The 56,466-nt window shown below is 71.8% G+C and carries 56 protein-coding genes (2 of these 56 cut by a window edge); 12 read left to right on the top strand and 44 right to left on the bottom strand.

Going from position 1 to position 56,466, the window contains the following annotated elements; translation table 11 throughout:
* The 12 genes from Aeryth_RS06910 to Aeryth_RS06855 form a co-directional block, all read right to left on the bottom strand.
* Window positions 1-2,793, bottom strand: the 5' portion of a protein-coding gene (locus Aeryth_RS06910) for an error-prone DNA polymerase (protein WP_067856395.1). 735 nt of this gene lie to the left of the window's left edge; the window shows 2,793 of its 3,528 coding nt (coding positions 1-2,793); its start codon is at window positions 2,791-2,793; the stop codon falls past the left edge of the window.
* Window positions 2,794-2,895: 102 nt separating this feature from the next.
* Window positions 2,896-4,416, bottom strand: coding sequence for a DNA polymerase Y family protein (locus Aeryth_RS06905; RefSeq protein ID WP_067856393.1), 1,521 nt, complete (start codon window positions 4,414-4,416; stop codon window positions 2,896-2,898).
* Complete coding sequence (locus tag Aeryth_RS06900) at window positions 4,413-5,093, bottom strand: hypothetical protein (RefSeq protein WP_236749842.1); 681 nt, start codon at window positions 5,091-5,093, stop codon at window positions 4,413-4,415. The genes Aeryth_RS06905 and Aeryth_RS06900 overlap by 4 nt, the downstream gene beginning before the upstream one ends.
* Window positions 5,094-5,175: 82 nt before the next feature.
* Window positions 5,176-6,924: a dipeptide ABC transporter ATP-binding protein gene (locus Aeryth_RS06895; protein ID WP_067856388.1), complete on the bottom strand. Its 1,749-nt coding sequence runs from the start codon at window positions 6,922-6,924 to the stop codon at window positions 5,176-5,178.
* Window positions 6,921-7,907 carry an ABC transporter permease gene (locus Aeryth_RS06890; RefSeq protein WP_067856385.1) on the bottom strand — a complete coding sequence of 329 codons (987 nt, stop codon included), beginning with the start codon at window positions 7,905-7,907 and terminating at the stop codon, window positions 6,921-6,923. The genes Aeryth_RS06895 and Aeryth_RS06890 overlap by 4 nt, the downstream gene beginning before the upstream one ends.
* Window positions 7,900-8,826: an ABC transporter permease gene (locus Aeryth_RS06885; RefSeq protein WP_067856382.1), complete on the bottom strand. Its 927-nt coding sequence runs from the start codon at window positions 8,824-8,826 to the stop codon at window positions 7,900-7,902. The genes Aeryth_RS06890 and Aeryth_RS06885 overlap by 8 nt, the downstream gene beginning before the upstream one ends.
* Before the next feature lie 148 nt (window positions 8,827-8,974).
* Window positions 8,975-10,600, bottom strand: a complete 1,626-nt coding sequence (locus tag Aeryth_RS06880; protein ID WP_067856379.1) for a peptide ABC transporter substrate-binding protein — start codon at window positions 10,598-10,600, stop codon at window positions 8,975-8,977.
* Between the two features lie 209 nt (window positions 10,601-10,809).
* Window positions 10,810-11,757 carry an electron transfer flavoprotein subunit alpha/FixB family protein gene (locus Aeryth_RS06875; RefSeq protein ID WP_067856376.1) on the bottom strand — a complete coding sequence of 316 codons (948 nt, stop codon included), beginning with the start codon at window positions 11,755-11,757 and terminating at the stop codon, window positions 10,810-10,812.
* A gap of 14 nt (window positions 11,758-11,771) precedes the next feature.
* Window positions 11,772-12,554 (bottom strand): electron transfer flavoprotein subunit beta/FixA family protein, encoded by a 783-nt coding sequence (locus Aeryth_RS06870; RefSeq protein ID WP_067856373.1) that lies wholly within the window; start codon window positions 12,552-12,554, stop codon window positions 11,772-11,774.
* A gap of 194 nt (window positions 12,555-12,748) precedes the next feature.
* Complete coding sequence (locus Aeryth_RS06865) at window positions 12,749-13,960, bottom strand: hypothetical protein (RefSeq protein WP_067856370.1); 1,212 nt, start codon at window positions 13,958-13,960, stop codon at window positions 12,749-12,751.
* Window positions 13,961-14,105: 145 nt separating this feature from the next.
* Complete coding sequence (locus Aeryth_RS17635; RefSeq protein WP_067856367.1) at window positions 14,106-16,931, bottom strand: coiled-coil domain-containing protein; 2,826 nt, start codon at window positions 16,929-16,931, stop codon at window positions 14,106-14,108.
* A 144-nt stretch (window positions 16,932-17,075) separates the two neighbouring features.
* Window positions 17,076-17,855, bottom strand: a complete 780-nt coding sequence (locus tag Aeryth_RS06855) for an enoyl-CoA hydratase/isomerase family protein (RefSeq protein WP_083516317.1) — start codon at window positions 17,853-17,855, stop codon at window positions 17,076-17,078.
* A gap of 134 nt (window positions 17,856-17,989) precedes the next feature.
* Here Aeryth_RS06855 and Aeryth_RS06850 point away from each other — a divergent pair, with 134 nt between their 5' ends.
* Window positions 17,990-19,678 carry a maltotransferase domain-containing protein gene (locus tag Aeryth_RS06850; protein WP_067856364.1) on the top strand — a complete coding sequence of 563 codons (1,689 nt, stop codon included), beginning with the start codon at window positions 17,990-17,992 and terminating at the stop codon, window positions 19,676-19,678.
* A gap of 62 nt (window positions 19,679-19,740) precedes the next feature.
* Window positions 19,741-20,619: an NUDIX domain-containing protein gene (locus tag Aeryth_RS06845; RefSeq protein ID WP_067856361.1), complete on the top strand. Its 879-nt coding sequence runs from the start codon at window positions 19,741-19,743 to the stop codon at window positions 20,617-20,619.
* Between the two features lie 4 nt (window positions 20,620-20,623).
* Here Aeryth_RS06845 and Aeryth_RS06840 read toward each other — a convergent pair whose 3' ends face one another.
* The 9 genes from Aeryth_RS06840 to Aeryth_RS06805 form a co-directional block, all read right to left on the bottom strand.
* Window positions 20,624-21,586: a DUF8094 domain-containing protein gene (locus Aeryth_RS06840; protein WP_067856358.1), complete on the bottom strand. Its 963-nt coding sequence runs from the start codon at window positions 21,584-21,586 to the stop codon at window positions 20,624-20,626.
* Window positions 21,583-22,614: a hypothetical protein gene (locus Aeryth_RS17900; protein WP_067856355.1), complete on the bottom strand. Its 1,032-nt coding sequence runs from the start codon at window positions 22,612-22,614 to the stop codon at window positions 21,583-21,585. The genes Aeryth_RS06840 and Aeryth_RS17900 overlap by 4 nt, the downstream gene beginning before the upstream one ends.
* A 72-nt stretch (window positions 22,615-22,686) precedes the next feature.
* Window positions 22,687-23,589 (bottom strand): tetratricopeptide repeat protein, encoded by a 903-nt coding sequence (locus Aeryth_RS06830; RefSeq protein ID WP_067856352.1) that lies wholly within the window; start codon window positions 23,587-23,589, stop codon window positions 22,687-22,689.
* 68 nt (window positions 23,590-23,657) lie between these two features.
* Complete coding sequence (locus tag Aeryth_RS06825; protein WP_236749841.1) at window positions 23,658-24,227, bottom strand: PH domain-containing protein; 570 nt, start codon at window positions 24,225-24,227, stop codon at window positions 23,658-23,660.
* A gap of 4 nt (window positions 24,228-24,231) precedes the next feature.
* Window positions 24,232-24,390 carry a hypothetical protein gene (locus Aeryth_RS18060; RefSeq protein WP_169795969.1) on the bottom strand — a complete coding sequence of 53 codons (159 nt, stop codon included), beginning with the start codon at window positions 24,388-24,390 and terminating at the stop codon, window positions 24,232-24,234.
* A gap of 89 nt (window positions 24,391-24,479) precedes the next feature.
* Window positions 24,480-25,448 (bottom strand): methylmalonyl Co-A mutase-associated GTPase MeaB, encoded by a 969-nt coding sequence (gene meaB, locus Aeryth_RS06820; protein WP_236749840.1) that lies wholly within the window; start codon window positions 25,446-25,448, stop codon window positions 24,480-24,482.
* Between the two features lie 26 nt (window positions 25,449-25,474).
* Window positions 25,475-26,665: an acetyl-CoA C-acetyltransferase gene (locus tag Aeryth_RS06815; protein WP_067856349.1), complete on the bottom strand. Its 1,191-nt coding sequence runs from the start codon at window positions 26,663-26,665 to the stop codon at window positions 25,475-25,477.
* Window positions 26,666-26,794: 129 nt separating this feature from the next.
* A complete protein-coding gene (locus Aeryth_RS06810; protein ID WP_144433706.1) occupies window positions 26,795-27,109 on the bottom strand; it encodes a LysR family transcriptional regulator in 315 nt (104 codons plus the stop codon).
* A gap of 159 nt (window positions 27,110-27,268) precedes the next feature.
* Entirely contained in the window at window positions 27,269-27,670 is a 402-nt protein-coding gene (locus Aeryth_RS06805) for a helix-turn-helix domain-containing protein (protein WP_067856343.1), read from the bottom strand.
* Between the two features lie 91 nt (window positions 27,671-27,761).
* On the opposite strand from Aeryth_RS06805, the gene mce reads away from it, so the two are divergent.
* The 3 genes from mce to Aeryth_RS06790 all read left to right on the top strand — a co-directional run bounded on the left by mce (window position 27,762) and on the right by Aeryth_RS06790 (window position 31,096).
* Window positions 27,762-28,211 (top strand): methylmalonyl-CoA epimerase, encoded by a 450-nt coding sequence (gene mce / locus Aeryth_RS06800; RefSeq protein WP_067856341.1) that lies wholly within the window; start codon window positions 27,762-27,764, stop codon window positions 28,209-28,211.
* A gap of 155 nt (window positions 28,212-28,366) precedes the next feature.
* Window positions 28,367-29,707: a crotonyl-CoA carboxylase/reductase gene (gene ccrA / locus Aeryth_RS06795; protein ID WP_067856338.1), complete on the top strand. Its 1,341-nt coding sequence runs from the start codon at window positions 28,367-28,369 to the stop codon at window positions 29,705-29,707.
* A 246-nt stretch (window positions 29,708-29,953) separates the two neighbouring features.
* A complete protein-coding gene (locus tag Aeryth_RS06790) occupies window positions 29,954-31,096 on the top strand; it encodes a coiled-coil domain-containing protein (protein WP_144433705.1) in 1,143 nt (380 codons plus the stop codon).
* Window positions 31,097-31,427: 331 nt separating this feature from the next.
* Here the strand turns inward: Aeryth_RS06790 and Aeryth_RS06780 are convergent, their stop codons facing one another.
* A complete protein-coding gene (locus tag Aeryth_RS06780) occupies window positions 31,428-31,808 on the bottom strand; it encodes a hypothetical protein (protein WP_067856329.1) in 381 nt (126 codons plus the stop codon).
* A 159-nt stretch (window positions 31,809-31,967) separates the two neighbouring features.
* The gene (locus tag Aeryth_RS06775) at window positions 31,968-33,164 is read right to left on the bottom strand and encodes a 3-hydroxyacyl-CoA dehydrogenase NAD-binding domain-containing protein (RefSeq protein ID WP_067856326.1); all 1,197 of its coding nucleotides are present in this window, start codon (window positions 33,162-33,164) and stop codon (window positions 31,968-31,970) included.
* An 82-nt stretch (window positions 33,165-33,246) separates the two neighbouring features.
* On the opposite strand from Aeryth_RS06775, the gene Aeryth_RS06770 reads away from it, so the two are divergent.
* The 3 genes from Aeryth_RS06770 to Aeryth_RS06760 all read left to right on the top strand — a co-directional run bounded on the left by Aeryth_RS06770 (window position 33,247) and on the right by Aeryth_RS06760 (window position 34,761).
* Window positions 33,247-33,648: a lipocalin-like domain-containing protein gene (locus Aeryth_RS06770; RefSeq protein ID WP_067856323.1), complete on the top strand. Its 402-nt coding sequence runs from the start codon at window positions 33,247-33,249 to the stop codon at window positions 33,646-33,648.
* On the top strand, window positions 33,648-34,325 hold the full coding sequence (gene nucS, locus Aeryth_RS06765) for an endonuclease NucS (protein WP_067856320.1): 678 nt from the start codon (window positions 33,648-33,650) through the stop codon (window positions 34,323-34,325). The genes Aeryth_RS06770 and nucS overlap by 1 nt, the downstream gene beginning before the upstream one ends.
* Window positions 34,326-34,392: 67 nt before the next feature.
* Window positions 34,393-34,761 carry a hypothetical protein gene (locus tag Aeryth_RS06760; RefSeq protein WP_144433704.1) on the top strand — a complete coding sequence of 123 codons (369 nt, stop codon included), beginning with the start codon at window positions 34,393-34,395 and terminating at the stop codon, window positions 34,759-34,761.
* A 203-nt stretch (window positions 34,762-34,964) separates the two neighbouring features.
* Here Aeryth_RS06760 and Aeryth_RS06755 read toward each other — a convergent pair whose 3' ends face one another.
* On the bottom strand, window positions 34,965-35,387 hold the full coding sequence (locus tag Aeryth_RS06755; protein WP_144433703.1) for a hypothetical protein: 423 nt from the start codon (window positions 35,385-35,387) through the stop codon (window positions 34,965-34,967).
* 298 nt (window positions 35,388-35,685) lie between these two features.
* Between Aeryth_RS06755 and Aeryth_RS06750 the strand changes: the two genes are divergently transcribed.
* From Aeryth_RS06750 to Aeryth_RS06740, 3 genes are all read left to right on the top strand, one after another.
* Entirely contained in the window at window positions 35,686-37,122 is a 1,437-nt protein-coding gene (locus Aeryth_RS06750; RefSeq protein WP_067856312.1) for a M15 family metallopeptidase, read from the top strand.
* A 66-nt stretch (window positions 37,123-37,188) separates the two neighbouring features.
* Entirely contained in the window at window positions 37,189-37,488 is a 300-nt protein-coding gene (locus Aeryth_RS06745) for a hypothetical protein (RefSeq protein ID WP_067856309.1), read from the top strand.
* Between the two features lie 58 nt (window positions 37,489-37,546).
* Window positions 37,547-38,320, top strand: coding sequence for an isocitrate lyase/PEP mutase family protein (locus Aeryth_RS06740; protein WP_067856307.1), 774 nt, complete (start codon window positions 37,547-37,549; stop codon window positions 38,318-38,320).
* A 55-nt stretch (window positions 38,321-38,375) separates the two neighbouring features.
* On the opposite strand, the gene Aeryth_RS06735 is transcribed toward Aeryth_RS06740, so the two are convergent.
* On the bottom strand, window positions 38,376-40,367 hold the full coding sequence (locus Aeryth_RS06735; protein ID WP_067856304.1) for a protein meaA: 1,992 nt from the start codon (window positions 40,365-40,367) through the stop codon (window positions 38,376-38,378).
* Window positions 40,368-40,492: 125 nt separating this feature from the next.
* Here Aeryth_RS06735 and Aeryth_RS06730 point away from each other — a divergent pair, with 125 nt between their 5' ends.
* Window positions 40,493-41,065, top strand: a complete 573-nt coding sequence (locus Aeryth_RS06730; protein WP_067856301.1) for a cob(I)yrinic acid a,c-diamide adenosyltransferase — start codon at window positions 40,493-40,495, stop codon at window positions 41,063-41,065.
* Between the two features lie 92 nt (window positions 41,066-41,157).
* Here Aeryth_RS06730 and Aeryth_RS17895 read toward each other — a convergent pair whose 3' ends face one another.
* The 19 genes from Aeryth_RS17895 to rho form a co-directional block, all read right to left on the bottom strand.
* Window positions 41,158-41,331 (bottom strand): hypothetical protein, encoded by a 174-nt coding sequence (locus Aeryth_RS17895; RefSeq protein WP_158509190.1) that lies wholly within the window; start codon window positions 41,329-41,331, stop codon window positions 41,158-41,160.
* 140 nt (window positions 41,332-41,471) lie between these two features.
* Entirely contained in the window at window positions 41,472-41,918 is a 447-nt protein-coding gene (locus Aeryth_RS06725) for a DUF2550 domain-containing protein (RefSeq protein WP_083516315.1), read from the bottom strand.
* Between the two features lie 33 nt (window positions 41,919-41,951).
* A complete protein-coding gene (locus Aeryth_RS06720) occupies window positions 41,952-42,326 on the bottom strand; it encodes a F0F1 ATP synthase subunit epsilon (protein WP_067856295.1) in 375 nt (124 codons plus the stop codon).
* Complete coding sequence (gene atpD / locus Aeryth_RS06715) at window positions 42,326-43,768, bottom strand: F0F1 ATP synthase subunit beta (protein ID WP_067856292.1); 1,443 nt, start codon at window positions 43,766-43,768, stop codon at window positions 42,326-42,328. Before atpD ends, Aeryth_RS06720 begins: the two co-directional genes overlap by 1 nt.
* A 7-nt stretch (window positions 43,769-43,775) precedes the next feature.
* Entirely contained in the window at window positions 43,776-44,708 is a 933-nt protein-coding gene (locus Aeryth_RS06710; RefSeq protein WP_067856289.1) for a F0F1 ATP synthase subunit gamma, read from the bottom strand.
* Between the two features lie 6 nt (window positions 44,709-44,714).
* Window positions 44,715-46,355: a F0F1 ATP synthase subunit alpha gene (atpA, locus tag Aeryth_RS06705; protein WP_067856287.1), complete on the bottom strand. Its 1,641-nt coding sequence runs from the start codon at window positions 46,353-46,355 to the stop codon at window positions 44,715-44,717.
* Window positions 46,356-46,414: 59 nt separating this feature from the next.
* Window positions 46,415-47,212 (bottom strand): F0F1 ATP synthase subunit delta, encoded by a 798-nt coding sequence (locus tag Aeryth_RS06700; RefSeq protein ID WP_067856285.1) that lies wholly within the window; start codon window positions 47,210-47,212, stop codon window positions 46,415-46,417.
* On the bottom strand, window positions 47,212-47,751 hold the full coding sequence (locus Aeryth_RS06695; protein WP_067856282.1) for a F0F1 ATP synthase subunit B: 540 nt from the start codon (window positions 47,749-47,751) through the stop codon (window positions 47,212-47,214). Before Aeryth_RS06695 ends, Aeryth_RS06700 begins: the two co-directional genes overlap by 1 nt.
* 23 nt (window positions 47,752-47,774) lie before the next feature.
* On the bottom strand, window positions 47,775-47,987 hold the full coding sequence (locus Aeryth_RS06690) for an ATP synthase F0 subunit C (RefSeq protein WP_067856280.1): 213 nt from the start codon (window positions 47,985-47,987) through the stop codon (window positions 47,775-47,777).
* 76 nt (window positions 47,988-48,063) lie between these two features.
* Entirely contained in the window at window positions 48,064-48,870 is an 807-nt protein-coding gene (gene atpB / locus Aeryth_RS06685) for a F0F1 ATP synthase subunit A (RefSeq protein WP_083516314.1), read from the bottom strand.
* Between the two features lie 136 nt (window positions 48,871-49,006).
* Complete coding sequence (locus tag Aeryth_RS06680) at window positions 49,007-49,426, bottom strand: hypothetical protein (protein ID WP_067856276.1); 420 nt, start codon at window positions 49,424-49,426, stop codon at window positions 49,007-49,009.
* The gene (locus tag Aeryth_RS06675) at window positions 49,423-50,550 is read right to left on the bottom strand and encodes a glycosyltransferase family 4 protein (RefSeq protein ID WP_067856274.1); all 1,128 of its coding nucleotides are present in this window, start codon (window positions 50,548-50,550) and stop codon (window positions 49,423-49,425) included. The genes Aeryth_RS06680 and Aeryth_RS06675 overlap by 4 nt, the downstream gene beginning before the upstream one ends.
* Window positions 50,543-51,187, bottom strand: coding sequence for an L-threonylcarbamoyladenylate synthase (locus tag Aeryth_RS06670; RefSeq protein ID WP_236749839.1), 645 nt, complete (start codon window positions 51,185-51,187; stop codon window positions 50,543-50,545). The genes Aeryth_RS06675 and Aeryth_RS06670 overlap by 8 nt, the downstream gene beginning before the upstream one ends.
* Window positions 51,188-51,222: 35 nt before the next feature.
* A complete protein-coding gene (locus Aeryth_RS06665; RefSeq protein ID WP_067856268.1) occupies window positions 51,223-51,735 on the bottom strand; it encodes a VTT domain-containing protein in 513 nt (170 codons plus the stop codon).
* A 65-nt stretch (window positions 51,736-51,800) separates the two neighbouring features.
* Window positions 51,801-52,661, bottom strand: a complete 861-nt coding sequence (gene prmC / locus Aeryth_RS06660; protein WP_067856265.1) for a peptide chain release factor N(5)-glutamine methyltransferase — start codon at window positions 52,659-52,661, stop codon at window positions 51,801-51,803.
* Entirely contained in the window at window positions 52,658-53,725 is a 1,068-nt protein-coding gene (gene prfA / locus Aeryth_RS06655; protein WP_067856262.1) for a peptide chain release factor 1, read from the bottom strand. Before prfA ends, prmC begins: the two co-directional genes overlap by 4 nt.
* A 108-nt stretch (window positions 53,726-53,833) precedes the next feature.
* Window positions 53,834-54,040, bottom strand: coding sequence for a 50S ribosomal protein L31 (gene rpmE, locus Aeryth_RS06650; RefSeq protein WP_067856259.1), 207 nt, complete (start codon window positions 54,038-54,040; stop codon window positions 53,834-53,836).
* A gap of 136 nt (window positions 54,041-54,176) precedes the next feature.
* Window positions 54,177-54,659, bottom strand: a complete 483-nt coding sequence (locus Aeryth_RS06645; protein ID WP_067856256.1) for a glutathione peroxidase — start codon at window positions 54,657-54,659, stop codon at window positions 54,177-54,179.
* 117 nt (window positions 54,660-54,776) lie between these two features.
* Window positions 54,777-56,466, bottom strand: partial view of a transcription termination factor Rho gene (gene rho, locus Aeryth_RS06640; RefSeq protein ID WP_067856253.1) — the 3' portion only. It continues 224 nt past the right edge of the window; the window shows 1,690 of its 1,914 coding nt (coding positions 225-1,914); its start codon lies beyond the right edge, outside the window; its stop codon occupies window positions 54,777-54,779.

Raw genomic sequence — 56,466 nt, 5'->3', positions numbered from 1 at the left:
CTCGGCCAGCCGGGCCTGCAGCACGTCACGGGCCTGCGTGTCGTCGAAGTCGCCCGTCGGGGGCTGCTCACGGTGGGTGCAGGTATCGAGCCCGGTCGGGGCACCGGCCCCCTGGCCCGCGACGAGGAGCTCCAGGTCGGCGTGGACCTGGGAACGGGCGATGCAGGGTCGGCGGACCTCCACCCCGTGCCGGCGGGCGTCGGCGGTGAGCGACTGCGGGGAGTAGAAGCCCATCGGCTGCGAGCGCAGCAGCGCCGCCAGGAACGCCGCCGGGGCGTGCAGCTTCAGCCAGCTGCTCGCGTACACCAGCAGCCCGAAGCTGAGCGCGTGGCTCTCGGCGAACCCGAAGTTCGCGAACGCCTGGATCCGCTCGTAGATCCCGTCGGCGGTCTCCCCCGTGATGCCGTGGCGCTGCATGCCGGCGTACAGGGTCTCGCGCAGACGCTCGATCCGCTCCGTCCCGCGCTTGGAGCCCATCGCCCGCCGCAGCAGGTCGGCGTCATCACCCGTGCAGTCGCCCACCGTCATCGCGATCTGCATGAGCTGCTCCTGGAACAGCGGTACGCCCATCGTGCGCTCCAGCACCGGCTTCAGCAGCGGGTGGATGTAGTCGACCGGCTCCTTGCCCAGCCGGCGACGGATGTACGGGTGCACCGCCCCGCCCTGGATGGGGCCCGGGCGGATGAGGGCGATCTCGATGACGAGGTCGTAGTACGAGCGCGGCCGAAGACGCGGCAGGGTGCCGATCTGGGCCCGGCTCTCGACCTGGAACACGCCCACCGAGTCCGCCAGGCAGAGCATGTCGAAGACTCCGCGCTCCTCCTTCGGGATCGAGGCGAGGTCCCACCGCTCCCCCGTGTGCTCGGCCAGCAGGTCGAACGTGTGCTGGATCGCCCCGAGCATCCCGAGGCCGAGCAGGTCGAACTTGACCAGACCCATCCACGCGCAGTCGTCCTTGTCCCACTGCAGCACGGTGCGCTTGTCCATGCGGGCCCGCTCGATCGGCACCACCTCGCCCACCGGTCGCTCGGTGAGCACCATGCCACCGGAGTGGATGCCCAGGTGGCGAGGCGTCTTCAGCAGCTGCTCGGCGAGCTCGCGCACCAGCGGCGGCAACGGGTGGTCCTCGGCCGTCTCGACGGCCCGCCACGACTCGATGCCCTTGCTCCACGCGTCCTGCTGACCCACCGAGTAGCCCAGCGCCTTGGCGACGTCGCGGACGGCCGAGCGGGGCTGGTAGCTGATGACGTTCGCCACCTGGGCGGCGTTGCGCCGGCCGAACTGGTCGTAGACCCACTGGATGATCTCCTCCCGACGGTCGGCGTCGAAGTCGACGTCGATGTCGGGCTCCTCGTCGCGGGTGGCGGCCAGGAAGCGCTCGAACGGCAGGTCGTAGAGCATCGAGTCGACCGCCGTGATGCGCAGCGCGTAGCAGACCGCGGAGTTCGCGGCCGAGCCACGACCCTGGCACAGGATCCCGCGACGTCGGGCCTCGGCGACGATGTCGTGGACGATGAGGAAGTAGCCGCAGAAGCCCTTCGCCTCGATGACGGCCAGCTCCCGCTGCAGCCGCTCCTCGGCGCGGTCGCGGTCGTGCGCGTAGAGCTCGTCGGCACCCCGGCGCACCAGCTCGCGCAGGTACTCCATCGGCGTGTACCCGGCGGGCACCTCGGTCTGCGGCAGCCGCGGGGCCGCTCGCCGCAGGTCGAACGCCGCGGCCCGGGCGACGTCGACCGAGCGCGCCACCGCACCGGGGTACCGGCCGAACCGGGCCTGCATCTCCGCGCCCGAGCGCAGGTACGCCTGGCCCGACGCCGCCAGCCAGCCGTCCATGTCGGTGAGGCTGCGGCGGGCCCGGACGGCTGCCATCGCCTGGGCCAGCCGGGTGCGTCCCGGGGTCGCCGCGTGCACGTTGCCGGTGGCCACCACGGGCAGGTGGTGCTCGGCGGCCAGCCCCGCCAGCACGTCGTTCACGGTGGAGTCGGTCGGCCCGCCGTGGTGGGTGAGCTCGACGTCGACCGCGTCGGCGCCGAACAGGTCGACCAGACGGCGCAGTGCGCGGGACGCGTCGGCCGGGCCGCCGGTGGCGAGCGCCTGGCGCACGAAGCCCTTGCGGCAGCCGGTGAGCACGTGCCAGTGCCCGCGGCCCTGCTCGGCCAGCTGCTCGAGGTCGTAGACCGGTCGGCCCTTCTCGTCGCCGGCCAGCTGCGCCTCGGTGATGGCGGAGGCCAGCCGGTGGTAGCCCTCCACACCGCGGGCGAGCACGAGCAGGTGGCTGCCCTCGGGGTCGGGCACCCCCTGCTGCGGTGCCGTGAGGCCGAGCGACAGCTCCGCGCCGAAGACCGTCGGCAGACCCAGCTCCTGTGCCGCCTCGGCGAAGCGGGCCACACCGTAGAAGCCGTCGTGGTCGGTCAGGGCCAACGCCTCCAGCCCGAGGTCGACGGCCTGCTCGACCAGGACCTCGGGTGCGCTGGCGCCGTCGAGGAAGCTGAAGTCGCTGTGGCAGTGCAGCTCGGCGTACGGCACGGTCGGCGCCTGGTCCGCGCCGTCCTGCCACCGGCCGCCACCGTCCGTGGCGCCGGGAGCCCGGTAGCGCGCGCGCTTACGGCTGAACGCGGGACCGTCCCCGCCATCGGGGAAGCGACCGTCGACGGGGTCGGGTGCCAGGTCCTCGGTGCCGGGCACCGGGCCGCGCCGGTCGGCACGCCGGTCCTGCGGGAGGGCGTGCGCCGGACGTCCGGAGAGCCGCGCCTCGAGCTCGCGCCAGGTGACGTCGGGGTTGTTCCAGCCCATCAGCGCCTCCCCCTCCCCCGCTGAGCGTGACGTTTGCGGGGTGCGGACGCGCTCACGGCCCCGCGAACGTCACGCTTAGCGGGGAGGGGGGGCGTGAGGCGGTCAGTCATAGCGGGCCTCGGTCCACCAGGTGCCGTTCTCGACGACCATGAGCCAGGCGGTCCCGTCGACACCGACCACCTGGAAGCGGGCCACCCGACGGGCGGCGGCCTCGTCCCACCAGAGCTCGTCGACGGGCCAGGGACCGGCCCACGACGCGACGGGACGCCACTGCTCGTCGCCCGTGGCGCGGAACCGCACCGGCTCGCAGCTGATCGCCCCGCGGCCGTCGACGCCGACCACCCGGTCGCCCGGTCCGACGACCTGGGCCGGCCTCGGGGCGGCGTACACGGTGGCCGGCGCCGGCGGCGGCACCGACCCGGGCCACGGGGCACCGACCGCCCGGGCCGGCTGCGCCTGCTCGCCCCACGTCGTCAGCAGGCGGCGGGCAGCCGGTGCCCGACCACCCTGGACCTGGGCCGCGAGCACCCCGTCGTGCCCGACCAGACCCTGCACCCGGGCGATCCCCCGCTCGACGCGCTCGTCGTCGGCAGCCCGGGTGCCGGCCCCGAACAGCACCGGGGCGTGCTCGCCGACGGGCGCGACCGTCTCGGGCACCAGCCGCACGCCGCCGACCGGTCCGGGCAGCACCGTGCCCTGCAGCTGCCAGCGCACCCGGTTGACGACGTCGACGGCACCGAACCAGCGCGGGTGCGCCCAGCGTCGGGTGGAGGCGACGACGCCGTCGACCTCGACCTCGATCCCGAGGGCGGTGCACACGACACCGCGCTCGGCCAGGCGGGCGACGAACCGCTCGGCCACCGAGCGCAGGCTGAACGCGACGGTCTCGGAGCTGGAGACCGGCGGCTCGAGCGCGAGCACGCCGCTCAGCTCGGGCGGCACGTCGCGGCGCGCGAGCAGCCGGGGATCCTGCCCCGAGGCGAGCCGGTGGAGCAGACCACCGTGCGCCCCGAACCGGGTGTGGACGTCGGAGGGCCGCAGCGCCGCCAGGTGCGCGAGGGTGGTCAGGCCCATGCGGCGCAGCAGGCTGACCACGTCGGGCGACTCGAGCACCTCGACCGGGAGCGGGGCCAGGAAGGCGGCGTCGGTGCCGGGCTCGACGACGTGGACGTCCTGCGGGGCAGCCCGGCGGGCGGCCTGCTCCGCGGCGAACAGGGTGTCGGCGACGCCGAGCCGCACGTCCCACACCGCGAGCGAGACGACGCGTTCGGCGACGACGGCCGCCGCCTGCTCCTCCCCGCCGTAGAAGCGGGCCGGCACGGGCAGCGCGCACAGCCCGGGACGCAACGGCGTGACCGCGGGGCTGAGCTCCTCGACGCCGAGCAGCACCTCCTCGAACGAGCGTGCCTCGACGTCGGGACGGTGGTCGGCCAGGTGCAGCTCGGGGCAGCGCGCCTGGGCGTCGCGACGACGCATGCCCCGCCGCACCCCCTCGACCCGCGCGGCGTGGTTGCACGCGAGCACCTGGCCGCCCTCGAGCACGGCACCGGGCTCGTCGCGCGGCAGGTCGGGCAGGGCGGCCCGCACCGGCCAGTCGGGGCACCACACCACGAGGGTCCTCATCCGGCGCTCCGCACGACCGCGGGCTCACGCCGGCGCACGGGTGCGACGTCGGGGCGAGCCTGCTGCACGGTGAGGTCGGCCGCGGGCAGCAGCAGGTCCCGGGTGCGGCGCGGTGCCGCGCCGCGGTGGAGCGCGACCGTGACCTCCCGCGAGCGCAGGTGCCCGTCGCCGGCGCCCGGGCCTGCCCAGCGGGCGGTCTCGAGGGTGAGCCGGGCGTCGCAGCGCGGCCAGTCGCCCCACGGGACGAGCACGCAGCCCTGCTTGCGCAGCCGGGCCCCGAGGCGAGACGCGTCGCCCTCGCCGACCGCCGCGGACGGGCGGACGACCACGAGACCCACCACGTCGACGAGCGCGGCCGTGACCTCCAGCCAGCGGTCCTGCGGGTCGGGCACCAGCACCGTGCGGTGCGGGTCGACGCCCATCGCGACCGCAGCCTCGACCCCCAGGTCGGGTGCGCCGACCACCGCGCACCACGTGCCGGCCGCCGACGGACCGGCCATGAGCAGCAGGGCCAGGCTGGCCGAGTCGACGCCGTACACCCCTCCGGTCTCCAGGCTCAGCAGACCCTCGAGGGCCGCGTGCGTGGGCACCGACTGGCGGGCAGGAGCGCCCTGCATCCGCTCGACCTCGCGTCGCAGCTCGGCGACGACCTCGAGGGCGGGACGGGCGGTGGACACCCCACCATGATCGAACAGATGTTCGAACGAGTCAACTGGATCGACGCACCCCGCGCCCGGTCAGCCGGGCGCGGGGCGAGCCTCAGACGTCGTCGCCGGCCTCCACCACGCCGAGCGGGATCGACCCGCCCGGGATGGCGTCGAGGAGCATGCGCGTGTAGTCCTCGCGGGGGTTCTCGAACACCTCGGACACGGTCGACTGCTCGACGACCTTGCCGTTCTGCATCACCAGCACGTTGTCGGCGATCTGCCGCACGACCGCGAGGTCGTGGGTGATGAACAGGTAGGACAGGCCCAGCTCGCTCTGCAGCTCGTTCAGCAGCGTCAGGATCTGCGCCTGCACCAGCACGTCGAGCGCCGAGACGGCCTCGTCGCAGATGACGACCTCCGGGTCGAGCGCGAGGGCTCGGGCGATCGCCACGCGCTGGCGCTGGCCGCCCGAGAGCTCGTTCGGGTAGCGCGTCATGACCGAGGCCGGCAGTGACACCTTGTCGAGCAGGTCGCGGATCTTGGCCTCGCGCTCCTTGGCCGTGCCGACGCCGTGCAGCCGCAGCGGCTCCTCGATCGAGCGGTAGATGGAGTACATCGGGTCCAGCGAGGCGTACGGGTTCTGGAACACCGGCTGCATCTGGCGCCGCAGCGCGAGCTGCTGGTCCTTCTTGCGCAGGGTCGTGATGTCGACGCCGTCGAACTCGACGCTGCCGCTGGTCGCGTCGAGCAGACCGAGGACCATACGGGCCACGGTCGACTTGCCCGACCCCGACTCGCCGACGATCGCGGTGGTCGTGCCGCGCTCGAGCTGGAAGGAGACCTGGTCGACCGCCGTGAAGTCGGTCGACTGCCCCGGCCGGCTGCCGCGGATCTTGAAGACCTTGGTGAGGTCCTTGGCCTCGATGATCGTGCCGCGGCCCTCCCCCAGCTCGTCGTCGTGGGTCGCGACCTCGGCGGCGATCTCGGCCGCCGTCTGCACGGCCTGCTCACGGACCTCGGCGCGGGCCTCCACCGACGAGAGCCGCTGCGAGGCGAGCGACGGTGCCGAGCTGACGAGCCGCTTGCTGTACGGGTGCTGGGGGTCCTGCAGGATCTCCAGCGCCGGCCCGGACTCCACGACCTGCCCGCGGTACATGACCACGAGGTGGTCGGCCCGCTCGGCCGCCAGCCCGAGGTCGTGGGTGATGAGCAGGACCGCGAAGCCCAGCTCGTCGGTGAGCCGGTCGAGGTGGTCGAGGATCTGCTTCTGGACCGTCACGTCGAGCGCCGACGTGGGCTCGTCGGCGATGAGCAGCTTCGGCCGCGCGGCCAGGCCCATCGCGATGAGCGCACGCTGGCGCATGCCGCCGGAGAACTCGTGCGGGTACTGCTGGGCCCGACGGGCCGCGTCGGGCAGTCCGGCCTCCTCGAGCAGCTCGACGACGCGGGCGTCGGCGGCCTTGCCCTTGGCGACGCCGTTGGCCTCGAGCGACTCCTTGATCTGCGTGCCCACACGCCACAGCGGGTTGAGGTTCGACATCGGGTCCTGCGGCACGAGGCCGATGGACGAGCCGCGCAGGGCGACGATGTCGGACTTCTTCGCGTGCGCGATGTCCTGGCCCTCGAAGAGGATCTGGCCACCGGTGATCCGTCCGGTGCCGGGCAGCAGGTCGATGATGGCGTGCGCCGTCGTCGACTTGCCCGAGCCGGACTCTCCCACGATCGCGACGGTCTGACCGGGGTAGACCGACAGGTTGGCGCCGATGACGGCGGGCACCACGGTCTTCTTGTCGGCCGCGAAGCCCACGTGGAGGTCCTTGACCTCCAGCAGCGGCTGGTCGGGGTTCAGGTCGCGGCTCATCGCTTCTTGGCCTTCGGGTCGAGGGCGTCGCGCACGGCGTCGCCGAGGAGGATGAAGCTGAACACGGTGAGCGCCAGCGCTCCGGCCGGCCAGAACATGGTGCCCAGCCGCTGCCCGGCCCGCACCTGGTTCTGGGAGGCCGCGATGTCGTTGCCCCAGGACACGATGCTGGTCGGCAGCCCGAGGCCGAGGAACGACAGCGTCGCCTCTGCCACGATGAACACACCGAGCGAGACCGTCGCCGTGACGATCACGGGAGCCAGGGAGTTCGGCACGACGTGGCGGAGCAGGTTGCGCCGCGGCGTGGCACCGAGCGCACGCGCGGCGTCGACGAACTCCTGCTGCTTGGTCTCGATGACGGCACCGCGGGCGATACGCGTCACCTGGGGCCAGCCGAAGAGTCCCAGGGCGAGCACGATCGCGAGGACCGACCCCCAGAAGCCACGGTCGGGCCAGACGTTGTTGAGCGCCGACAGCAGCACGATCGCGGCCAGCAGCAGCGGGATGGCGTAGAAGATGTCGCCGACGCGGGAGATGAGCGTGTCGAAGATGCCGCCGTAGAAGCCGGCGACGGCACCCGTCACGAGGCCGAGCAGGGCGACGATGAGCGTCGTGAAGACGCCGACGGCGACCGAGGCGCGTGCCCCGTAGATGACGCGCGAGTACACGTCGCAGCCCTGGCGGTCGAAGCCGAGCGGATGACCGGGCGAGGAGACCGCCAGGCTCTTGCCGGGCTGGCAGAAGCTGGGGTCGTTGCTCGTGAACAGGCCCGGCACCGCGATGACCACGGCCAGGAACACGAGGAGCACGGCCGAGACCCAGAACAGCGGGTTCTTGCGCAGCTGCTTCCACGCCTCCTTCCACTGGCTCTCCGGCGGGGCCGTGGTGTCGAGTGCGCCGACGTCGTGCAGCGGGGTGTCCTCCAGGCGGGCGAGGTAGCGCTCCTGCCCGGGACGGATCTTCGAGGGACGGCCGTCAGGCATAGCGGATCCTCGGGTCGAGCCAGGCGTAGAGCAGGTCCACGACAAGGCTGGTGAGCACGTAGACGAGCACCATGATGGTGACCACCGAGACGATGGTCGGGGTCTCGCCGCGTCGGACGGCCTGGAAGGCCAGGTTGCCGACGCCGGGGACGTTGAAGATGCCCTCGGTCACGACCGCGCCGGCCATCAGGCCGCCCAGGTCGGCGCCGAGGAACGTCACGACGGGGATGAGGGAGTTGCGCAGCACGTGGCGGCGGTTGACCTGCCCGTCGGGCAGACCCTTGGCCCGGGCCGTGCGCACGTGGTCGGCGGTGAGGTTCTCGATCACCGACGTGCGGGTCAGGCGCAGCACGTAGGCGAACGACACGAGACCGAGGACGATGGCCGGCAGCAGCAGCTCACGGAACGTCGCCTGCGAGCTGACGAGCGCCGGCAGCGCCCCGAGCTTGATGCCGACGATCAGCTGCAGCACGAAGCCGAAGACGAAGATCGGGACGGCGATGACGAGCAGCGACACCACGAGCATCGTGGAGTCGAACAGCTTGCCGCGGCGCATGCCCGCGTAGAAGCCGGCAGCCACGCCGAGCACGGCCTCGATGACGAGGGCCATGAAGGCCAGCTTGATGGTCACGGGGAACGCGCGCTGGACGAGGTCGATCACCGGCTGGCCGCTGAACGACGTGCCGAAGTCGAGGGTCACCGCGCCCTTGAGGAACAACAGCCACTGCACCAGGAACGGCTTGTCGAAGTTGTACTGCTCGCGCAGCGCCTGGTAGGTGCCCTCGGGCACGGGCTTGTCGCCGAACAGCGCGACGATGGGATCACCTGGTCGCAGGAACACCATCGCGTAGATGAGCAGCGTCGCTCCGAGGATCACCGGGATCGCTTGGAGGAGACGCTTACCGACGTACCACCACATGGGCAGGACTCCTTGTCTGAAGGGGGCGGCGGTGCCGCGACCCGTCCCGACGATACGCCGGGGCACGAGGCACCACCGAGGGACCCGGACGCACCTGTGGGGCAACACCTGAGGTGTTGCCCCACGGGTGGTCGTGCGGGCGCCGGAGCTACTTCTTGGTGATGAGGTGCAGCTCGGGCTGGTTCTGCCAGTTGAACTCGACGTTCTCGACGTTCTTCGAGGCGGCGGCAGCCACGTTCGAGTACCACAGCGGGATGGCCGGCAGGTCCTTGAAGAGGACCTCCTGGGCCTGCGACTGCAGCTCGTAGCGCTTGTCCTCGTCGGGCTCGCCGGCGATCTTCGTCATGAGGTCGTCGAACTCCTTGGAGGAGTAGTCGCCGTCGTTGGACCCGGCCTTGGTCTGGTACAGCGGGGCCAGGTAGTTGAAGATCGACGGGTAGTCAGGCTGCCAACCGGTGCGGAAGGCCGTCTTGATCGTGCGGTTCGTGACGTCGGAGCGCAGCTCGTCGAACGTGGCGTAGGCCTGGCCCTTGGCGTCGATGCCGAGGTTGTTCTTGAGCTGGTTCGCGATCGCGTCGACCCACTCCTTGTTGCCGGCGCCGTCACCGTTGTAGGCGATGACGAACGAGCCCTTGAACGGGGCGATGTCGTCGGCCTGGGCCCACAGCTTCTTGGCCTCGTCGGCGTCGAAGGTCAGCACGTCGCTGCCCGGGATGTCCTTGTCGAAGCCCGGCATGACGGGCGCGGAGAAGTCCACGGCCGGCGTGCGGGTGTCGTCGAAGATGTTCTTGGTGATCTCGGGGCGGTTGATGGCCTTGGAGATCGCCTGACGACGCAGACGGCCCTCGTCGTTGGTGCCGAAGCCGGGCAGACGCTCGGGGATGGTGACCGAGCCGAAGACCGAGCCGGGCTCGGAGATGGCCTGGACCGAGCTGTCGTCCTGGAAGGTCGACAGGGCGCTCGGGGGCACGGCGTCGAGGACGTCGAGGTCACCGGTCTGGACGGCGGTGTACGCCGTGTCCGGGTTCGTGAAGAACTTCAGCGTGACGCCGCCGTTCTTGGGCTTGCGGACGCCGTCGTACTCCTCGTTCGGGACGAGCTTGATCTGGACGTCGTGCTCCCAGGCACCCTTGCCGTCCATCTTGTACGGGCCGTTGCCGATCGGGTCCTCGCCATAGGCCTTGATGTCCTCGAACGCGGACTCGGGCAGCGGGTAGAACGCCGAGTAGCCCAGACGCGCCGGGAAGTCGGCCTCGGCCTGGTTGAGCTCGATCGTGAAGGTCTTGTCGTCGACGACCTTGAGGCCCTCGAGCGTCTTGGCCGTCGGCTTCTCGGCCTGGACGGCGTCGAAGCCCTTGATCGGGTAGAAGAAGTAGCTGTTGAGCTGCTTGTTGGTGCTGAGCGCGCCGTAGTTCCACGCGTCGACGAACGACTTCGCGGTGACCGGCGTGCCGTCGGAGAACTTCCAGTCCTTCAGCTTCACGGTCCAGGTGACGTTGTCGTCGGACTCGATCGACTCCGCGACCTCGTTCACGCTCGAGCCGTCCTTCTGGTACGAGACCAGACCGGCGAAGAGCAGGTCGACGGCGCGACCGCCACCGGTCTCGTTCGTCGACGTGGGGACGAGAGGGTTCTGGGGCTCGGTGCTGAAGTTGGTGATCACCGAGTCGGTGGACCCGGAGTCGTCACCGCCTCCGCCGCAGGCCGCCAGGACGAGGCTGCCCGCGGCGAGCAGGGCTACGCCCGCGACGCGAGTACGTCGGGAGAGACGCATGGATTCCTCCTGTGAAGATGGGTGCACGCAGTCGCGTGCGCCCCTATTGCTATCACCGGCGGACGGGCCTTCGACAGGCCTCGGAGGGGACTTCACCAACTTGCAACCTGATCAGGATGGGCCATGATGCGTGGCTCTCACGGGCCATGGACGCACGAGGGGCCCCGGACCGTGCGGTCCGGGGCCCCTCGTGGTGGAGCGGGTGGTGATCAGCCCTTGCGCGACTTCGCGGCCTCGGTGGCCTGCGGCAGGACCGTCTTGAGGTCGCCGACGACGCCGAAGTCGACGAGCTCGAAGATCGGAGCCTCCTCGTCCTTGTTGACGGCGACGATCGTCTTCGACGTCTGCATGCCGGCGCGGTGCTGGATGGCACCGGAGATGCCGTTGGCGACGTACAGTTGCGGCGAGACCGTCTTGCCGGTCTGGCCGACCTGGAAGCTGTGCGGGTACCAGCCGGAGTCGACGGCGGCGCGCGAGGCGCCCACGGCGGCACCGAGGGTGTCGGCGAAGGCCTCGACCTCGGAGAAGTCGCCTCCGGTGCCACGGCCGCCGGAGACGACGATCGCGGCCTCGGTCAGCTCGGGACGACCCGAGGCGGCCTTCTCCTTGGTGGAGACGATCTTGGCGCCCTTGGCGGCGTCGGAGACGTCGACCGAGACGGCCTCGACCGTGCCGGCGCCCGAGGCGGCCTCGGGGGCCACGGAGTTGGGCTTGACGGCGATGACCGGGATGCCCTTGGTCACCTGGGCGTCGACCGTGAAGTTGCCGGCGAAGACCGACTGCGTCGTGGTCACGGTGTCACCGTCGACCGACACGTCGACGGCGTCGGTGATGAGGCCCGACTCGGTCTTGAGCGCGACACGGGCCGCGATCTCCTTGCCCTCCGTGGTGGAGGGCACGAGCACCGCGGCGGCGGAGGCGTCGGTGACGATCTTGGTGAGCGCCTCGGCCTTGGGGCCGACGAGGTACTCGCCGTAGACGGCGTCGTCGAGCTGGTAGACCTTCTCGGCGCCGTGCTCGGCCAGCGAGGCCGGGACGTCGGCGCCGAAGACGACGGCCGACGGCTCGCCGATCTTGCGGGCGATCGTGAGGAGCTCGAGGCTGGGCTTGGTGGCGTTGCCGTCGACGAGGTCGACGAGCACGATGACTTCGGACATCTCTCTACTCCTGCTCAGACGAACTTCTTGGAGGCGAGGAACTCGACGAGCTTCGTGCCGCCGTCGCCCTCGTCGGTGATGATCTCGCCGGCCGTGCGCGGGGGACGCGGCTCGGTGGTGACGACCTTGGTCCAGGCGGCGTCGAGGCCGACCTCGGACGCGTCGACGCCGAGGTCGGACAGGTCCCACTCCTCGACCGGCTTCTTCTTGGCGGCCATGATGCCCTTGAAGGACGGGTAGCGGGCCTCGCCGGTCTGGTCGGTGACGCTCACGACGAGCTTGCCGGAGCCCTGGATCTCCTGCGTGGCGACGTCGCCGTCACGCTTGATCGTGACGCTGTCGCCGTCGACGCTGATCTCGCCGCCGAGGGTGACCGCGGGCAGGCCGAGGCGCTCGGCGACCAGGGTCGGGACGACGCCCATGCCGCCGTCGGTCGAGGCCATGCCGAAGAACACGAAGTCGTACTCGAGCTTCTCGAGCGCCTTCGCCAGCACGAGCGAGGTCGCGAAGGCGTCGGAGCCGGCGATCGCGTCGTCGTTCACGTGCACGCCCTTGTCCGCGCCCATCTGCAGGGCCTTGCGGACGGCGTCGGCGGCGTCGTCGGGGCCGACGGTCAGGACGGTGACCTCGCCGTCACCCTCCTCGACGACCTTGAGCGCCTGCTCGACGGCGTACTCGTCGAGCTCCGAGAGCAGTCCGTCGACGTTCTCACGGTCGACGGTGTTGTCGGACGAGTCGAAGGTGCGGTCGGCCGTGGCATCCGGCACGTACTTCACCGCGACGACGATGTTGGTCACGAGGACCCTCCTGTGGTCGGGGACGCGGCGTTCTACGCCGCGCTGTCGGGGACGTCCACCTTCCCACGTGGTGCTCCACGAGGTGAGGGCAGCCTTGCACGCAAGGTTACCGGCGAGTTACATACCGGGGCCAGGCGCGTCACCCATGGTATAGGTCACACGTCCGGGACACCTGTCGTCGCAGGCCTCGCGGGTCAGGATCGAGCGGGCCGGTGCAGGAGCGACGGGGCGAGCACGCCGACCGCCAGGTAGACGACCGATCCCCCGCCGTAGGCCACGAACGACTCCTTCGCGGCGGCGTTCTCGCCGCTGAAGGAGACGAGCCCGCGCAGCGGCTGCGTGAGCGGGTCGGCGACGGTCGCGACCGACTGCAGCACACCCGTCGACGGGTCGAACCCGAACGCCACGAGCAGCGCCGCGAGGGCGAGCGTGACCGACGCGACCAGGCCGAGGACGCCCAGCGCCACGCCGACCAGGCCGACGACGCGACGGGCGGTCGACGGACCCTCCTGCGGGACCGAGGGCGGCTCGGGCACGTCGTCGGTGTCGGCGTCGTCGCGGCGCGCGACGGCCGCAGCGGCCTTCGCGCGGCGACGCTCGACGCGGTCGGCGCGGCGTGCGCGCGACGGCCGCTCCGTCGGCGTCGCCTCGACGGGCTCGCCGTCGGTCACGGCCTCGGAGCCGGACTCGGGGCCGGCCGACGTGTCGGTGTCGGTGTGACGTGCCTGCGGACGATCCGTCGCGGCGGGCGCCGGGACGTCGGCCACCGCGGGCACCACCCGGGTCTCGACGACGTCGGCGGTCTCCTCCGCCGGAGCCTCCGGTTCCTGGACGGCGACGGCTCCCACCGCCTCGAGCAGCGCGGTGTCCTCCTGCGACGTCGAGGGCTCGGCCTCTGCGACGGGCTCGTCGACGGGCGGCTCGGCACGGTGGCTGCCGGGCGGGGTGGCCAGCGCGGCCCTCGCGGCCGCCTTGCTCTCCGCGCGACGGCGCGCCTTGGCCTGGGCGGCCTCCTCGGCGAGCCGCTTGCTCTCGGCACGCTCCTGCTCGCGCTCCTCGGCCTCGGCCGCTGACTGCTCGGCCTCCAGCTGCTTGACCTCCTCGGCCCACACCCGCTCGCGCTCGCGCTCCGCGGCAGCCTCCTCGCGGGCGCGTGCGCGCTCCTCGCGGGCGCGCTGCTTCTCGGCCTTCGCCTCCGCACGTCGCCGTGCACGCTCACGCTTCGCCGCGTCGCGGCGGGCCGCCTTGGCCTCCCGCGAGCCGGGTGCGGGGTCGGTCTCGGGTCGGCGCTCGGGCGTGTCGAGGGCTGCCTCGGCCCTCGCCAGCGGGTCCGGGCGCGGACCGCCGTGGGTCGCCGCGATCCACGCGAGGGAACCGGGCACGAGGTCCTCGTAGGAGCGCGTCACGCCGGGCGTCTGCGCCGGCGCGGCAGCATCGTCCGACGCAGGCGCGTCTGCCGACACCGCAGCGTCGGACGACGTGTCACCATCGCCGTCCGCCTGCGCGGACGTCGCGTCCAGACCGGCGACGATGGCGCCGGCCGTCAGGTACTCAGGATCGCCGGATGACCCTTTTTTTGGTCGGGGGGACGGCTGCCCCGGGTCCGTCGCTCACCTCCGACGAGGCGTCGGGACCGACCTGGCTCGACGGCTCGTCGGCCGTCGACCTCTCCTCGACGAACTCCGCCACGGCGGGTGGCTCGAGCTCCGCGAAGCTCGGCACCTGCTTGGCCGACTGGTTCGCCGCGACGATGTGCGCCTGGGCGACGCGTTCGGCCTCCGCCTCCGCGGCCGCCACCCACTGCATCGCGGTGGCCTCGGCCTCGGCCAGCTTCTCCTCGGCCGCGGAGCGTGCGGCAGCGACGGCCTGCGTCAGACGCTCCTGCGCGTCGAGCTTGGCGCGCTGCACGACGCGGTCGGCCTCGGCGCGAGCCTCCTCGATGCGACGCTGGGCGTCCTGCTCGGCCCGCTCACCCACGGCTCGCGCCTCGGACTCGGCCTGGGCGATCCGGGCCGACGCCTGCTCCTCGGCCTCGGCGAGCTTCCGCTCCGCCTCGACCCGGGCCTGCTCGGCCTCCTCCGCCTGACGACGCGCCGCCTCCTCGCGTGCCGCGGCTGCCGCCCGCGCTGCGTCGGCGGCCTCGGCGGCCACGCGCTCGGCCTCGGCCTGCGCCGTCCGCACGCGCTCCTCCGACACCCGCTCGGCCTCGGCCAGCTTGGCCGACGCCTGGTTGCGCTCGTCCTCGGCCTGGCGGGCGAGCTCGGCCGCCTCCGCGGTGACCCGCTCGACGTGCGCCCGTGCCTCGTCGCGCTCGCGCGCCAGCTCGGCGGCAGCCTGCTCGTGGCGCTCGGCGGCCTCCGAGGCCAGCCTCTCGGCCTCGGCCTTCGCGGCGGCCAGCTGCTCGTCGGCGGCACGCTCAGCGTCGGAGAGCCGCACCGCGATCGCGACACGCTCCGCGGCGACCTCCTGGGCGTACTTCTCGGCCTCGGCCTTGGCGACGGCGACGTGCTGGGCGGACGTGCGCTCGGCGTCGGCGACGACCTTCTCGGCCTCCAGGCGTACCTGCTCGAGCTTCGCCTCGGCCTCGGCACGCTCCTTCTCCAGCTGCTGCAGGGCCGCCTCGCGATCCTGGCGAGCGGCCTCGGCCAGCTTCTGGGCCTCGGCGCGCGCCTCGCTGATGCGGCGCTCCGCGTCCTGCTCGGCTGCGGCCAGGCGCCGCTGCGCGGCGTCCTCGGCATCGCGCTCACCCTGGGCGAGACGCTCGGCGGCGGTGCGCGCCGCCTCCTCCTCGGCCTCGGCGATACGGCGCTCGGCCTCTGCCTTCGCCTCGTCGAGACGCTCCTGCGCGGCGCGCTCGGCCTCCGCGCGGGCCGCCTCGACCCGGGCGTCGGCCTCCTGCTGCAGCTGCTCGATCTTGGCGGCGGCGGCCTGCCGCTCGCGCTCGATCTCGACCGTGACGCGCTCGGCCTCGGCACGCGCCGCACGCACGCGCTCCTCGGCGGCCTGCTCGGCCGCCCGGAGCCGACCCTGCAGCACCTCGCGCTGCTCGGCCTCGTCGGCGCGGATCCGTGCGGCGACCTCGGCGCGCTCGCGTGCGGCCTCCTCCATGAGACGGGCGGCCTCGGCACGGGCGGCGCTCACGCGCTGCTGCGCGGCGGCGCTGGCCGCGGCGAGCTTCTCGGCGAACGTGCTGGGCGCCGGAGCCTGCGCGGCCTGGTCGTCCTCGGCGGGCTGCTCCGACGTCACGGGGGTCTCCTCGGCCTGGGGGCCCTCGTCGTCCGACGGGACCGAGGCGGCCTCCGTCGTCTCCTGCTCGGAGGTCTCGTCCTGGGGTGCAGGCTGCTCGGCCTGCTCGGCGGCAATGCGCTCGGCCTCGGCCTGCTCCGCAGCAGCACGCTCGGCCTCGGCCTGCTCGGCAGCAGCGCGGTCAGCCTCAGCCTGCTCCGCCGCTGCGCGGTCAGCCTCAGCCTGCTCGGCTGCTGCACGCTCGGCCTCAGCCTGCTCCGCCGCTGCACGCTCGGCCTCAGCCTGCTCCGCCGCTGCACGCTCGGCCTCAGCCTGCTCCGCCGCTGCACGCTCGACCTCAGCCTGCTCCGCAGCAGCACGCTCGACCTCCGCCTGCTCCGCAGCAGCACGCTCAGCCTCAGCCTGCTCGGCCGCTGCACGCTCGGCCTCTGCCTCGGCGTCGGCGGTGGAGGCGGTCTCGGGCTCGGCGAGGGAGGCGGCCGTGGGGGGCGCCCAGCGGCGCGTACCCGTAGAGACGGCGACCTCGCGCGTCTCGTCGTCGGTGTCCTCGACCGCGGGCAGCGTCTGCGTCGCGTCGGACAGCGCCGCGTCGATGTGCTCGTCGTCGGCCGACGGCGTCGTCGCCTCGACGGCCGGCTGCTCGGCCGTGGCAGAGAGGTCCGCCGCCGACGTGGTGGTGTCGGGCGTGCTCGACCCGGGTGTGGTCGCGTCGGACGCGCTCGACCCGGGCGTGGGCGTGTCAGTCGTGCTCGCCTCGGGCGCGGCCGTCGGCTGCGGCGCGACGGGCTGCGGCTCGGGCTCGCTCGCCTGCGCGGCCGCGCGCTCCTGGGCCTCGATGGCTTCCTCGGCCGCCTTCAGCGCGGGCTCCGGCTCGTCGCCGTCGCGTCGGCCCCGGCGCGAGGCGTTGAACGCTCGGGCGGCGTTGCGCTCGGCGCGTCGCTTCTCGGCAGCCATCTGGCGCGCGGCGCGCTGAGCTGCCCGCTTGGCGCGTCGGTCGTCCGGCGCGCCGCGTCGCGTGTCGTCCGCGGCGGCCTCGGTGTCGCCACCGGACTGCTCCAGCATCTCGGCAGCCACCTTCAGCGGATCGGCGCGTCGACGCTCCTGCGGCTGGTTCGAACCTGAGTCGGTCATGACTACCCTTCTCGCGAGCACGGCGGCACGTCGCAGCACAGTATGCCCCATGCGTCCCTGGTGCCACAGGTGTTCCGTGGCGATGTCGAGGCGTGAGACCTCGGACCCGTCGTGAGGTCTCCCCCGCCTCGGTGGTCCGCCAGGTCACGACCCACTGAACGTGGCCTTCCCGGGACCGTTCTCGACGAAGGAGTCCATGCCGGCGCGGCGGTCGTCGGTGGCGAACAGCCCCGTGAACTCGATACGCTCGATCTCCAGCCCGGTCTGCAGGTCCGTCTCGAGACCGCGGTCGACCGCACTCTTGGCCGCCCGCAGCGCGAGGGCCGGTCCTCCGACGAAGCCACGCGCCCACGCGACGGCTGCGTCGAGCACCTCCTCCGCGGGGAGGACGCGGTCGACGAGACCGATCCGCAGCGCCTCCTGCGCGTCGACGAAGCGACCCGTGAAGATGAGGTCCTTCGCGACCGACGGCCCCACGAGCCGCGCGAGCCTCTGGGTGCCTCCCGCGCCGGGGATGATGCCGAGCAGGATCTCGGGCTGCCCGAGCTTGGCGTTCTCCGCCGCGAACCGCAGGTCGGTGGAGAGCGCGAGCTCGCAGCCCCCGCCGAGGGCGAAGCCGGTGATCACGGAGACCGTCGGCTTGCCGATGGCGGCGACCGCGCGCGTGAACTCCTGCAGGAGATGACCGTGGCGCACCATCTCCTGGTACGACATCGCGGCCATCTCCTTCACGTCGGCACCGGCCGCGAACACCTTCGGTCCGCCGTGCAGCACGACCGCAGCGACGTCGTCGCGCGTGTCCACCTCCCGCGCCACCTCGACCAGCTCGCGCTGGACCTGCGCGTCGAGCGCGTTCATGGGCGGGCGGACGAGCTGGACGAGGGCGACGCCGTCGGTCACCTCGAGCTGGACGAGCTGGGTCACGCTGGTTCCTTCCGTCGGGCCGGCGTCGTGACGCCGACCACAGGGCCGTGGCCGTGAGCATAGGAGGAGAGCCACCTGCTCCGACGCGCGGGTGAACAGGGTGCGGACCGCCTCCGAGCCACTAGCGTGTCCCCATGGTCGCTCGGGTCCCGGTGCTGGAAGTCCGTCCGTGCCTCGACCGCGGGCGGTTCCCGGCGAAGGTGGTCCCCGGCGAACCACTGACCGTCGAGGCGCTCGTGCTGCCCGACACGGTCGACGTCGGCGCCGCGGTCGTGCTCACCGCGCCCGACGGCAAGCGACGCGACCCGGTGCCCATGCGGCACCTCGGCGACCACGTCTGGTCCGCCACGGTGACGGCCGACGCGGTGGGCGCGTGGACCTACCACGTGGAGAGCTGGCAGGAGTCCCTGCGCACGTGGGCGGGCCGGGTCGTGACCGACATCGACCACGGGGCCGACCCCGAGACGGTGCTCGCCCAGGGCAGTGCGCTCGTGCTCGCGCTCGGCAACGAGGACCCAGCAGCGCTCGAGGTGGGCGACGACCTCCTCGACACCACGACACCGGCCCACGAGCGGCTCGCCGAGGGACTGGCCTACGTGGCGTCCCTGCCCGAGCACCTGGGCCGGGCCGACGTCGGCTCGACCGAGCCGCTCCCCCTGCGCGTCGACCCCGAGCGCGCCCTCGTCGGGGCCTGGTACCGCCTGGCGCCGTCGACGCCCGACGGCACGCTCGCCGACGCCACCGCACGCCTGGACCACGTCGCCGCCCTGGGCTTCGACGTCGTCCGTCTCCCGCCGCTGCACCCCACGCGCGGTCGTCCGTGGCACTGTGCCCCCGTCGTCGGGGGGCACCTCGACGTCGACCCGCGCCTCGGCACCGTCGCCGACCTCGACGCCCTCGTGCAGCGGGCGCACCAGGTCGGGCTCGAGGTGGCCCTGGAGCTGACGTGGACCGTCGCGTCCGGTCACCCGTGGCTCGAGCAGCACGCAGGCTGGTTCGTGCCGACCGGGGACGACACCTGGCGGCTGGATCCCGACGCCGAGCCCGCCGGCGTGCTCGGTCTGGTGCTGGAGACGCTCGTCGGGTGGGCCGACCGCGGCGTGGGCGCCTTCGTGGTCCAGGACGCGCACCACTGGCCGCTCGGGCTGTGGGAGCACGTGCTGCGCGAGCTCGCCGCGGCAGCACCCGACGTGCTCCTCCTGTCCGAGGGCGACGCGAGCCCCGCGCAGGCGCACGCCCTGGCGCTCGTCGGGTTCCACCAGACGACGCCCGCCCTGCACGAGGCCCTCGGGGTCGCCGACGTCGAGGACGTCCTGGCGGGCGTGGGCCGCGGGTCGGTCACGCGGACGCACCTCGTGGCCGCGCCCGGCGGCGGACGGGCCTCGACCCTGGACGACGGCGGCGCCGCCACGCGGTGCGCGTGGGCGGCGGTCGCCGCGCTGGGCAGCCCGGCCTGGGAGACGAGCAGCACCCTGGAGGAGGTCGACGGGCCGAGCTCGGAGCCCGAGCCCGACGTGGCGACGTTCCTCGGTCGCCTCAACGAGCTGCGTCGTGCGCACCCCGCCCTGCTTCGTCGACGCGGCCTCGTGCTGCACCGCGTCCACCACGCCGGTGTGCTCGCGTTCAGCCGGAGCGACGGCGAGGACACGCTGCTCGTCGTCGTCGACCTGTTCCCCGCCTTCCCCAAGTCCGTGGGCGTGCCGGACGCGCTCGGCGCGCCCGGGGAACGGCTGCAGGACGAGCTGGACGGCACCTGGCACACCCTCGACGCCCTCACGCTCGACCCGGCGCACCCCGTGCGCGTGCTGACCGCACGCCGCTGAGCGCGGCCGTCCACGCGCCGGACCCCGCTGCGTCCCGGTGACCGGCCGCGTACGGTGACGACGTGACCGCCATCCTGCGTGACGACGACCTCCACCTCGAGCCGACGAGCGGCGCGGACGGCCTGCGCGGCTGGTCCGTGGTCGTCGGCGGGGAGCGCCGCGGCACGATCGCCCTGCTCGACGAGGGCCGCGGCACCGGCTCCGTGCGCTGGAACACCGGCACCGGCGAGCAGTCGCTGGGCCTGGCCGTGCGTGCCCTGCGCCTGGTGCTCGCGCACGCGTTCGACGACCTCGCGCTCCAGAGGGTCGAGGCACGTGTCCCGGTCGAGCGCACCGGCGACGTCCGCGCGGCGTCGATCAGCGGGCTGCGACGCGAGGGCATCGCCAGGGGTGCCGGCGACTCCCCCGACCGCGCCCTGCTCGCCCGGCTGCGCGACGACCCGCCGGCCGACAGCCGCGACGGCTTCATCGCGCTGCTGAACGCCGGTCTGCCGACGAAGCGGGTCATCTCGCAGGGCGTCCTGCGCGACGGCGAAGGTCGGGTGCTGCTCTGCCAGCTCACCTACAAGCAGGAGTGGGACCTGCCCGGCGGTGTCGTGGAGGTCGGCGAGTCGCCCTCGGAGGGGCTGGTCCGCGAGCTGGAGGAGGAGCTCGGCCTCACCCTGACCGTCCACGGTCTGCTCACCGTGAACTGGCTCCCGGCCTGGCGCGGGTGGGACGACGCCTGCGTCTTCGTGTTCGACCTGGGCGTGGCCGACGCCGCGCTCGTCGACACCATGGCGCTGCAGCCGACGGAGATCGCCGGGGTGCACTGGTGCGACGCCGACACCGTCCGCACGCGCGCGACTGCTGCCGCGACCGAGCTGCTGGAGGCTCTCGCCGGGGGTGACGTCCCGCCCTACCGGGAAGCGCCGCTCGCCCCCGAGCCGCCGGTCGTCTGAGTCCTCAGGGCCCCTCGGCCTCCACCACGCCCCCGTACTGGCCGATGACGCGGGGGCGCCCCGACCCGCCGGGGATCTCGACGAGCACCTGGTGCAGGTAGCGCAGACGCCCGGACGAGGAGACCCCCGACTCCAGCAGCGCCTTCTGCGGCGAGTCGTCCGGCCAGGTCACCTGGATGCCGTCGCGCACGCGGTAGGAGTCGACCCGCTCGAGGGTGGCGAAGACGAGCGCTCCGCCGTCGGCGGTCCGCAGCGCGTGCGTGACCTTCTCGGCCTTCCACGTCTGCCCGAACCGGACGCCGTCGAGCGCGGCGTTGCGTCGCGCCGCGGTGCGCATCTGCGCACGGAAGTCGTCGTTCTCGATCGTCCGCGCCGCTGCCGTCGACGGGTCCTCGAGAGCGGCGGCGTAGCGGTCGGCGGCCTGCTGCGGCGACATGCTCATGCCCGTGGCGCTGCGGGGGTCGACCGTCAGCGCCGCGCCGTCGCGCTCCCGCAGGTCGGGCAGACGCGTGCTCAGCACCGTCTCGGGGCTTGCCACGAGGAACCAGGGGTCGACGGCCGACCCGCGCTCGAAGACCTGCACGCGGTTGACCTTCGCAGCCCGGTCGCGCACCTCGACGACGAACCAGAGCGGGTAGGCAGTGAACCGAGGCACCGCGAGCCGCTCGACCTGGTCGGAGGTGCCGTCGGACCCCACGCCGCGCGAGAGGCGCTGCGCGACGTCGAAGGACCCGGTGTCGATCGCGAGCACCGCGCCGCTCTCGACCGTCGACAGCGGCTTGGGGTCGAGCAGCTTCGCGGCCGCCTCCCGGACCTGGTCGTAGCGGCTCAGCACCTGCTCCACCCCAGCGCGGTCGATCGGGACCGTCGACGCGGGTCGGTCGTCGCGGGGGCGCGGCACGGTGCAGGACGTCAGGGCCAGCACGCAGGCCAGCAGCAGCACGAAGGGTGCGGACCGTCGGCTCATCGGTCCCGCCTCTCGTCGTCCGCCAGCTCGTCGTCGACGAGCTCGTAGTCGGCGAGCTCCTCCTCGGACACCTCGTGCTCCACGCCGTCCTCGTCGACGAACACGTAGACGACCGCCGGGGGCGGCACCTCGACGGCCGCGTTGCCCGCGCTGTCCAGGTCGGGGCCGGCCGGATCGGGGTGGGTGGAGTCGGGGCTGATGGAGTCGGGGTTGATGGAGTCGGGGCTGGTGGGGTCGGGGCCGGTCGGCTCGAGCGCGTCGGCGGCCAGACGCTCCTGCAGGCGCGCCGCCTCCTCGGCCGTGATCTCGTGCTCGACCCCGCGCTCGTCGACGAACACGTAGACCTCCTCCTCCACGACCTCGACCTCCTCCCCCACCTCGAGCGGTCCGTCACCGCGCTCGCGCCACGGACGTCGCAGACCGCCGGACGACGCCGACGGTCCGCGCCGCAGGAGCAGGCCCGACCAGATGAGTCCCAGTCCGCCGAGCAGCGCGCCGAGACCGAGGCCGAAGCCGCCCCGCACGCCGTAGGCGAACGTGACCCGCAGGCCCGAGAGGTCCGAGGCGCCGACGGCGAGGATCGCGAGCGAGACCGGCGTGTCGGGCAGGGTCGTGCTGATCGACGCACCCCCGAGGCCAGCCGAGTCCGCGATCCACCAGTCCAGGGCCGTGGGCGCGCCGGGCAGCGCGGCTCGACCCCGACGCTCCGCCGTGCGCACCGTCCACGGCGCGCGGAACGAGGTGACCTCGAGCCGTCGTGTGCCGGCCAGGTAGTCCTGCACGTCGACGGTGTTGCCGAGGCCGACGAACACCGGCTTGTTCACCGGGACCTCCACCAGGACGTCGACCTGGAGTCCGCGGTAGGTGATGACGTCGGGTGCCGTGACCACGGCGACGCCGTCGGTCCGGACCGTGTGCGGACCCGTCGTGAACCGGCTGTCGGGGCCGAGCACCGCCATGACGGCTGCTCCGGCGAGCGCGAGGAGAAGACCGACCACGACGAGCGGCCAGGCCAGACGTCGCGCCATCACCCCTCCTCGCCGTGGCCGCTCCCACGGCTGCCGTCGCCGCACCCTAACGCGCAGGCGAGGCGCTCGCCGTCAGAAGAGCGCCGACGCCAGGGCGCGTCGCGCGTCGGCGACACGGGGGTCGGTGGTGCCCACCACCGTGAACAGCTCCAGGAGCCGCTCGCGGATCCGGTCGCGGTCCTCACCGTGCGCGGTGCGGACCAGCCCGACGAGCCGGGCGAACGCATCCTCCACGTGTCCGCCGCTCACGTCGAGGTCGGCGACGAGTAGCTGGGCGTCCACGTCGTCGGGGGCGTCCGCGGCGGCCTTGCGAGCCTGCTGGAGGTCTGCGTCCTTGGTGCGGGCGAACAGCTTGACGCCGGCCAGCCGCTCGGCGACCTCGGCGTCGCCGGGGTGCTGCAGGGCGAGCCGCTCGTACTCGGCCACGGCCGTGTCGGTGTCACCCGCGGCGAACGCCGCGTCCGCAGCGGCGAAGCGGGGGTCGTCCGCGGGTTCCTCCGGCTCGGCGGACTCGCCACCGGCCGGGGTCGCCCGTCCGGTCAGCCCGTTCTGCACCGCGAGCGCCACCAGCTGCTCGAGGTACTGGCGCACCTCGGCCTCCTCGGCGAGGCCCTGGAAGAGGGGCACCGGCTGGCCCTTCACGAGACCGACGACGACCGGGACGCCCTGCGCCTGCAGCGCCTGGGCGATCGCCGGGTTGGCGTCGATGTCGACCGCGGCCAGCAGGATCCGTCCCTCGAGCGTGTCGACGACCCGGCCGAGGAGGTCGACGAAGTCGCGGCTCTGGGGTGCGCGGGGCGACCAGAGGGCGAGCACGACGACGTGCTGCATCGACGCCTCGAGCGCGACGGTCTGGAAGGTCTGCTCCGACACGTCGACCGTGTAGCCACCGCCGGGACCCGACGGACCGGCCGGCGGGGCGGACGGCTTGGCCAGGGCGGAGAGGTCGATGGCACCAGGGCGCGAGAAGCTCATGGCCCCATCCTAGGAACTCGCCCCCGGCGGCTCCCCCTGCCGTCCGCGACGTCCAACGGTCGGGTGCGTCAGCGCCCGTCGTGGAGGGGCCGCGGACCGTCCGGGCGCGGCCCGCGCAGCCCGGCACGCTGCACGACCCGCTGGATCGTCAGGTCGCGCTCGTCGGGGTCGCCGATGTAGCGGATGTCGCGCAGCCCCTGTGCCTGCGCGGCGGACTCGAACACGAAGTGCCCGTAGCCCAGCACGCGCCCCACGAACGGCTTCTCGACCGTGATGTCGAGGATGCGGGTGATCGGCATCGTCGCGATGCGGACCGAGAAGACGCCCGAGGCGCGGAAGACGCGCATGTTGGTGATGACGAAGACGTCTCGGTGCTCACGGGCGACGCCGTAGAGCGCGTACCCGAGCCCACCGGCCGCCAGCAGCAGGAAGAACCAGCCGAGCTGGATGGGGCCGACGAACGCCAGCACGCCGACGAGCAGCGCGGCCAGCGCGATCGCCGCAGGACGCAGGTACACGACGCCGTGCTTGCGCACGAGGTCGATGACGTGCTCACCCTCCTCGGCGAGGAGGTGACCCTCGACGTCCTGGTCCGGGATCCGCGCCAGCAGGGCGGCCAGCGCGGAGCTGCCCAGCACGGGACTACCGGGTGAGCTCGTCGACGAAGATGAAGACCTGCCCGAAGGCGTCGATGACCGCGTTGACCGCACCGCTGACCGCGTCGGCAGCGCCGGCGGGCGCGGTCAACAGGTAGTAGACCACGAACGCGGCGACGAGGAGAACGAGGACCTTCTTCAGCACGGCACCATTCCTACCCCAGCCGGGCCTCACGACCCGGCAGGCGCGCCCGGCGTGGCCCGTCCCACGTCAGTCCGGGACGTGTCGTGGACTCACTGGACGACGTCGAGCAGCACGTCCGCGGCCGCGAACGGGTCCTGGTCGCCCGCGAGCACGTCGGCGGCGAGGTCGTCGAGCCTCGCGTCGGCGCCCACGTGCCCGAACCGCTCCCGCAGCTCGTGCACGGCGACCGCCTCGATCTCGCGTCGGGTGCGGGCGAGCCGACGACGACGCAGGTCTCCCGAGGCCTCCTGGTGGGCGCGGTGACGGTCGATCTCGGTGACGACGTCGTCGATGCCCTCGCCCCGTGACGCGACGGTGAGCACGATCGGCGGCTTCCAGGCACCCTCGGGACGTTCGGCCATGGCGACCATGGAGCGCAGCTCGCGGCGGGTGGACTGCGCACCGTCGCGGTCGGCCTTGTTGACGACGAACACGTCGCCGACCTCGAGGATGCCGGCCTTCGCAGCCTGGATGCCGTCGCCCATGCCGGGCGCGAGCAGGACGAGCGTCGTGTCGGCGAGCCCCGCCACCTCGACCTCCGACTGTCCCACACCCACCGTCTCGACGAGCACGACGTCGCAGCCGGCCGCGTCGAGCACCCTCAGCGCGTGCGGCGCGGCCCACGACAGCCCGCCGAGGTGCCCACGGCTGGCCATCGAGCGGATGTAGACGCCGTCGTCCGTGGCGTGGTCGCCCATGCGGATCCGGTCGCCGAGCAGCGCGCCGCCCGTGAATGGAGACGTCGGGTCCACGGCCAGCACGCCCACGCGCTTGCCGCGTGCGCGCAGCGCCGTGACCAGGGCGGCCGTCGACGTCGACTTGCCGACGCCGGGCGAGCCGGTGAGGCCGACCACGTGCGCCCGGCCCACGAGGGGCGCGAGCGCCGCACTGACCTCGCGGAGGACAGGTGACTCGTCCTCCACGAGGGAGATGAGACGGGCGACCGCCCGGGGCTGCCCCTCGCGTAGTCGCGCGACGAGGTCGGCGACGTCGGGTGCGCGCAGGCGCGAGGCAGCCACGGGCGGTCGGTGAGGGCTGGTCGGCGTCAGGCGGACGGCACCGTGATCAGCAGGGCGTCGCCCTGGCCGCCGCCACCGCACAGCGCGGCTGCACCGAGGCCACCGCCGCGACGCTTGAGCTCCAGCGCCAGGTGCAGCACGATGCGCGCGCCGCTCATGCCGATGGGATGACCGAGGGAGATCGCGCCGCCGTTGACGTTGACGATGTCCTCGGAGATGCCGAGCTTGCGCGTGGACGCGATGCCCACCGCGGCGAACGCCTCGTTGAGCTCCACCAGGTCGAGGTCGGCAGCGGTCTTGCCCTGCTTGGCGAGCGCCTTCTCGATCGCGTTCGCGGGCTGCTCCTGGAGCGTGGAGTCGGGGCCCGACACGTTGCCGTGCGCGCCGATCTCGGCGATCCAGCTCAGACCCAGCTCCTCGGCCTTCGCCTTGCTCATCACCACGACGGCGGCGGCGCCGTCGGAGATCTGGCTGGCCGTGCCGGCGGTGATGGTGCCGTCCTTGGAGAACGCCGGACGCAGCCGACCGAGCGACTCGGCGGTGGTGTCGCCGCGGACGCCCTCGTCGGCGGAGACGACGACCGGGTCGCCCTTGCGCTGCGGGATCTCGACGGGGACGATCTCCTCGTCGAAGACGCCGTTCTTCTGCGCGGTGGCCGCGAGCTGGTGCGAGCGGGCACCGAAGGCGTCCTGCTCCTCACGCGTGAACGCGTCGAGGTCGGCGTTGCGCTGCTCGGTGAGCGCGCCCATCGCCTGGTCGGTCAGCGCGTCCCACAGGCCGTCGTACTCCATGTGGTCGAGCAGGGTGGTCTTGCCGTACTTGGTGCCCTCGCGCGAGCCCTGGAGCAGGTGCGGCGCCTGCGTCATCGACTCCTGACCGCCGGCGACGACGACGTCGTACTCGCCCGCACGGATCAGCTGGTCGGCCAGCGCGATCGCGTTGATGCCGGAGAGACAGACCTTGTTGATGGTGAGCGCGGGGACGTCGAGCGGGATGCCGCCCTTGAACGCAGCCTGCCGGGCGGGGACCTGCCCGGCGCCGGCGCCGAGGACCTGGCCCATGATCACGTAGTCGACCTGGTCGCCGGTGATGCCGGCCTTCTCGAGGGCACCCTTGATGGCGATGCCACCGAGGTCGGTGCCGGACAGCGTCTTGAGGCCGCCGAGGAGGCGACCGATCGGCGTGCGGGCGCCGGCGACGATCACGGACTGGGTCATGGGGTTGCTCCCTTGCATGGACACAGGTGGTGGGGTGCGGGTCACTCTACTCGCGAGTCACATCCGTGGTCCCGGGGTGTGCGTCACGTCACGACGTCGCGGGCACGGCACCGCTCCTCCCGTCGCGCCTCACGCGTCCTCGGGGCCCACCGAGAACGTCCTCGTGCCGAGCCCACGGTCGGAGGACGCGTCGCCGATGTGCTCGAGCTCGCGCGCCGCGGCCAGCATGAGGCGGGCGAGAGGCACGGCCCGTCGCCCGGCCTCGGTGAGCACGACCCGCGATCCCCGGCGGTGGACCAGGCGCGTGCCGCAGCCCTTCTCGAGCGCCTGCACCTGCGCGCTCACGGCCGGTGTGGAGAACCTCAGGACCCGGGCGGCGTCGGTGAAGGAGCCGATCTGGTCGACCGCCACGAGGGCGCGCAGCATCCGCAGGTCGAGATGCACGGCGACTCCCCCTCCCCTGGCTCCGCGGCGGCCGTCCCGGCCTCGTCCGTGCGCGCCGGTACGGAGCAGGGCTCGACCCGACGATCGGGCGGCCTGCTCGACCGCGCAGCATCGAGCCAAGAGCAGCGGACCCTCGCAGGACAACGAGATTCACGATCTCTAGGACTCCTCTTGAGAAGTCCCTCGCTTCCTGGTAGTGGCCGCCGAGCGACCGCTGCCCGCGGCGTCGTGACGTGACCTCCTGCGGCCGTCGCCGGCCGGACGTCGGCCCTGCGACCCCGGCACGGCCGGCCCGGACCGCGCCGACGCCTCCAGCCGCTCGAGCTCCTGCGCGGCGACCAGGATGAGCCGAGCGATCGGCACGGCTCGCCGTCCCGCGGACGTGAGCCGCGTCCCCGAGCCCGTGCGCTCGACCAGACGCGTCCCGCACACCTTCTCCAGGGCGTGCAGATGGGCACTGACGGCAGCCGGTGAGAACGCCAGCGCCTGCGCCGCACCCCCGATGGAACCCTGCGCCTCGACCATCACCAGCGCCCGCAGCATGCGCATCTCGACGTGCATCCGACCTCCGCCCTCCGTGGACTATCGACACTACGTTCGATCTCGGACGACCGGCCCGCGCCCGGCTGCACGCTCCTCTACGCTGCCTCCCATGACCTCCTCCTCCGTCGTCCCCGACCACCTGCTCGTCGCGATCGACCACGTCGGCATCGCCGTCCCCGACCTCGACGAGGCGCTCGCCTTCTACTCCTCGGTCTTCGGCCTGAAGTCGATCCACGAGGAGGTGAACGAGGAGCAGGGCGTGCGCGAGGCGATGCTGGCGGTCGGCGACTCGGGCTCGTGCATCCAGCTGCTCGCGCCGCTGGACGACAGCTCGACCATCGCGAAGTTCCTCGAGCGCAACGGCCAGGGCGTCCAGCAGCTCGCCTACCGGGTGACCGACATCGACGCGGTGTCGGCGATCCTGCGCGACCGGGGCGTCCGCCTCCTGTACGACCAGCCGAAGCGCGGCACCTCCGACAGCCGGGTCAACTTCGTGCACCCGAAGGACGCCGGCGGCGTGCTCGTCGAGCTGGTCCAGCCCGCGGCCACCGGCCACTGACGTCGTCGCGGCGCTCCGTGCCGCCCTCGCGCCGGGCCCCCGCCCGGCGTGACCTGATCCACATGCGCGAGACGGGACGCAGAAGGCTACGTCTCGGTAACATCGCCGAAACCCGTGCCGGACCGAGCGCCGGAACACCCACCACTGGAGGCCCCGTGCAGCACATCCTCGATGCGATCCTCGCCGGAGACACGGCGGGCGAGGACTTCGCCAACCTGGAGATCCCCGACCACTACACCGCCGCCACCGTCCACAAGGACGAGGTGGACATGTTCGAGGGCGTCGCCAGCCGCGACAAGGACCCGCGCAAGTCGATCCACGTCGAGGACGTGGCCCTGCCCGAGCTGGGCCCGGGCGAGGCGCTCGTCGCCGTCATGGCCAGCGCCATCAACTACAACACCGTCTGGACGTCGATCTTCGAGCCCGTCTCGACCTTCGGCTTCCTCGAGCGCTACGGCAAGCTGTCGCCGCTCACCAAGCGCCACGACCTGCCCTACCACGTGGTCGGCTCCGACCTCGCCGGCGTCGTGCTGCGCACGGGTCCCGGCGTCACGCAGTGGAAGCCGGGCGCCGAGGTCGTGGCGCACTGTCTGTCGGTCGAGCTCGAGGACCCGGCGGGCCACGACGACACGATGATGGACCCGCAGCAGCGCATCTGGGGCTTCGAGACGAACTTCGGCGGCCTCGCCCACATCGCGCTCGTGAAGTCCAACCAGCTCCTGCCGAAGCCGGACCACCTCACGTGGGAGGAGGCCGCGTCCCCCGGCCTCGTCAACGCGACGGCCTACCGCCAGCTCGTGTCCAAGAACGGCGGCAACATGAAGCAGGGCGACAACGTCCTGATCTGGGGCGCGTCCGGAGGGCTCGGCGGCTTCGCCACGCAGTACGCGCTCAACGGTGGCGCCAACCCGATCTGCGTCGTCTCCAACGAGGAGAAGGCCAAGATCGTGCGCAGCATGGGCGCCGAGCACGTCATCAACCGTTCCGAGGAGAACTGGAAGTTCTGGAACGAGGACGGCACCCGGCAGAACCCCAAGGAGTGGCAGCGCCTGGGCAAGAAGATCCGTGAGCTGACCGGCGGCGAGGACATCGACATCGTCTTCGAGCACCCCGGTCGCGAGACCTTCGGCGCGTCGGTCTACGTCACCCGCAAGGGCGGCACGATCACGACCTGCGCGTCGACCACGGGCTTCATGCACGAGTACGACAACCGCTACCTCTGGATGAACCTCAAGCGGATCGTCTCCAGCCACTTCGCGAACTACCGCGAGGCCTTCGAGGCCAACCGACTCATCGCGCAGGGCAAGATCCACCCGACCGTGTCGAAGACGTACAAGCTCGAGGACGTGGGCCAGGCGTCCCTCGACGTGCACCACAACCTCCACCAGGGCAAGGTCGGCGTGCTCGCGCTGGCACCCGAGGAGGGCCTGGGCGTGCGCAACGAGGAGTTCCGCGCGCGGCACCTCGACGCGATCAACCGCTTCCGCGGTATCTGACCCGCGCACGCACGCACCCCGTCGAGGGCCCGGACGCACCGCGTCCGGGCCCTCGTCGCGTCGGGGCGTCGACGTCACAGCACGGACGTCCGGCACGCGCCCGCGTCGTCGCTGCGTCGTCGCCCCGCCTGGGTATGGTGGACGACGTCGCACACCGCGGCCGGCGCAGCAGCGCACGCCGCGCCCACCGGCGTCCCAGCACGACCTCCAGCACACCCCCCCCGAACCGACAGGGAGCACAGCGGCATGGCCGAAGAGCAGTCCGGTTTGTCCATCTTCGACGCGGCGCGCAAGTCCGCCGAGGCTGCGTTCCCCCTCGCCCGTCGCGGCGGCTACGACAGCGACGCGGTCGACGCCTGGGTCCGCACCCAGACCGCCGAGCTGCAGAAGGCCGCAGCCGCGGTCCAGGCGCTGCAGGAGGAGAACGACGAGCTGCACGACATCGTCGAGCAGCTGCGCGAGCGGGTCGAGTCGATCGAGCGGCCCTCCTACGCAGGCCTGGGCGGTCACGCCGCCCAGCTGCTGCAGCTCGCCGAGCAGGAGGCCGAGGAGATCCGCAGCCGCGCCCGCCGCGAGGCCGAGGAGACGCTGAAGATCGCCGAGGAGGAGGCCACCCTCGTCCGGACGGTCGCCGCGAAGGAGGCCGAGGAGACCCGCGGCCGGGCCGTCGTGGAGATCGAGGAGAAGCGTCGCGAGGTCCTCACCGAGGCCGAGGCCGGACGCGCCGAGGCTGCGGCGCACGCCGACGACGTGCGCGCCCAGGCCGACCGTGAGGCCGCACAGATCCGTCTCGCCGCCGAGCAGGACGCCCAGAACATGCGTCTCGGCGCGACGCGCGAGGTCGAGCAGGCCCGCGCCGCAGCCGACCGCGAGGTCACCGAGGCTCGCCGCGTCCTGGCCGTGGAGAAGGAGCGGCTCGCGCGCGAGGCCTCCGAGAACCACGCCGCCGCCACCGAGCAGACTGCGAAGCTCGTCACCGACGCCGAGACCCGTGCCGCTGCGGCCGACGAGCGGGCACGTGGGCTCATGGCCAAGGCGAACGCGGCGAAGGAGTCGGCTGCTGCCGAGGCGGCCGGCATCATCGAGAACGCCCGCAAGGAGGCCGCGTCGCTGGTCGCCAACGCGCGCGCGGACGCCGAGCACCAGCGAGCGGCCGCCACGACCGACGTCGAGCGCGAGACGCGCGCCCTGCGCGCCGAGGTGGACGAGCTGCAGCGTCGCCGCGAGGGCATCCTCGCCCAGATGGGTCAGCTGCGCGACATCGTCGCCTCGTTCGCCGGCGACGCCGTCGCCGCCGCGCCGGCACCTGCTGCGGCGTCGGACGCCGCTGCGGACGACGCGACGGCGGACGAGACCGGCGAGGAGCCCCGCACCCCGGCAGCCGGCTGAGCTGCCGGCGAGCCCCGCCGCATCGTCCTCCCCTGGGACCCTGAGGCCCTAGGGCTGGCGCGTCCAGCACGCGGTGTGCCAGTGCCGACGCTCGTCGACGGCGTCCGCGCTGAGCAGCGCCTTCTGCACGGGCCACACCACCACGTGGGGCGTCGCGGGCGGGATAGGTCGGTGGCAGGCGGGACACGTGTAGGTGCTGCGCGCGCTCGAACCAGTCACACGACGGACGTGCCAGTCACCGTCGCGCTTGCTCTCCACCGGCGGTGGCGCCGAGGCTGACGCAGGCCCGCGGGGACGGCGGGGCGGACGTCGACGGGACACCCGCGCGAGACTACCGGGCGGCGTCGGGCACGCAGTACGAGCGCAACCAGCCCCGCCGGTGCGCTGCGACGTCGAGCGCGTCGTCGAACGGCAGCACGGCCGCCTCTCCGCTCAACCACTCCACGACCACGGTGTCCGTGAGTCGGGGTCGCACGGTGCACCGCAGGCCCTGCCCCACGAGCTGGTCGACCATGGCCGCAGCCGCCGCCGACGGTCGGTCGGCGTCGCAGGGACCGTGGTCGCAGAGCACGACCTGCTGGTGGTCGGGCTCCGAGGGCGGGCCCACCACCTCCTCCGCGACGACCACGGCGGGCACGAAGGAGACGACGAACGACAGCACCGAGCTGCGCACGAGGTGGCTGCCGCGCCTCGCCAGGTCGATCGTCGTCACGGGTGCTCCCGTCGTTCGTCCGCGTCGATCCGATGACCGTCGCGAGAGCATCAACGACTGGTGTCGAGCGGAGTTACCCGACGGTCCGTTCAGTGGACCTGCCCGAACGCGGTCAGGGGCGCCCGGGAGACCCGGACGCCCCTGCTCACGCGATGGTGCTCAGTAGGTGTGGAAGCCCTCGCCGGTCTTGCGACCGAGCTTGCCCTCGGCGACGAGACGCTCGAGGGTGGGCGCGGGCGTCCACCCGTCGTGGCCGAAGGTGCTCACCAGCGTCTGCTCGATGGCCAGCGAGACGTCGTTGCCGACGACGTCGAGGAGCTCGAACGGACCCATCGGCAGCTTGGTCTCCTTGAGCGCCGTGTCGATCTCCTCGAGGCTGCCGCCGCCGGCCTCGTGCAGCTTCACGGCGTCGTTCAGGTACGGGAACAGCAGGGCGTTGACGATGAAGCCCGCGCGGTCGCCGCAGGACACCGGGTGCTTGGCGACGTCGAGGCACAGGGCCTTCACCGTCTCGGCGACCTCGGGCGACGTGCTGTCGGCCGAGACGACCTCGACCAGCTTCATGACGGGCGCCGGGTTGAAGAAGTGCATGCCGACGACGTCCTGCGGGCGCGACGTGGCCTCGGCGCACGTCCCGATCGACAGCGACGACGTCGTCGTGGCGAGGATGGCACCTGGCTTCGTGATCCGGTCGAGGTCGCGGAAGAGCTCGAGCTTGACGTCGATGTCCTCGGCGATCGCCTCGACGACGATGTCGACGTCGTCGAGCGCGTGGCGGTCGGTCGCGGCGGTGAGGCGACCGATCACGTCGGACTTCTCGTCCTCGGTGAGACGACCCTTGGCGATGGCGCGGTCGAGGTTCTTCTCGATGCGGGCCTGGACCGCCGCGACCTTGTCGTCGGTGCGGCCGACGAAGACGACCTCGTGACCGGCCTTGGCGAAGACCTCGACGATGCCGGAGGCCATGGTGCCGGTGCCGACGACGCCGACCTTGCCGACGGGGTGGTGCTTCTGCGGGGCCGGGGTGGCTCCGCCGTCCGCGGCGGCGGACTCGAAGGTCGAACCGGCCTCGGCGAGCTTGACGAGGACCGGCGCGGGATCGTGCAGCGGGTCGCCGGTGGAGGCATGCTGCTCGCGCAGACCCTCCACGACGGTCGCGGCACCGAGCGCGTCGACGAGCGCCAGGGGTCCGACCGGGTAGCCGCACCCGAACCGCATCGAGGCGTCGATGTCGTCCTTCGTCGCGTAGCCGCTCTCGTACATCGAGGCGGCGTGGTTGAGGTACGGGTACACCAGTGTCCGGGCGATCTGCGCGCCACGGTCGTCGGCCGTCAGACGGTCCACGATCTCCTGCATGCCTACTCCTAGGTAACTACGGGGTCGTGACACACTAGCGTCCGATCAGGATCTACGGGAGGACTGTCCTATGAATCGACGTATGAGCCGCGCCACGGGGGTCGCCGCCCTCGTCCTCGTGACCGTCGCGGCCTGCGGGACGGACGACGGCCCGGGCACGCCGGAGGGCTCCTCGCCCTCCCCCAGCGCATCCTCATCCGCACCCTCGGCGTCGCCTTCGTCGGCCGCGCCGACCGAGAACCCGGCCACCGCGGCCGACCTGGCGGGCACCTGGCGCGACGACGCGAAGGACTGGACCGTCACCTTCTCCGCGGACGGCACGTTCACCGAGGACTTCCAGGGCGTGCCGAAGTTCCGCACGGGCGACTACGAGGTCTCCGACGGCGTCGTGCAGCTGATGGGCGCCGACGGCAACACCGATCGCGGCACCGTGAAGGACGGGACTCTCGTGTTCCGTCTCGGCACGCTGGTCCGGCAGCAGTAGTGCGTCTCCTCGTCGCGCGCTGCCAGGTCGACTACGCCGGGCGGCTCACGGCCCACCTGCCCATGGCCACCCGGGTGATCATGGTGAAGGCGGACGGCTCGGTGCTCGTGCACTCCGACGGCGGGTCGTACAAGCCGCTGAACTGGATGAGCCCGCCGTGCACCCTCAAGGAGGGCACGGCCGAGGACGGCCGGGTCGAGTGGACCGTGCAGGCAGGCAAGACCGACGACACGCTGCGCATCCTCGTCGATGAGGTGCTGCACGACTCCCAGCACGACCTCGGCGTGGATCCGGGGCTGCGCAAGGACGGTGTCGAGAAGCACCTGCAGGAGCTGCTCGCCGAGCACACCACCACGCTCGGCGTCGGCATGACGCTCGTGCGCCGTGAGTACATGACGGCGATCGGTCCGGTCGACCTGCTGTGCCGCGACGACGCGGGCGCCTCGGTCGCCGTGGAGATCAAGCGGCGCGGCGAGATCGACGGCGTCGAGCAGCTGACGCGCTACCTGGAGCTCATGAACCGCGACCCGCAGCTGCGGCCCGTCCGGGGCATCTTCGCCGCGCAGGAGATCAAGCCGCAGGCCCGCACCCTCGCCGAGGACCGCGGCATCCAGTGCGTCGTCGTCGACTACGACGCACTGCGCGGCATCGACGATCCCTCGCTGCGCCTCTTCTAGGCTCCATGCCATGCAACCCCTTGCCACGGTCGACGTCACTCGCCCATGGCACTGGGGCATCGCGATCGTGTCCGACCCCGACCTCGGAGGAGAGATACCGGACGTCGATCCCAGCGGTGGGGTGTCGGCGAACGAGAAGGGGATCATCGTGCCCGTTCGCCACGCGCAGGACATCGAGTCGTTCGAAGGGGACTTCGAGTGGGCCGAAGCGACCGTCACCGTTCGGCTGTGGTCCGACCCGCCTGACGTCGACGACGGATGCACGATCGTCTTCGAGGGCTGGCTCGCCACCCCGACGGGGCGACTGTGGATCGGGGATGCGGACGAGAACACGGTCGCGGAGGGGTTCCCCACGTCGACCGGCATCCGAGTCGCGCTGAAGTCCGACGACCTCGACTCACCCGAGCAGGTGTGGGTCGACGCATGGAAGGCATGATGCTCGACGCGACGGTCGACGACTGCATCTGAGGCGTCGAGAAGCTGACGCTACCCGGACCACGCGGACCGCGACCCAGAGCGGCTCTGTGCACGACGTCTTCGCCGCCCAGGAGGTCAACCGGCAGTCCCGCCCGGCTCGCAGAGACAGCGGTATCCAGTGCGTCGTGGTCGACTACGACGCACCGCGTGGCATGACGAACCCTAGGTGCGCCTCTTCTCGGACGAGACGCCAAGCACGCGGCCCGCGAGAAGGTCGAGCGCCCTCGCCGCCGGGTAGTCAGCGAACGTCGCGTAGGCGTACGTGTGGTACTTCCACCAGTAGCTTCGAGCGCGGTCACGCGTGCGCGCCACGAACGGAGCGTTCTCCTCCATGAACGCCACCAGCCTCTCGATCGTCGACGCTGCAGTACTTCCCGACCTGAGCGTCGACTCGATCTCGGTGACGATCTCGACGACGTACTCGCCGAGGAGCTGGACGATGAAGGGCGAGGCGCACGGCTCGTCGAAGGTGAGCAGCGACGGGAGCCACGCCTGACGCTCGCGGCCGTCGTGGTGGCGTGAGTGTATGCATGCTGCGACACCGAGCTGCGTGGACGTGAGCCGGGCGCGGTCTGGAGCGTCCATGCCCCCGTGATACTGCCGAGCAGGGATCTCCACGACCTCTCCGTCCACCACGATCCCACGAGGACGCCGTGGCGAATCGATCGTGTGAGCCGAGGTTCCGTGCGAGGCGGCCGAGAGCGCAGCGACGACGACCGCGACATCGTCGGCCAGACGGGCAGGGAAGGCGCGCGCCCAGACAGCACTCTCGTCTCCTGTTGGCACGACCATCCCTGGAGGGTATTGCCTCAGTGGACGAGGCGACCGACGGCCGCCCCGCTCCTCGACGCGCGTTCTGGCGGGAGCGGTCCTACGGTGAGGCATGCGCCGGTTCCTGGTGATCCTCCTCACGACCGTCCTCGTCACGCCCACCGCGGCGGCGCGGGCCAGCACGGCGGCCGAGCCGTCCCCCGACCCGACAGTCACGACGACCAGCGAGCCGTCCCCCGACCCGACACCGGAGCCGACCACCGAGCCCGACCCCGTCGAGCCGGAGCCGACCGATCCACCACCCACGACGCCGAGCCCCACCGTCACGCTCGACGTGACCACGGTGCGGGTCTGGGCCCGCACCACCGCGGCGCTGGCCGGTCGGGTCGACGGTGCGAGCCCGACCAGCGCCCTCCGCGTCGCTCGACGCTCGGGCGACCGGTGGACCGCACTCGCAGGGACCAGCGTGGTCACCGGGAGCGACGGCAGGTTCACCGCGAGGGTGCCTGCTGCGGCGGGACGCACCACGGTGCGCGTGGAGCTCGTCGACGCCGGTGCGGTCGTGGCTGCGTCCGCGCCGGCCGACGTCGTCGGAGCCGCGGCACCCAGCACCGCGCGGATCGCGATGCCGAAGGCGGTCACCGACTACAGGAAGGCGAAGGTGGCTGCCTCGTGGCGCACCGTCGACGGGCGTGCCGTGAGCGCTCGCCTGGCCGTGGAGTTCCGCCGCTCCGGCACCCGCACGTGGGTCCGGTCCGGCACCGTGACCCTGCGCAACGGCAAAGGATCGACCTTCGTCAAGCCCCGCTACGACGGTCGCTGGCGGGTGCGCTCCTTCGGCACCAGCACCGTGCTGCCCACCCGCTCCAGCTCGGTCTACGTCGACAACCGGCCTCCCGGATCCGTCATCCGGCTGCCGAAGGGCACGCCCGGACCTCGCATCCGCCTGGCCGCCCAGCCGCGTGCACCACGCGTGAGTGCTGACGCCACGGTCTCGCGCATCCCGACGGCGATGTGGCGCTCGATGCGGGGGCGCAGCTGGCACGCGGGCTGCCCCGTGGGCCGCGACCAGCTGCGCGTCGTCCGCGTCAGCTACTGGGCCTTCGACGGCTACGTCCGCCGCGGCGAGATCGTCGTCCACGCCCAGCACGCCCGTGCCACCGCTGCCGTGTTCACCGATCTGTTCCGCATGCGGGCACCCATCCGGTCGATGTACCGCGTCGACCGGTTCGGGTGGAGCAGTGCCCTGCGCGGCGCCGACGACTACGCCTCCATGCGCGCCGACAACACCTCCGGCTTCAACTGCCGGCAGGTGGTCGGTCGACCCGGCACCCGCAGCCCCCACGCGTACGGGAACTCGATCGACATCAACCCGTGGGAGAACCCGTTCGCGTCGGGCTACGGGTGGACGCCCAACAGCACGTGGCAGCGGCGCACCACGCCCGCCGCCATCACCTACCGAGGCGCGAACGACCCGGTCGTCGCCGTGCTCCGCCGCCACGGCTTCCGCTGGCTCGGGTTCGCCGACCTGCACCACTTCCAGCGTTGACCGCACCGCCTGGGCCGCGACGTCGCGACCCGGGCGGGGCGAGGGCGGCGGCGCTAGGATCTGCTCGTGTCGAAGCTCCCGAAGAAGAAGTGCTGCGTCAGCAAGACGCGGTGCAAGCGCTGCCCCCTGCGCATGCTGAAGGAAGGCACCCTCCCCGACGGGTACGGCGTCAAGCGTCGCCGCCTCGTGCGCATCGACGACGACGGGACCGTCCTGCCGCTGGAGAAGAAGGACAAGAAGTCCTCCAAGAAGGCAGCGAAGAAGAAGGCCAAGAAGAAGGCGAAGAAGAAAGCCCTGAAGAAGGCCGAGAAGAAGGCCCAGAAGAAGGGCAAGAAGTCGTCCGGCTCCAGCCTGCGCGCCGCCTGACGTCCGGCTCCCGGGACTCGGCTGGTGGGGCCCGCTCCCCTGTCCTAGCGTCAGGGCCATGGACCTCTCGACCCGTGCCCAGACCCTGCTCGACCTGCACACCGCTCCGGAGCTGCTCACCGTCGTCAACGTGTGGGACGCCATCACCGCCCGCGTCGTGACCGAGGTCGAGGGCACCCGTGCCCTCGCCACCGCGAGCCACTCCATCGCGGCCTCCCACGGTTACGAGGACGGGGAGAACATCCCCGTCGACGAGATGATCGCCGCGATCGGGCTGATCGTCGCGAACACCCACCTCCCCGTCAGCGCCGACCTCGAGGCGGGCTACGGCGACCCTGGCGAGACCGCTCGGAAGGCGATCGGCGTCGGGGCGGTCGGCGCCAACCTCGAGGACCAGCAGAAGCCGCTCGCCGAGGCCGTCGCCGCGGTCGAGGCCGTCGTGCGGGCCGGCGAGGCCGAGGGCGTCCCGTTCGTGCTCAATGCCCGCACCGACGTCGTCGCGCAGGCCGGCGACCGTCCGCACGACGAGGTCATCGCCGACGCCGTCCAGCGCGGGAAGGCCTTCATCGAGGCGGGCGCCCCCGTCGTCTTCGTGCCTGGTCCGCTCTCCGAGGACGACATCAGCACCCTGGTCGACGCGTGGGGACCGCAGCGCCTCACCACCATCGGCTACCCGGGCTCGGTGCCGCTCGCCCGGCAGCAAGAGCTCGGCGTGGCCCGGGTCTCCTACGGACCGTTCACCCAGTCGGTCGCCCTCATGGCCCTGCAGGACCTCGCCCGCGACGTCGAGGCCGGCGGCAGGCTGCCCGAGGACTTCCGCGTCCTCAACTGACGACGGCACGAGGCCCCGCACCGCGCACGGTGCGGGGCCTCGTCACGTCCCGGTCTCAGACCTCGAGCCCGTGGGCCTTGCGGACCTCGTCGACGATGCGGCTCATGATGTCGGTCATGCCGAAGTCCTTCGGCGTGAAGACCGCGGCGATGCCGTCGGCCTCCAGACGGCGGCCGTCGGAGTCCGGGATGATCCCGCCCACGATGAGGGGCACGTCGTCCATGCCGGCGTCGAGAAGCCGGCGCTGGACGTCGGGCACGAGCTCCATGTGCGAGCCCGACAGGATCGACAGGCCGACCACGTGCACGTCCTCAGCGACTGCGGCCGACACGATCTGCTCGGGCGTGAGCCGGATGCCCTGGTAGACGACCTCGAAGCCCACGTCGCGGGCACGGACGGCGATCTGCTCCGCGCCGTTGGAGTGACCGTCGAGTCCCGGCTTGCCGACGAGGAAGCGCAGGCGGGTGCCCAGCTCCTCCCCCGTCCGCGCCACGCGCTCGCGCACGGCGGTGAGCTCGGCGCCGGCCTCGGCCACGCCGACCGCACCGGACACGCCCGTGGGCGCCCGGTACTCGCCGAAGACCTCGCGCAGCGCACCCGCCCACTCACCCACGGTCGCGCCGGCGCGTACGGCCGCCAGCGTGGCCTCCATGAGGTTGGTGTCGGTCTTGGCCTCGGACTGCAGCCGCTCGAGGGCCTGGTCGACCTCGGCCTGGTCGCGCTGGTCGCGCCACGCCTGGACGTCGGCGATCGCGTTCGCCTCTGCCTGCGGGTCGGCGACCATGATGGCCGCGTCGAGGTCGGACGTCAGCGGCGACGGCTCGGTCTCGGTGTAGCTGTTGACGCCGACGACCTTGAGCTCGCCGGCCTCGATCTGGGCCCTCCGGGCAGCGTGGGAGGCGACGAGCTCGGACTTCATGTAGCCCGACTCGACCGCCGCGACCGCACCGCCCATGGCCTGCACGCGGTCGATCTCGGCCTTCGCGCCCTCGATGATCTCCGCGACCTTGGCCTCGATCACGTGCGAGCCCTCGAAGATGTCGTCGTACTCCAGCAGGTCGGACTCGTAGGCGAGCACCTGCTGCAGTCGCAGCGACCACTGCTGGTCCCACGGACGCGGGAGTCCGAGCGCCTCGTTCCAGGCGGGCAGCTGCACCGCACGCGCGCGGGCGTTCTTGCTGAGCGTGACGCCGAGCATCTCCAGCACGATGCGCTGGACGTTGTTCTCGGGCTGCGCCTCGGTCAGGCCGAGGGAGTTGACCTGCACGCCGTAGCGGAAGCGCCGCATCTTCGGGTCGGTGACGCCGTAGCGGTCCCGCGTGATCTCGTCCCACAGCTGGCCGAAGGCCCGCATCTTGCAGGTCTCCTCGATGAAGCGCACCCCGGCGTTGACGAAGAAGGAGATCCGCCCGACCGTCTTCTCGAAGTCGGCGTCGTCGACCTGTCCGGAGTCCTTCACGGCGTCGAGGACGGCGATGGCCGTGCTGAGCGCGTAGGCGATCTCCTGCGTCGGCGTGGCGCCCGCCTCCTGCAGGTGGTAGCTGCAGATGTTGAGCGGGTTCCACTTGGGGATCGTGTTGACCGTGTAGGCGATCATGTCGGTCGTCAGCCGCAGCGAGGGCGCCGGGCCGAAGACGTACGTGCCGCGCGACAGGTACTCCTTGATGATGTCGTTCTGCGTGGTGCCCGCGAGCTGCGCGGGCTCGACGCCCTGCTCCTCGGCGGCCACCTGGTACATCGCCAGCAGCCACATGGCCGTGGCGTTGATCGTCATCGACGTGTTCATCTCGCCGAGCGGGATGTCCTGGAACAGCCGGCGCATGGTCCCGAGGTGCGGGATCGGCACGCCCACCTTGCCGACCTCGCCGCGCGAGAGCACGTGGTCGGGGTCGTACCCGGTCTGGGTCGGCAGGTCGAACGCGACGGAGAGCCCGGTCTGGCCCTTCGCGAGGTTCTTGCGGTACAGAGCGTTGGACTCCGCCGCGGAGCTGTGACCGGCGTACGTGCGCATCACCCAGGGGCGGTCGGGCGCAGACTTGTCAGGCATGCCCGTCAGGTTACCGCGCCGTAACGTGACGTGGCAGACTCTGTGAGCCACGCGACCCACCTCACACGCCTCTGACGTCGCTCTCGCGTCCAGCCGGGCCCGGCGCCACGGCCTAGGGTGAGGCCATGGTCAACCTGACGCGCATCTACACCCGCACCGGAGACGACGGCACGACGAACCTCGTCGACTTCAGCCGTACGTCGAAGAACGACCTGCGACTGGTCGCCTACGCCGACGTCGACGAGGCCAACAGCCAGCTGGGCCTCGCGCTGTCGTTCGACGAGCTCGAGGACGACGTCGTGCGGATCGTGCGTCACGTCCAGAACGACCTGTTCGACGTCGGCGCCGACCTCGGCGCCCCCGTCGTGGAGAACCCGGAGCACCCGCCGCTGCGTGTCGAGCCGGACTACGTCGACCGGCTGGAGCACTGGTGCGACGACTACAACGAGCGCCTCGAGAAGCTGCGCTCCTTCATCCTCCCAGGCGGCACCCGCTCGGCGTCGGCGCTGCACGTGGCGCGCACCGTGACCCGACGGGCCGAACGGTCCGCGTGGGCCGCCATCGAGGTGCACGGTCCGACGATGAACCCGCTCACCGCGCGCTACCTCAACCGGCTGAGCGACCTGCTGTTCATCCTCGGCCGCTACGCCAACCGCGAGGTCGGCGACGTGTTGTGGGTGCCCGGCGGAGAGCGCTGAGCCGAACTGCCGCTGCACCCGCCCGGACGCACCGTCGCCCACGTCCCTGGGGAAGGGACGTGGGCGACGGTCAGGTCAGCGTGGTGCTGGGCTCACTCCCAGTCGATCGCGCGCTGGGTGGTCGCGCCGCCGGTGCTGTCGCCCTTGACGACCTTGGTGGCGGCCGGCTTGGTACCGGTGTCGGCCTGCGCGGGCATCGAGAGCGGGAGGACGGCGACCGCCGAGGCGAAGGTCGCGACGACGAGGCGCTTGAGGGTGCGGTTCATGGTGGCTACCTGTTCCATCGGGGGAACCCGGGACGTCCGGGCATGGCTCGTGTGAGTCATCGTCGCCTAGTCCTGGGGCGACGTCAACCTCCTGGGCGACGCGGCGGGCCGATCGTCCAGGCCTGTCCGGTCCCGCGCCGTCAGACGACCGTGCTGACGCTGCGACCGGGGGGCGACGCCTCGAGCCACGCGAGCAGACCGGTCAGCGCCGCAGGCGTCAGCGCCAGCTGACGCACGGCGGTCCCGTTGTCGGTCGCGACGACCACGTGGCCGTCGTGGATCGCGTGCACCTCTCCCCCGACCGGCTCGCGCCGGCCGTCGACCAGCATCGCGTCGCGCGTGAAGCGGTAGGCGGGGCGCATCCGCAGCGAGAACGTGCGGTACCACTCCAGCGTGCTGCCCCGGTACACGGCGAGGCCCAGGGTCCAGCCCTGGGCCGACGCCGCGTCGCGCTTGTTGATGCTCAGGTCGAACGCACCGAGCCGGCGCGCCAGGTACCGGCGCCGCAGCACCAGCACCGCCAGCAGGAGCACGCTGAGGGCGATCGCGGCCAGGACGAGGTCCACGGCCCACAACCACAGGGGCACCCGGCCCCTCCCTCCTCCGGCAGTCGTCCGGTGCTAGGCGAGCTCGATGCCCCGCAGCTTGGCCTCGGCGCGCAGCACCGCGTCCGTGTCGTCCGCCGAGCGCGCCTGCTCGAGCTCGGCCTGCACCTGCTCGCGGTCGAGCTCGGAGACCAGCGACGTGTCCTCGCTGAGGATGGAGACGCGGTCGTCGGCGACGGACAGGAAGCCGTCCTCGACGACAGCGACCACGGTCTCCGTGCCCGCCTTGATCTTCACCACGCCGGGCACGAGGACCGACAGCAGCGGGGCGTGCCCGACGAGGACGCCGAGGTCACCCTCGACGGTGCGCGCGACGACCTCGTCGGCCTGGCCCGACCACACGACGCGGTCGGCTGCGACCAGCTCGACCTGGAGCGACGTGTCGGCCATCAGGAGTTCTTCTGGATCTCGGCCCACTTCGCGTCGACGTCGTCCAGACCGCCGCACATGAAGAAGGCCTGCTCGGCCACGTGGTCGTACTCGCCGTCGCAGATCTTCGTGAAGGCGTCGATGGTCTCATCGAGCGGGACCGTCGAGCCCTCGATGCCGGTGAACTGCTTGGCCACGTACGTGTTCTGGCTGAGGAAGCGCTGGATGCGACGAGCGCGCGAGACGATCGTCTTGTCCTCCTCGCTGAGCTCGTCGACACCGAGGATCGCGATGATGTCCTGGAGCTCCTTGTTGCGCTGCAGGATGCCCTTGACGCGGTTCGCCGTCTGGTAGTGGTCGTCGGCGATGTAGCGCGGGTCGAGGATGCGCGACGTCGACGTCAGCGGGTCCACGGCTGGGTAGATGCCGAGCGACGCGATCTCGCGGGAGAGCTCGGTCGTGGCGTCCAGGTGCGCGAACGTGGTGGCCGGCGCCGGGTCGGTGTAGTCGTCGGCGGGCACGTAGATCGCCTGCAGCGAGGTGATCGAGTGGCCACGCGTCGAGGTGATCCGCTCCTGGAGCACGCCCATCTCGTCGGCGAGGGTCGGCTGGTAGCCCACCGCGGACGGCATGCGGCCGAGCAGCGTCGAGACCTCCGAGCCGGCCTGCGTGAACCGGAAGATGTTGTCGATGAAGAGCAGCACGTCCTGCTTCTGCACGTCGCGGAAGTACTCCGCCATCGTCAGCGCGGACAGCGCCACGCGCAGACGCGCTCCCGGCGGCTCGTCCATCTGGCCGAAGACCAGCGCCACCTTGTCGAGGACGCCCGCCTCCTCCATCTCGGCGATGAGGTCGTTGCCCTCACGGGTGCGCTCGCCGACACCGGCGAACACCGACACACCGTCGTGGTCCTTGGCGACACGGGCGATCATCTCCTGGATGAGCACCGTCTTGCCGACGCCGGCGCCGCCGAACAGGCCGATCTTGCCGCCGAGCACGTAGGGCGTCAGCAGGTCGATGACCTTGATGCCGGTCTGGAACATCTGCGTCTTGGACTCGAGCTGGTCGAACGCGGGCGCCTTGCGGTGGATGCCCCAGCGCTCGTTGACGTCGAAGGTCTGACCCTCCTCGAGGTTCATGACCTGTCCGGTGGTGTTGAACACCTTGCCCAGCGTCTGGTCGCCGACGGGCACCGAGATCGGCGCACCGGTGTCGGTGACGACGCTGCCGCGGACGATGCCGTCGGTCGGACGCAGCGAGATGGCGCGGACGAGGCCGTCACCGATGTGCTGCGCGACCTCGAGGGTCAGCGTCTCCTCGCGACCCTCGATCTGGGTGTCGACCGTGAGCGCGTTGTAGATCTCCGGCATCGCGTCCGAGGGGAACTCGATGTCGAGCACCGGTCCGATGACCCGCGCGACGCGACCGGTGGTGGTGGTCTTCTCTTCGGCAGTGGCAGTCATAGCTCTCTCACTCCTGACCAGCCGTGGCGTCGGCGAGCGCGTTCGCGCCGCCCACGATCTCGCTGATCTCCTGGGTAATGCCGGCCTGGCGGGCCTGGTTGGCGATGCGGGTGTACTTCTCGATGAGGTCCTGCGCGTTGTCGGTCGCGGACTTCATGGCCTTCTGGCGGGCAGCGAGCTCAGAGGCCGCTGCCTGCAGCTGGCAGTAGTAGATGCGGCTGTTCACGTACTTCGGCAGCAGCGCGTCGAGCACCTCGTGCGCCGACGGCTCGAACTCGTACAGCGGGAGCAGCTCGGACTCGTCCGGCGTCTCCGTGCCCTCGACGACCTCGAGCGGGAGCAGGCGGATGACGTCCGGCTCCTGCGTGAGCATCGACTTGAAGCGCGTGAACACGATGTGCAGCTCGTCCACGGCGCGCGCGGGGTCGATCGCCTCCTCGGAGGTCTCGTCCTCGGCGAACAGCGAGGTCAGCGCGTCGCCGATCTCGCGGGCGTTGGCGAACTCGGGCTTGTCGGAGTAGCCCGTCCAGGACTGGACGAACTCGCGCTGACGGAACGTGAAGTACGTGACCGCCTTGCGTCCGGAGAGGTAGAAGTCGACCTCCTTGCCCTCGGAGCGCAGCTTCTCGGTGAGTCGCTCCGCCTCCTTGAGGACGCTGGAGGAGTACGACCCCGCGAGCCCGCGGTCGCTCGTGATCACGAGCACCGCGGCGCGCGTCGGGTTCTCCTTCTCGGTGGTGAGCGGGTGGTCGACGTTGGAGAACGTGGCCACCGCGGACACCGCCCGGGTCAGCTCACGCGCGTACGGGGCTGCCGCCGCCGCGTGCTGCTGCGCCTTGATGATGCGCGAGGCGGCGATGAGCTCCATGGCGCGCGTGATCTTCTTGGTCGCCTGGGTCGACCTGATCTTCGCGCGTAGCTCTCGTACCGACGCTGCCATAGTGGGTCAGCTCCGCTTCTGCTTGACGATCTGCTCCTGCTCGACGTCCTCGTCGTCAAGAGCCTCGAACTCCTCGCGACCGACCGAGATGCGCTCGCCCTCGCTGGTCTCGAACTGCTCGACGAACGCCTCGTAGGCCGACTCGAGCGACGACGCGGTGTCGTCGTCGAACTTCCCGGTCTCGCGGATCGCCGAGAAGATGCCCTCGTGGGAGCGCTTGACGTAGTCGAGGAACTCCTCCTCGAAGCGGCTGATGTCCTCCACGGGCACCGGGTCGAGCTTGCCCTGGGTACCGGCCCACAGCGACACGACCTGCTGCTCCATCGGGAACGGCGCGTACTGGCCCTGCTTGAACAGCTCCATGAGGCGCTGGCCACGGGCGAGCTGCGCCTTCGAGGCGGCGTCGAGGTCGGAGGCGAACATGGCGAAGGCCTCCATGGCGCGGAACTGCGCGAGGTCGACCTTGAGCGAGCCGGTGACCGCCTTCATGGCCTTCGTCATCGCCGCACCACCGACGCGCGACACCGAGATGCCGACGTCGACCGCGGGACGCTGGTTGGCGTTGAAGAGGTCGGACTGCAGGAAGATCTGGCCGTCGGTGATCGAGATGACGTTCGTCGGGATGTAGGCCGACACGTCGTTGGCCTTCGTCTCGATGACGGGCAGACCCGTCATCGAGCCCGCGCCGAGCTCGTCGTTGAGCTTGGCGCAACGCTCGAGCAGCCGGCTGTGGAGGTAGAAGACGTCGCCGGGGTAGGCCTCGCGGCCCGGCGGACGACGCAGCAGCAGCGAGACGGCGCGGTAGGCCTCGGCCTGCTTCGACAGGTCGTCGAAGATGATCAGGACGTGCTTGCCCTGGTACATCCAGTGCTGGCCGATGGCCGAGCCGGTGTACGGGGCGAGGTACTTGAAGCCTGCGGAGTCGGAGGCGGGAGCGGCCACGATGGTCGTGTACTCCAGCGCGCCGGCGTCCTCGAGCGCGCCACGCACGCTGGCGATCGTCGAGCCCTTCTGGCCGATGCCGACGTAGATGCAGCGGACCTGCTTGGTCGGGTCGCCGCTCTCCCAGAACTCCTTCTGGTTGATGATCGTGTCGATCGCGATGGCGGTCTTGCCGGTCTGGCGGTCGCCGATGATCAGCTGGCGCTGGCCACGGCCGATCGGCGTCAGCGAGTCGATCGCCTTGATGCCGGTCATGAGCGGCTCGTGCACCGACTTGCGCTGCACGACGGTGGGCGCCTGGAGCTCCAGGGCGCGACGACCGTCGGTGGCGATCTCGCCGAGACCGTCGATGGGCTCGCCCAGCGGGTCCACGACGCGGCCGAGGTAGCCGTCGCCCACGGGCACGGACAGCACCTCGCCGGTGCGCTTGACCTTCTGGCCCTCCTCGATGCCGGCGAAGTCACCCAGGATGACGACACCGATCTCGCGGACGTCGAGGTTCAGCGCGAGGCCGAGCGTGCCGTCCTCGAACTCGAGCAGCTCGTTGGCCATGGCCGAGGGCAGACCCTCGACGCGCGCGATGCCGTCCGCCGCCTCGGCGACGATGCCGACCTCTTCGGTCTTGCTGGCGCTCGGGGAGTACTCGGAGACGAACTGCTGCAGCGCGTCGCGGATCTCCTCGGGACGGATGGAGAGTTCCGTCATGTTTCTGCCTGCCTTCTGTGGGTCTGGTGGCTGGGTGGAGCCGGAAGAAATGGGGTGGGTCAGCCCGCGAGCCGCCGGCGGGCGGCCTCGAGCCGGCTGGACATGGTGCCGTCGACGACCTCGCCGCCGAGGGAGACGGCGATGCCTCCGACGACGCTCGGGTCGACGACGACGTTGAGGTGCACGTCGCGGCCGTACTTGGCGGCCAGGGCCGAGGCGAGCCGGGTGCGCTCGTCGTCGGAGAGGTCGTAGGCGACCCGCACGACGGCGACGGCGCGGTCACGACGCTGCGCGGCCACGTCGCCGAAGGCGGTGAGCACCTTCTCGAACGAGCCGGTGCGTGCCACGACGGCCTGCTGCGCCAGCTCGAGGGCCTCGGTGGAGACCTTGGAGCCGAACAGCGTCGCGAGCAGCGTCGCCTTCGCCTGGGCCGGGTAGGACCGGTCGGCCACGACACCGCGGAGCTCGACGTCGGCGGCCACGGCGCGTCCGATCTCGAACAGCTCGGTCTCGAGCTGCTCTAGCGAGCCGGCGGCGTCGGCCCGCGCGACCACGGCGCTGGCGCCGGCGGTCTCGAGGGCGTCGGCGAGGTCACGACCGGCGTTCCACCGCGCGGCGGCGGCGGCGCGGACGACGTCGACCGTGCCCGGACCGACCCGCGAGCCGAGCACACGGGACGCGAGACCCGCCTTGGCGTCGGACTCGGTCGACGGGTCGGTGAGCACCCGGCGCAGCGCCGGGTTGGCGTCCAGCAGGGACACGACGCCGAACAGCTGCGTGCCGAGGTCCGCCGAGTCCTGGGCCGACTCGACGGCGGACAGGACCCCCTCGAGGGACCGCGCGGAGATGCCTCGCATCAGTTGGCCGACCCCTCCAGCTCCGTGATGAAGCGCTCGACGGTGCGACGCTGACGCGCCTCGTCCTCGAGCGACTCACCGACGATGCGCCCGGCGAGGTCCGTGGCGAGCGAGCCCACCTCGGACTTGAGCTGGGCGAGGGCCTGCGAGCGCTCCGCCTCGACCTGCGCGTGCGCGGTCGCGGTGATGCGGGCAGCCTCCTCCTGGGCCTGGGCCCGGAGCTCGGCGATGATCTGCGCGCCCTGCTCCTTGGCCTCCTCGCGGATGCGAGCGGCCTCGTGACGGGCGTCGGCGAGCTGCGCCGTGTACTGCTCGAGCGCGGCCTGGGCCTCCTGCTGCGCCGACTTGGCCTCCTCGATCCCGCCCTCGATCGCGGCCGTGCGCTCGGCGAAGGCCTTCTCGAAGTTGGGCACGACGAACTTGCGGATCAGGAGGAAGAGGATCCCCAGGACCACCAGGCCCAGGACGATCTCCGGCAGCTCCGGGATCAGGGGGTTGTGCTCCTCCCCCTCAGCTGCTGCGACCAGGATCGCGCTCATGGTGAATCTCCCTTAGCAGAGGATCAGTTGTAGCCGAAGACGAAGGCGAGGGCCAGCGCGATGATGAAGAACTGCTCCGCGAGGACGAAGCCGAAGATCGCGATGCCCTGGAGACGGCCCTGCGCCTCGGGCTGACGGGCGACGCCCGTGACGTAGGCGGCGAAGATCAGACCGACGGCGATGGCCGGGCCGATGGCAGCGAGGCCGAGGCCGACGGTGGCGATGGAACCATTCATGACGGTTCTTTCCTTTCGTGACGACGCGGACGCGTCTGGTGCGGGTCGAGAAGTGGTCGGATGGAGCCGGCCGAGCTCAGTGCTCGTCGGCGATCGCGCTGCCGATGTACATCGCGGTCAGCAGCGTGAAGACGTAGGCCTGCAGGAACATGATCAGCATGTCGAGGAAGCTGACCCCGATGCCGAGCACGAAGGAGAGCACGCCGGCCGGGATGCCGATGGCGGCGTTGGCGTAGCCCGTGACCAGGTACGCGGCACCCAGCGAGAACAGCAGGATCAGCAGGTGACCGGCGAACATGGTCGCGAAGAGACGCAGCGCCAGCGTGAAGGGGCGCACGATGATGTTGGAGAGGAACTCCAGCGGCACCAGGGCGATCAGGATCGGGCCCTTGGCGCCGGCCGGGACCGTCTGGTGCTTGAGGTAGCCGAAGAAGCCGTGGCGGCCGATGCCGGCGACGTTGTAGATCAGCCACGTGACCAGGGCCAGCGCGACGGGGAAGCCGAACTTCGACATCGACGGGAACTGGATCACCGGGATGACGCCGTAGAAGTTGTTGACCAGCACGAAGAGGAAGACCGTGAAGAGGTACGGCACGTACTTCATGTAGTCGGCGCTGCCGATGTTGTCGCGCGCGATGGAGTTGCGGATGAACCCGTACACGAGCTCTCCGGCGAACTGCAGGCGCCCGGGCACGACCTGGGCCTTGCGGCTCGTGGCGTAGGCGAAGGCGAAGACGATCACCAGCGACAGCACGAGGAACAGCTCGGGCTTGTTGACCTCCCACCCGCCGATCGTGAACGTCGGCGGGAGCAGGAAGCTCCCGGGGCCGGGCTGCGGCGGGCCGTCAGCGGCAGCCACCAGGGCGGTCGAGGCGAGGGTCACTCGGTCACCTTTGTCTCATGGCGCGGTCGATTCCGACGAAGGTCGGCGATCCGGCAGTACGGCCAGCGTCATCGTTCACGTCGGGCCCGGTCGCTGGGCGGATCCGGTCCGGCGCATGAGTGAGGCTACCAGGGGGTCACGACGGGGTGTCGCCCAGGTCATAGGTGAGGACCCGGCGGCGCCGGAAGGACCACAGCGCCAAGGCGGTCCAGACCAGGCTGCACACCACTGCGGCGAGCCCGAAGGTGCGCCGGTCGACGTGCTCGGCCACTCCCCCGACGTCGAAGAGCAGGAACAGCACGGCCATGGCGGCGAACGCCTTGACGAGGAAGAAGAGCACGGCCGCAGGGAGCGAGAGCACCGGGCTCGAGCGCGCCACCGGGTTCAGGACGACGGGCGTCGAGCCGAGGAACACCGCGACGACGACACCCGCGAGCAGGGCGCCCAGCAGCCCGGCGGTCCCCCGCACGGCGAGCCCCGCGACGGCGGCAAGAGCCACGACGGCCCCGTACGCCAGGGCCTGCGAGCCGAGGGCCGACCGATCTGCGGACCTCACGAGCCGTCCCAGACGCGCTGCTCGAGCCGTGGGAGCACGAAGACGGCCGCGGCCGTGAGCACGCTCAGCACGCCGAACCCGACGATCGACTGCCAGCCGCTGAACAGGCTCACCACGACGCTGCCGAAGGCCACCAGGCCGGCGGCGGCGTACATGAGCAGCACGGCACGACGGTGCGAGTGCCCGATCTCGAGCAGCCGGTGGTGGATGTGCATCTTGTCGGGGCTGAACGGCGACCGTCCCGCCCGGGTGCGGCGCACGACCGCGAGACCCAGGTCGACGAACGGCACGATGAGGATCGCGAACGGCAGGAAGAGCGGCAGCAGGGCGGGCAGGAAGCTCGCCGCCCCGCCACCGACGCCCTCGGACAGGCTGGTGGCCGGGAACTGTCCCGTGAGGCTGATCGAGGAGCACGCGAGCACGAAGCCGATCAGCATCGACCCGGAGTCGCCGATGAACATGCGGGCCGGGAAGAAGTTGTGCGGCAGGATGCCGAGGCAGGCGCCCGCCAGGGCGGCCGTGAGCAGCGCGGCGCCGATGGCGCGTGCCTCGCCGTTCACGACCGCGAGGGAGAAGGCGTAGGAGAAGAAGGCCACCGCGCCGATCGCGACCATGCCGGCGGCCAGCCCGTCGAGGCCGTCGACGAAGTTGACGGCGTTCGCGGTGGTGACGATCAGCAGCACCGTGAAGATGATCGACTGCGCGTTGTCGAGTCCGAGGTAGTTGTTGTACAGCGGCAGGTAGAGGAACTGCAGGCCCATCGCGACGACGACGACGCCGGCCATGACCTGGCCGGCGAACTTGCTGAGCGCGTCGAGCTCGAAGAGGTCGTCGATCACGCCGACGAGGCAGATGACGGCACCGCCCACGATGACGGCGCGGGCGTCGCCGAAGACGGCGTCCTCGTTGCGGGACAGGAACGGCAGGTGGGTCGCCACCAGGTAGGCCGAGACGAGCCCGCCGAGCATGGCGGGGCCCCCGAAGTACGGGGTGGGGATCGCGTGCACGTCGCGGTCACGCACCTTGGCGACGGCTCCGAAGCGCATCGCGAGCGTCCTGGCGATCGAGGCGAGGAGGTAGGTCACCCCCAGGGCGACGCCGAAGACGACGAGGTACTCACGCACCGAGCGGCTCCACCGTGTTGTTGAACCGGTGGAGCACGTCGAGCCCGATCGGACCCTCGCGCAGGATGCGGGGCGTCGCGCCCGTGACGTCGAGGATGGTGGACGCGGTGCCCCCGGGGCTCTGACCGGCGTCGAGGTAGACGCTGACGGACGTGCCCAGCATCCGCTCGGCGTCCTCGATCGTGGTGGCGGCCGGCTCACCGGTCAGGTTCGCGCTGCTCACGGCGAGCGGCCCGGTCTGCTTGAGCAGACCGAGCGCGACGGGGTGGTCGGGCATGCGCACCGCGACGGTGTGGTGGGTCTCCCCCAGGTCCCACGTGAGAGACGGCTGCTGCCGGCACACCACCGTGAGAGGTCCGGGCCACAGCTCGGTGGTCATCGAGCGCAGCCATCCCGGCACCTCGGTGACCAGGGCCTCGAGCGTCGTCGGCGCCCCGACCAGGACCGGTGGCGGCTTCTGGCGCGTGCGCCCCTTGGCGTCCAGCAGGCGCTGGACGGCCTCGGGCGAGAACGCGTCGGCGGCCAGGCCGTAGACGGTGTCGGTGGGCAGCACGGCGAGCTCGCCGGCCTCCAGTGCCGCCTGGGCGGCGTCGACGCCGGTGCGGCGCATCTCCTCGTCGGCGCAGTCGTACCTCACCGGGCCACCCTAGCGGGCGCGGGTGGGCCCAGCGGTCACCACAGGTCGTGCACGGCGTCCAGCAGGTCGAGCCCGTGCACGAGGAACGCGAGCGCCAGGAACTGCGCCGTCCGACCGAGGAAGACCATCGTGAGGAACACCCAGAGACGCTGCCGCGACAGCGGCGCCAGGATCGTCACCACCGCGAGCGGTGGCACCGCCAGGAGGGACGAGAGGAGCACGGTGGCCGCGCCGAGCACCGGGCGGTCGAGCCAGGTCAGGAGCAGGTCGCCGACCCGCCGCAGCCAGGCCGTGAACCGGTAGCGGGGCTCGGAGCGGCGCGCCTCGCGACGGAAGCGCTGCGACCCGCCGCGGATCAGCACGAACACGAGCGCCTTGCCCGCGACCGTGCCGACGCTCAGCGCCATGACGCCCCAGAACAGCATCCAGTCCTGCATCGTCGCGCCCATGGCGACGACGTAGACCTCGGCGTTGAGGAACACCGGGAGGATCGCCGATCCCACCCCGAAGGCGAAGGCGGCCCCGTGGATCAGGAGCTCGGCGACCATGTCGCGACCCTATCGATCCCGCTCCGCGCCGCGCCGGAGGTCCCGACTCGTGCGCGGCGAGCCGCTCACGGACGGCGCGCGGTGACGTACCGCGGCCGGTCCGCGAGGTCCGCGTGGTCGCGCACGTCGGCCCACCGGCCGGCGAACACGGCGGGGGCCGACTCCCCCTGCGCATCGGCGTGCTCGGCCCCGACGACACCGCCCGGTCGCAGCAGGCGCCACGCCGTGCGCTCCAGGCGGCGCATGGCGTCGAGCCCGTCGTCGCCCGACCAGAGCGCCAGGGACGGGTCGTGGTCGCGGGCCTCGGGCGCCACGCTCTCCCACGCGTCGAGCGGGATGTACGGCGGGTTGCACACCACGACGTCGACGGTGCCGTCGAGGTCGGCGAAGGCCTCGAACGCGTCGCCGAGCCGCAGGTCGGCGCCCGTGTCGCCGAGGTTGCGCTCCGCCCACGCGAACGCCTGCTCGTCGAGCTCGACGGCGTGCACCTGGGCCCGCGGCACCTCGTGCACGACGGACAGCGCTATTGCGCCGGACCCGGTGCAGAGGTCGACGACCACGGGCGGTGCCGAGCGACCCGAGGACAGCACGGCCGACGCCTGCTCGACCGCCCAGCCCGCCAGCAGCTCGGTCTCCGGACGCGGGACGAACACGCCGGGACCGACCTCGAGGTCGACGTAGCGGAAGCCGGCAGAGCCGGTGAGGTGCTGCAGCGGGACGCGCCGGGCGCGCGCCGCGACCATGTCGCGGTAGACCTGCAGCTGCGGACCCTGGAGGCGTGCGCCGAGCAGCATGCCGCGCGGGGTGCCGGTGACGTGGGCGAGGAGCAGCTCCGCGTCGACCCGCGGCGAGGCGACGCCGGCCTCCGTCAGCGTGGTCGTGGCCTCCTCGAGCAGACGCTCGGCCTGGCTGCGGACGCGGCTCATGCGCGGGACCCGTCGGCGGTCTCGAGCCGCTCGGCGAGGTCGGCGTCGACGAGCGAGCCGATGACGTCGTCGAGCGCGCCGTCCATGACGGCGTCGAGGTTGTAGGTCTTGAACCCGGTGCGGTGGTCGGAGACGCGGTTCTCGGGGAAGTTGTAGGTGCGCACGCGCTCGGAGCGGTCGACCGTGCGGATCTGCGAGCGCCGCGCGTCGGACGCCTCGGCGTCGGCCGCGGCCTGTGCCGCCTCGAGCAGGCGCGAGCGCAGGATGCGCAGCGCCTGCTCCTTGTTCTGGAGCTGGCTCTTCTCGTTCTGGCAGCTCACCACGAGACCGGTCGGGAGATGGGTGATGCGCACGGCCGAGTCGGTGGTGTTGACGCTCTGGCCTCCGGGCCCGGACGAGCGGAACACATCGATGCGCAGGTCGGCGTCGTTGACCTGGACGTCGACGTCCTCGGCCTCGGGCAGCACGAGGACCCCGGCGGCCGACGTGTGGATGCGGCCCTGGGACTCGGTGACGGGGACACGCTGCACGCGGTGGACGCCGCCCTCGAACTTCAGCAGCGCGTAGGGCGCCTGCCCGGGCTCGGGGGTGCCCTTCGCCGCCACCGAGGCCGTGACCGACTTGTAGCCCCCGAGCGCCGACTCGGTGGCGTCGATGATCTCGACCCGCCAGCCCTTCGTCTCGGCGAAGCGCGTGTACATGCGCAGCAGGTCGCCGGCGAACAGCGCCGACTCCTCGCCGCCCTCGCCGCCCTTCACCTCGAGGATGACGTCCTTGTCGTCGGCGGGGTCGCGCGGCACGAGCAGCCGCTGCAGCCGCTCCTCCAGCTCCGCGCGCTGGGCGGCCAGCTCGGCCGCGTCCTCGACCAGCTCGAGCTCACGGGCGGCCTCGAGGTCGTCACCGGACTGCTGCCAGGCGCGGTAGGTACGCACGACCGCACCGAGCTCGGCGTAGCGGCGCCCGACCTTCTTGGCCCGCGCCGGGTCGGCGTGCGTCGCAGGGTCCGACATCTGTCGCTCGAGCTCGGCGTGCTCGGACAGCAGCGCCTCGACGGCCTCGAACATGCTGGTCCTCTCTGCTACCTCGCGCCCACGGTCTCGCCGGCGCACCGCGCCCGGACGTACGACGACGCCGACCCGTCCGCGAGGGATCGGGTCGGCGTCGGAGAGGAGCTACTTCTTGCCGTAGCGCTTCTCGAACCGGGCCACGCGGCCGCCGGTGTCGAGGATCTTCTGCTTGCCCGTGTAGAACGGGTGGCAGGCCGAGCACACGTCGGCGCGGAGGGTGCCCTCCGTGGCGGTGCTGCGGGTGGTGAACGAGTTGCCACAGGTGCAGGTGACCTGGGTCTCGACGTACTCGGGGTGGATGTCGCGCTTCATGGTGTCCTCTCGTGGTGCTGGGTCGGGCCGCGGGTGCGGACCGTGAACCAGGACCGGGGATCGATTGTGCCAGGGGCACCTCGTACAACCGCCACCGCCCCTCGGTTGTTCCCCAGGCAGCAGCCGCGCTACGAGGTCAGGCCGGCAGCAGCGCCTCGACGTCGTCGGCGATCTTCTCGGGCTTCGTCGTCGAGCCGTAGCGCTTCACGACGTTGCCCTCGGAGTCGACCAGGAACTTGGTGAAGTTCCACTTGATCTTGCTGCCGAGCACCCCGCCCTTCTCCGAGCGCAGCCAACGGTACAGCGGGTGCGCGTCGTCGCCGTTGACGTCGACCTGGGAGAACATCGGGAAGCTCACGCCGTAGTTCTTCTGGCAGAAGGCGGCCGTGTCCTCGTCGGAGTCGGGGTTCTGGTGGCCGAACTGGTCGCACGGGAAGCCGAGGACCACGAGGCCGCGGTCGGCGTACCGGCTGTACAGCTCCTCCAGGCCCGTCAGCTGCGGGGTGAAGCCGCACTGCGTGGCGGTGTTCACGACGAGCAGGACCTTCCCCCGGTAGTCGGAGAGGTCCCGCGGAGCGCCGTCGATGGTCGTGGCGGTGAAGTCGTAGGCAGTGGTCACGTCGCCATCCTAGGGACGCGGTCCACCCGTCGCAGACCAGCGCGCGGGCCGCGCCGGCCGTCCGTGGCACGCACGACGGGCCCGCCGACCGTGGTCGGCGGGCCCGTCGGGGCGTGCTCAGGCCAGGGGGCTGCGCTGGAGCGCGAGGAGCAGCTCGGCGTTGCTGCCGGTCTTCTCCAGCCGCCCGACGACCGTGTCGAGGACCTGCTGCGGGCTGCGCCCGACCAGGGCCCGGCGCGTGGCGACGAGGATGTCGAGCTCCTGCTCGTCGAGCAGCAGCTCCTCGTGGTTGGTGCGCGAGCCGGCGATGTCGACGGCCGGGAAGACCTGCTGGTTCTCGTCGACCTGCAGGCGCAGCACGCTGTTGGCGGCGCCGTCGATCTCCTCCAGCACGGCCTCGTCGACCACGGACGACGTGCCCGCCAGCGCCGTCGCGAGGATCGTCAGCGAGCCGCCGTCCTCGGCGTTGCGCGCCGCGCCGAAGAACGTCTTGACCGGGTGCAGGGCGGCCGCGTCGACCGCGCCGGCCATCCGGCTCGAGGCCGTGGACGCCTGGTGGTAGGCCCGGCCGAGCCGCGTGAGGGAGTCGAGCAGGACGACGACGTCGTGACCCAGCTCGACCAGACGCTTCGCACGCTCGATGGCGAGCTCGGCCACCGTCGTGTGGTCGGCGGCCGGACGGTCGAAGGTCGAGGCGATGACCTCGCCCTTGACCGAGCGCTGCAGCTCCGTGACCTCCTCGGGGCGCTCGTCGATCAGGACGACCATGAGGTGGCACTCGGGGTTGTTGGCCGTCAGCGCGTCGGCGACGGTGCGCACGAGGGCCGAGCGTCCACCACGCTGCTCCGAGACGACCAGCTGACGCTGTCCCTTGCCCACGGGCGCGAACAGGTCGATGAGGCGGGTGGTCACGACCGTCGGGTCGGTCTCGAGGACCAGACGCTCCTCGGGGTGCACGGGCGTCATGGAGGAGAACTCGATGCGGCCGCGCGCCTCCTCCAGCGGCGTCCCGTTGACGGTGTCGACCCGCACCATCGGGTTGAACTTCTCCTTGCGCTCGCCTTCGCGCGGCTGGCGCACCTGGCCGGTGACCGCGTCGCCCTTGCGCAGACCCCACTTGCGGACCATGGACAGCGAGACGTACACGTCGTTCTCGCTCGGCAGGTAGCCGGTGGTGCGCACGAAGGCGTAGTTGTCGAGGATGTCGAGGATGCCGGCCGCGGGGACCAGCACGTCGTCCTCGGTGTAGGTGGGCTCGCCGTCGGCACCGCGGCCGCCGCGGTTGCGACCGCGACGGTTGCGACGACGTCCGCCGGCCTCGTCGTCGTCGGCCGCCTGCGGGTCGACGCCGCGCTGGCCGTTCTTCTGCGGGGCGTCCTGGCCGCCCTGCTGGTCGCCCTTGCGCTGCTGGTCGCCGCGGCGCTGGTCGTCGTTCTTCTGACCGTCGCCGTTCTTCTGGTTCTCGGTGTTCTTCTGCTGCTCAGCGTTCTTCTGGCCGTCGCGCTGCCCGTCGTTCTTGGTGCGCTGGTTGCCGTTCTTCGGGCCCTGGCCCTTGCCCTGGCCGCGGTTCTGCTCGTCCTTGCCCTGGGCGTCCTTGCCCTGGGCGTCCTGGGGCTGGCCGTCCTGCGACGGGGCGCCCTGGGCGCGACGTCCGCGGCCGCGCGGGGTCTCGCGCGCCTGCTCCTCGGCAGCAGGTGCGCCCTGGGGCTTCTCGTCCTTCTCGACCTGGGGCTTCGCGCCCTGGGCCTTCTCCGGCGCGGTCGGCTCGACCTGCTGGGGTGCCTGCTGGGCGGGGGCGGCCTGGACG

The organism is Aeromicrobium erythreum (assembly GCF_001509405.1).
GTDB classification, from domain to species: Bacteria; Actinomycetota; Actinomycetes; order Propionibacteriales; family Nocardioidaceae; genus Aeromicrobium; species Aeromicrobium erythreum.
Note: the sequence above shows the minus strand (reverse complement) of the source record. Positions and strands in the feature narration are given on the sequence as shown.

Bases quoted from the DNA above. Each gene is read 5' to 3' on its own strand.
- Aeryth_RS06905 (WP_067856393.1), bottom strand. From the start codon at position 4,416: ATGAGGACCCTCGTGGTGTGGTGCCCCGACTGGCCGGTGCGGGCCGCC.
- Aeryth_RS06895 (WP_067856388.1), bottom strand. From the start codon at position 6,924: ATGAGCCGCGACCTGAACCCCGACCAGCCGCTGCTGGAGGTCAAGGAC.
- Aeryth_RS06890 (WP_067856385.1), bottom strand. From the start codon at position 7,907: ATGCCTGACGGCCGTCCCTCGAAGATCCGTCCCGGGCAGGAGCGCTAC.
- Aeryth_RS06885 (WP_067856382.1), bottom strand. From the start codon at position 8,826: ATGTGGTGGTACGTCGGTAAGCGTCTCCTCCAAGCGATCCCGGTGATC.
- Aeryth_RS06880 (WP_067856379.1), bottom strand. From the start codon at position 10,600: ATGCGTCTCTCCCGACGTACTCGCGTCGCGGGCGTAGCCCTGCTCGCC.
- Aeryth_RS06875 (WP_067856376.1), bottom strand. From the start codon at position 11,757: ATGTCCGAAGTCATCGTGCTCGTCGACCTCGTCGACGGCAACGCCACC.
- Aeryth_RS17635 (WP_067856367.1), bottom strand. From the start codon at position 16,931: ATGACCGACTCAGGTTCGAACCAGCCGCAGGAGCGTCGACGCGCCGAT.
- Aeryth_RS06850 (WP_067856364.1), top strand. From the start codon at position 17,990: ATGGTCGCTCGGGTCCCGGTGCTGGAAGTCCGTCCGTGCCTCGACCGC.
- Aeryth_RS06840 (WP_067856358.1), bottom strand. From the start codon at position 21,586: ATGAGCCGACGGTCCGCACCCTTCGTGCTGCTGCTGGCCTGCGTGCTG.
- Aeryth_RS17900 (WP_067856355.1), bottom strand. From the start codon at position 22,614: ATGGCGCGACGTCTGGCCTGGCCGCTCGTCGTGGTCGGTCTTCTCCTC.
- Aeryth_RS06830 (WP_067856352.1), bottom strand. From the start codon at position 23,589: ATGAGCTTCTCGCGCCCTGGTGCCATCGACCTCTCCGCCCTGGCCAAG.
- Aeryth_RS06815 (WP_067856349.1), bottom strand. From the start codon at position 26,665: ATGACCCAGTCCGTGATCGTCGCCGGCGCCCGCACGCCGATCGGTCGC.
- Aeryth_RS06805 (WP_067856343.1), bottom strand. From the start codon at position 27,670: ATGCACGTCGAGATGCGCATGCTGCGGGCGCTGGTGATGGTCGAGGCG.
- mce (WP_067856341.1), top strand. From the start codon at position 27,762: ATGACCTCCTCCTCCGTCGTCCCCGACCACCTGCTCGTCGCGATCGAC.
- Aeryth_RS06790 (WP_144433705.1), top strand. From the start codon at position 29,954: ATGGCCGAAGAGCAGTCCGGTTTGTCCATCTTCGACGCGGCGCGCAAG.
- Aeryth_RS06775 (WP_067856326.1), bottom strand. From the start codon at position 33,164: ATGCAGGAGATCGTGGACCGTCTGACGGCCGACGACCGTGGCGCGCAG.
- Aeryth_RS06770 (WP_067856323.1), top strand. From the start codon at position 33,247: ATGAGCCGCGCCACGGGGGTCGCCGCCCTCGTCCTCGTGACCGTCGCG.
- Aeryth_RS06755 (WP_144433703.1), bottom strand. From the start codon at position 35,387: ATGGACGCTCCAGACCGCGCCCGGCTCACGTCCACGCAGCTCGGTGTC.
- Aeryth_RS06750 (WP_067856312.1), top strand. From the start codon at position 35,686: ATGCGCCGGTTCCTGGTGATCCTCCTCACGACCGTCCTCGTCACGCCC.
- Aeryth_RS06740 (WP_067856307.1), top strand. From the start codon at position 37,547: ATGGACCTCTCGACCCGTGCCCAGACCCTGCTCGACCTGCACACCGCT.
- Aeryth_RS06735 (WP_067856304.1), bottom strand. From the start codon at position 40,367: ATGCCTGACAAGTCTGCGCCCGACCGCCCCTGGGTGATGCGCACGTAC.
- Aeryth_RS06730 (WP_067856301.1), top strand. From the start codon at position 40,493: ATGGTCAACCTGACGCGCATCTACACCCGCACCGGAGACGACGGCACG.
- Aeryth_RS17895 (WP_158509190.1), bottom strand. From the start codon at position 41,331: ATGAACCGCACCCTCAAGCGCCTCGTCGTCGCGACCTTCGCCTCGGCG.
- Aeryth_RS06720 (WP_067856295.1), bottom strand. From the start codon at position 42,326: ATGGCCGACACGTCGCTCCAGGTCGAGCTGGTCGCAGCCGACCGCGTC.
- atpD (WP_067856292.1), bottom strand. From the start codon at position 43,768: ATGACTGCCACTGCCGAAGAGAAGACCACCACCACCGGTCGCGTCGCG.
- Aeryth_RS06710 (WP_067856289.1), bottom strand. From the start codon at position 44,708: ATGGCAGCGTCGGTACGAGAGCTACGCGCGAAGATCAGGTCGACCCAG.
- atpA (WP_067856287.1), bottom strand. From the start codon at position 46,355: ATGACGGAACTCTCCATCCGTCCCGAGGAGATCCGCGACGCGCTGCAG.
- Aeryth_RS06700 (WP_067856285.1), bottom strand. From the start codon at position 47,212: ATGCGAGGCATCTCCGCGCGGTCCCTCGAGGGGGTCCTGTCCGCCGTC.
- Aeryth_RS06695 (WP_067856282.1), bottom strand. From the start codon at position 47,751: ATGAGCGCGATCCTGGTCGCAGCAGCTGAGGGGGAGGAGCACAACCCC.
- Aeryth_RS06690 (WP_067856280.1), bottom strand. From the start codon at position 47,987: ATGAATGGTTCCATCGCCACCGTCGGCCTCGGCCTCGCTGCCATCGGC.
- Aeryth_RS06665 (WP_067856268.1), bottom strand. From the start codon at position 51,735: ATGGTCGCCGAGCTCCTGATCCACGGGGCCGCCTTCGCCTTCGGGGTG.
- prmC (WP_067856265.1), bottom strand. From the start codon at position 52,661: ATGAGCCGCGTCCGCAGCCAGGCCGAGCGTCTGCTCGAGGAGGCCACG.
- prfA (WP_067856262.1), bottom strand. From the start codon at position 53,725: ATGTTCGAGGCCGTCGAGGCGCTGCTGTCCGAGCACGCCGAGCTCGAG.
- rpmE (WP_067856259.1), bottom strand. From the start codon at position 54,040: ATGAAGCGCGACATCCACCCCGAGTACGTCGAGACCCAGGTCACCTGC.